47 protein-coding genes and 4 tRNA genes (2 of these 51 cut by a window edge) are annotated in these 57,671 nt (G+C 55.2%); 14 read left to right on the top strand and 37 right to left on the bottom strand.

What is annotated here, in order from left to right:
• The 12 genes from F556_RS37275 to ppc form a co-directional block, all read right to left on the bottom strand.
• Positions 1-443: the beginning of a glycosyl hydrolase gene (locus F556_RS37275; protein ID WP_020619225.1), read on the bottom strand. 973 nt of this gene lie to the left of the window's left edge; the window shows 443 of its 1,416 coding nt (coding positions 1-443); its start codon is at positions 441-443; the stop codon falls past the left edge of the window.
• Between the two features lie 144 nt (positions 444-587).
• Positions 588-5,939, bottom strand: a complete 5,352-nt coding sequence (locus tag F556_RS36525) for an S-layer homology domain-containing protein (RefSeq protein ID WP_020619224.1) — start codon at positions 5,937-5,939, stop codon at positions 588-590.
• A gap of 365 nt (positions 5,940-6,304) precedes the next feature.
• Positions 6,305-6,583, bottom strand: a complete 279-nt coding sequence (locus tag F556_RS0122345) for a hypothetical protein (RefSeq protein WP_020619223.1) — start codon at positions 6,581-6,583, stop codon at positions 6,305-6,307.
• Between the two features lie 42 nt (positions 6,584-6,625).
• Entirely contained in the window at positions 6,626-7,300 is a 675-nt protein-coding gene (gene lepB, locus F556_RS0122340) for a signal peptidase I (protein WP_020619222.1), read from the bottom strand.
• Between the two features lie 207 nt (positions 7,301-7,507).
• Entirely contained in the window at positions 7,508-9,340 is a 1,833-nt protein-coding gene (gene glmS / locus F556_RS0122335) for a glutamine--fructose-6-phosphate transaminase (isomerizing) (RefSeq protein WP_020619221.1), read from the bottom strand.
• A 511-nt stretch (positions 9,341-9,851) separates the two neighbouring features.
• Positions 9,852-10,118 (bottom strand): hypothetical protein, encoded by a 267-nt coding sequence (locus tag F556_RS0122330; RefSeq protein WP_169447628.1) that lies wholly within the window; start codon positions 10,116-10,118, stop codon positions 9,852-9,854.
• Between the two features lie 408 nt (positions 10,119-10,526).
• On the bottom strand, positions 10,527-11,867 hold the full coding sequence (gene glmM, locus F556_RS0122325; RefSeq protein ID WP_020619219.1) for a phosphoglucosamine mutase: 1,341 nt from the start codon (positions 11,865-11,867) through the stop codon (positions 10,527-10,529).
• An 89-nt stretch (positions 11,868-11,956) separates the two neighbouring features.
• Positions 11,957-13,858, bottom strand: coding sequence for a CdaR family protein (locus F556_RS36520; RefSeq protein ID WP_020619218.1), 1,902 nt, complete (start codon positions 13,856-13,858; stop codon positions 11,957-11,959).
• The gene (gene cdaA / locus F556_RS0122315) at positions 13,851-14,687 is read right to left on the bottom strand and encodes a diadenylate cyclase CdaA (RefSeq protein ID WP_020619217.1); all 837 of its coding nucleotides are present in this window, start codon (positions 14,685-14,687) and stop codon (positions 13,851-13,853) included. The genes F556_RS36520 and cdaA overlap by 8 nt, the downstream gene beginning before the upstream one ends.
• A gap of 123 nt (positions 14,688-14,810) precedes the next feature.
• Complete coding sequence (locus F556_RS0122310) at positions 14,811-15,452, bottom strand: zf-HC2 domain-containing protein (protein WP_020619216.1); 642 nt, start codon at positions 15,450-15,452, stop codon at positions 14,811-14,813.
• Between the two features lie 155 nt (positions 15,453-15,607).
• A complete protein-coding gene (sigW, locus tag F556_RS0122305; RefSeq protein WP_020619215.1) occupies positions 15,608-16,174 on the bottom strand; it encodes an RNA polymerase sigma factor SigW in 567 nt (188 codons plus the stop codon).
• A 184-nt stretch (positions 16,175-16,358) separates the two neighbouring features.
• Positions 16,359-19,163 carry a phosphoenolpyruvate carboxylase gene (ppc, locus tag F556_RS0122300; RefSeq protein WP_020619214.1) on the bottom strand — a complete coding sequence of 935 codons (2,805 nt, stop codon included), beginning with the start codon at positions 19,161-19,163 and terminating at the stop codon, positions 16,359-16,361.
• Positions 19,164-19,406: 243 nt separating this feature from the next.
• Between ppc and F556_RS0122295 the strand changes: the two genes are divergently transcribed.
• Both F556_RS0122295 and F556_RS0122290 read left to right on the top strand, forming a co-directional pair.
• Positions 19,407-19,907 carry a MerR family transcriptional regulator gene (locus F556_RS0122295; protein ID WP_020619213.1) on the top strand — a complete coding sequence of 167 codons (501 nt, stop codon included), beginning with the start codon at positions 19,407-19,409 and terminating at the stop codon, positions 19,905-19,907.
• Positions 19,900-20,358, top strand: coding sequence for an SRPBCC family protein (locus F556_RS0122290; RefSeq protein ID WP_020619212.1), 459 nt, complete (start codon positions 19,900-19,902; stop codon positions 20,356-20,358). Before F556_RS0122295 ends, F556_RS0122290 begins: the two co-directional genes overlap by 8 nt.
• Before the next feature lie 87 nt (positions 20,359-20,445).
• Here F556_RS0122290 and F556_RS0122285 read toward each other — a convergent pair.
• The 7 genes from F556_RS0122285 to F556_RS0122255 all read right to left on the bottom strand — a co-directional run bounded on the left by F556_RS0122285 (position 20,446) and on the right by F556_RS0122255 (position 24,202).
• Positions 20,446-20,519 (bottom strand) — tRNA-Gly (locus F556_RS0122285).
• 45 nt (positions 20,520-20,564) lie between these two features.
• A tRNA-Pro gene (locus F556_RS0122280) sits at positions 20,565-20,641 on the bottom strand.
• Positions 20,642-20,652: 11 nt separating this feature from the next.
• Positions 20,653-20,729: transfer RNA gene (locus F556_RS0122275), tRNA-Arg, on the bottom strand.
• 5 nt (positions 20,730-20,734) lie between these two features.
• Positions 20,735-20,809 (bottom strand) — tRNA-Gly (locus F556_RS0122270).
• Positions 20,810-20,978: 169 nt separating this feature from the next.
• Positions 20,979-21,842 carry an ABC transporter ATP-binding protein gene (locus F556_RS0122265; protein ID WP_020619211.1) on the bottom strand — a complete coding sequence of 288 codons (864 nt, stop codon included), beginning with the start codon at positions 21,840-21,842 and terminating at the stop codon, positions 20,979-20,981.
• A 261-nt stretch (positions 21,843-22,103) separates the two neighbouring features.
• Entirely contained in the window at positions 22,104-23,132 is a 1,029-nt protein-coding gene (locus tag F556_RS0122260) for a FecCD family ABC transporter permease (protein WP_020619210.1), read from the bottom strand.
• A complete protein-coding gene (locus tag F556_RS0122255) occupies positions 23,132-24,202 on the bottom strand; it encodes a FecCD family ABC transporter permease (RefSeq protein ID WP_020619209.1) in 1,071 nt (356 codons plus the stop codon). The genes F556_RS0122260 and F556_RS0122255 overlap by 1 nt, the downstream gene beginning before the upstream one ends.
• 252 nt (positions 24,203-24,454) lie before the next feature.
• On the opposite strand from F556_RS0122255, the gene F556_RS34875 reads away from it, so the two are divergent.
• Positions 24,455-25,540, top strand: coding sequence for an AI-2E family transporter (locus tag F556_RS34875; protein ID WP_020619208.1), 1,086 nt, complete (start codon positions 24,455-24,457; stop codon positions 25,538-25,540).
• 90 nt (positions 25,541-25,630) lie between these two features.
• On the opposite strand, the gene F556_RS0122245 is transcribed toward F556_RS34875, so the two are convergent.
• The 5 genes from F556_RS0122245 to F556_RS0122225 all read right to left on the bottom strand — a co-directional run bounded on the left by F556_RS0122245 (position 25,631) and on the right by F556_RS0122225 (position 30,898).
• Entirely contained in the window at positions 25,631-26,722 is a 1,092-nt protein-coding gene (locus tag F556_RS0122245) for an ABC transporter permease (RefSeq protein WP_020619207.1), read from the bottom strand.
• A complete protein-coding gene (locus F556_RS0122240; RefSeq protein ID WP_020619206.1) occupies positions 26,719-28,011 on the bottom strand; it encodes an ABC transporter permease in 1,293 nt (430 codons plus the stop codon). The genes F556_RS0122245 and F556_RS0122240 overlap by 4 nt, the downstream gene beginning before the upstream one ends.
• Positions 28,012-28,022: 11 nt before the next feature.
• Positions 28,023-28,955, bottom strand: a complete 933-nt coding sequence (locus tag F556_RS0122235; protein WP_020619205.1) for an ABC transporter ATP-binding protein — start codon at positions 28,953-28,955, stop codon at positions 28,023-28,025.
• Positions 28,956-29,099: 144 nt separating this feature from the next.
• Positions 29,100-29,756, bottom strand: a complete 657-nt coding sequence (locus F556_RS0122230; RefSeq protein ID WP_020619204.1) for a response regulator — start codon at positions 29,754-29,756, stop codon at positions 29,100-29,102.
• Entirely contained in the window at positions 29,753-30,898 is a 1,146-nt protein-coding gene (locus tag F556_RS0122225; RefSeq protein ID WP_020619203.1) for a sensor histidine kinase, read from the bottom strand. Before F556_RS0122225 ends, F556_RS0122230 begins: the two co-directional genes overlap by 4 nt.
• Positions 30,899-31,140: 242 nt before the next feature.
• Between F556_RS0122225 and F556_RS36515 the strand changes: the two genes are divergently transcribed.
• A complete protein-coding gene (locus tag F556_RS36515) occupies positions 31,141-35,337 on the top strand; it encodes an endo-1,4-beta-xylanase (protein WP_020619202.1) in 4,197 nt (1,398 codons plus the stop codon).
• A 115-nt stretch (positions 35,338-35,452) separates the two neighbouring features.
• On the opposite strand, the gene F556_RS0122215 is transcribed toward F556_RS36515, so the two are convergent.
• The 4 genes from F556_RS0122215 to F556_RS0122200 all read right to left on the bottom strand — a co-directional run bounded on the left by F556_RS0122215 (position 35,453) and on the right by F556_RS0122200 (position 37,573).
• A complete protein-coding gene (locus F556_RS0122215; RefSeq protein ID WP_020619201.1) occupies positions 35,453-35,938 on the bottom strand; it encodes a hypothetical protein in 486 nt (161 codons plus the stop codon).
• A 192-nt stretch (positions 35,939-36,130) separates the two neighbouring features.
• Entirely contained in the window at positions 36,131-36,559 is a 429-nt protein-coding gene (locus F556_RS0122210) for an SRPBCC family protein (RefSeq protein WP_020619200.1), read from the bottom strand.
• 123 nt (positions 36,560-36,682) lie between these two features.
• The gene (locus tag F556_RS0122205; RefSeq protein ID WP_020619199.1) at positions 36,683-37,114 is read right to left on the bottom strand and encodes a hypothetical protein; all 432 of its coding nucleotides are present in this window, start codon (positions 37,112-37,114) and stop codon (positions 36,683-36,685) included.
• Between the two features lie 27 nt (positions 37,115-37,141).
• The gene (locus F556_RS0122200) at positions 37,142-37,573 is read right to left on the bottom strand and encodes a hypothetical protein (protein ID WP_020619198.1); all 432 of its coding nucleotides are present in this window, start codon (positions 37,571-37,573) and stop codon (positions 37,142-37,144) included.
• A 276-nt stretch (positions 37,574-37,849) separates the two neighbouring features.
• On the opposite strand from F556_RS0122200, the gene F556_RS0122195 reads away from it, so the two are divergent.
• The 4 genes from F556_RS0122195 to F556_RS0122180 all read left to right on the top strand — a co-directional run bounded on the left by F556_RS0122195 (position 37,850) and on the right by F556_RS0122180 (position 42,698).
• The gene (locus tag F556_RS0122195; protein WP_020619197.1) at positions 37,850-39,463 is read left to right on the top strand and encodes an extracellular solute-binding protein; all 1,614 of its coding nucleotides are present in this window, start codon (positions 37,850-37,852) and stop codon (positions 39,461-39,463) included.
• Positions 39,464-39,537: 74 nt separating this feature from the next.
• The gene (locus F556_RS0122190) at positions 39,538-40,446 is read left to right on the top strand and encodes an ABC transporter permease (RefSeq protein WP_020619196.1); all 909 of its coding nucleotides are present in this window, start codon (positions 39,538-39,540) and stop codon (positions 40,444-40,446) included.
• An 11-nt stretch (positions 40,447-40,457) separates the two neighbouring features.
• Complete coding sequence (locus F556_RS0122185; protein WP_020619195.1) at positions 40,458-41,342, top strand: carbohydrate ABC transporter permease; 885 nt, start codon at positions 40,458-40,460, stop codon at positions 41,340-41,342.
• Between the two features lie 24 nt (positions 41,343-41,366).
• Positions 41,367-42,698 carry a glycoside hydrolase family 140 protein gene (locus F556_RS0122180; protein ID WP_020619194.1) on the top strand — a complete coding sequence of 444 codons (1,332 nt, stop codon included), beginning with the start codon at positions 41,367-41,369 and terminating at the stop codon, positions 42,696-42,698.
• Between the two features lie 3 nt (positions 42,699-42,701).
• Here the strand turns inward: F556_RS0122180 and F556_RS0122175 are convergent, their stop codons facing one another.
• Positions 42,702-43,487 (bottom strand): phytanoyl-CoA dioxygenase family protein, encoded by a 786-nt coding sequence (locus F556_RS0122175; RefSeq protein ID WP_020619193.1) that lies wholly within the window; start codon positions 43,485-43,487, stop codon positions 42,702-42,704.
• A gap of 134 nt (positions 43,488-43,621) precedes the next feature.
• Between F556_RS0122175 and F556_RS0122170 the strand changes: the two genes are divergently transcribed.
• Complete coding sequence (locus tag F556_RS0122170) at positions 43,622-44,479, top strand: AraC family transcriptional regulator (RefSeq protein WP_020619192.1); 858 nt, start codon at positions 43,622-43,624, stop codon at positions 44,477-44,479.
• A 16-nt stretch (positions 44,480-44,495) separates the two neighbouring features.
• Here the strand turns inward: F556_RS0122170 and F556_RS0122165 are convergent, their stop codons facing one another.
• A complete protein-coding gene (locus F556_RS0122165) occupies positions 44,496-45,131 on the bottom strand; it encodes a GntR family transcriptional regulator (protein WP_020619191.1) in 636 nt (211 codons plus the stop codon).
• Positions 45,132-45,334: 203 nt separating this feature from the next.
• Between F556_RS0122165 and F556_RS0122160 the strand changes: the two genes are divergently transcribed.
• From F556_RS0122160 to F556_RS0122140, 5 genes are all read left to right on the top strand, one after another.
• Entirely contained in the window at positions 45,335-46,600 is a 1,266-nt protein-coding gene (locus F556_RS0122160) for a ribulose-bisphosphate carboxylase large subunit family protein (protein ID WP_020619190.1), read from the top strand.
• On the top strand, positions 46,597-47,958 hold the full coding sequence (locus F556_RS0122155) for a four-carbon acid sugar kinase family protein (RefSeq protein WP_020619189.1): 1,362 nt from the start codon (positions 46,597-46,599) through the stop codon (positions 47,956-47,958). The genes F556_RS0122160 and F556_RS0122155 overlap by 4 nt, the downstream gene beginning before the upstream one ends.
• 244 nt (positions 47,959-48,202) lie before the next feature.
• Positions 48,203-49,063, top strand: a complete 861-nt coding sequence (locus F556_RS0122150) for a phosphogluconate dehydrogenase C-terminal domain-containing protein (RefSeq protein WP_020619188.1) — start codon at positions 48,203-48,205, stop codon at positions 49,061-49,063.
• A 22-nt stretch (positions 49,064-49,085) separates the two neighbouring features.
• Positions 49,086-49,841: an amidohydrolase family protein gene (locus F556_RS0122145; RefSeq protein ID WP_020619187.1), complete on the top strand. Its 756-nt coding sequence runs from the start codon at positions 49,086-49,088 to the stop codon at positions 49,839-49,841.
• A complete protein-coding gene (locus F556_RS0122140) occupies positions 49,838-50,887 on the top strand; it encodes a Gfo/Idh/MocA family protein (RefSeq protein ID WP_020619186.1) in 1,050 nt (349 codons plus the stop codon). Before F556_RS0122145 ends, F556_RS0122140 begins: the two co-directional genes overlap by 4 nt.
• A gap of 437 nt (positions 50,888-51,324) precedes the next feature.
• On the opposite strand, the gene F556_RS39260 is transcribed toward F556_RS0122140, so the two are convergent.
• The 7 genes from F556_RS39260 to F556_RS34855 form a co-directional block, all read right to left on the bottom strand.
• The gene (locus F556_RS39260; RefSeq protein WP_425414014.1) at positions 51,325-51,411 is read right to left on the bottom strand and encodes a putative holin-like toxin; all 87 of its coding nucleotides are present in this window, start codon (positions 51,409-51,411) and stop codon (positions 51,325-51,327) included.
• Positions 51,412-51,513: 102 nt separating this feature from the next.
• Positions 51,514-53,211 (bottom strand): glycoside hydrolase family 66 protein, encoded by a 1,698-nt coding sequence (locus tag F556_RS34865; RefSeq protein WP_020619185.1) that lies wholly within the window; start codon positions 53,209-53,211, stop codon positions 51,514-51,516.
• Complete coding sequence (locus tag F556_RS0122130; RefSeq protein WP_020619184.1) at positions 53,211-54,038, bottom strand: carbohydrate ABC transporter permease; 828 nt, start codon at positions 54,036-54,038, stop codon at positions 53,211-53,213. Before F556_RS0122130 ends, F556_RS34865 begins: the two co-directional genes overlap by 1 nt.
• Before the next feature lie 22 nt (positions 54,039-54,060).
• Positions 54,061-54,957, bottom strand: a complete 897-nt coding sequence (locus F556_RS0122125) for a carbohydrate ABC transporter permease (protein ID WP_020619183.1) — start codon at positions 54,955-54,957, stop codon at positions 54,061-54,063.
• A gap of 237 nt (positions 54,958-55,194) precedes the next feature.
• Complete coding sequence (locus F556_RS0122120; RefSeq protein WP_020619182.1) at positions 55,195-56,544, bottom strand: extracellular solute-binding protein; 1,350 nt, start codon at positions 56,542-56,544, stop codon at positions 55,195-55,197.
• A gap of 202 nt (positions 56,545-56,746) precedes the next feature.
• Positions 56,747-57,523 (bottom strand): class I SAM-dependent methyltransferase, encoded by a 777-nt coding sequence (locus F556_RS34860; RefSeq protein ID WP_020619181.1) that lies wholly within the window; start codon positions 57,521-57,523, stop codon positions 56,747-56,749.
• A gap of 72 nt (positions 57,524-57,595) precedes the next feature.
• Positions 57,596-57,671 carry the end of an extracellular solute-binding protein gene (locus tag F556_RS34855; RefSeq protein ID WP_211222629.1) on the bottom strand. The gene runs 1,199 nt beyond the window's last position, so the window shows 76 of its 1,275 coding nt (coding positions 1,200-1,275); the start codon falls outside the window, past its right edge; the stop codon is at positions 57,596-57,598.

Genomic DNA, 57,671 nt, shown 5'->3' with positions numbered 1-57,671 from the left:
GCGTACATCTTCACATAACGTGCTTGAGTTGCATTAAAGTTAATCATGTTGCTCCCGCCTGTGCCGTTATAATTGGAGTAAACAGTCGTCCAGGTAGAGTTGTTGGTAGAAGTCTGAATTTGAAATCCGCGGGCATACGCTGCCTCCCAAGCTAAGCGCACGCTCGCCACGGTTTGAACACTTCCTAGATCCACAATAATGTACTGCTGATCGGACCAGGCCGACGCCCACCTCGTATTGCCGTTTGCATCCACCGCATATTGTCCGCCATACGCAGCTGATTCAACTGAGGACACCGTAACCGGACGGTTGTAAGCTAGATTAACCGCGGCCTCCACTTGCTTCGGAGCTAAAGATATCCCTCCCAGCATAAACGTTGCTGCCAACACCAGCAGCATGACCTTTTTGTACCAAGATGCTGGTGTACGAAAATGATAGCCCATATTTACCTGCCTCCTTTTCGGATCAGCAGGCCCTCTCTCCTCCACCTCCGGCCTTGCTCTCTTTACTCCACCACCTCCCTTCAAGACAAAAGTCCCCCTCCCGAATTGAATCAGAAGGGGGACTTCACTCGTGTACGTGGCGCTTTACTGTGTGAGCAAATTCCAGATGACTTGAGCGCTTTCGGACCTGAGCTGACTGCCCTTCGGATCAAAACGGTTGTCGCCTTTGCCTTGAACCAATCCGAGGTGACGGGCACGCTCTACTGCCTGGGCTGCCCATTCACTAATGTCTCCTGCATCCGCAAAAGACACGGTCGTTTGCATAAGCGTTCCTTCACCCAACATGTAAGCATAGGCACGAACGACCATGACAGCCATTTCCTCTCTAGTGATTGTCGCTTCCGGAGCGAAGGTTTGCGTTGTTCTGCCGGTGATAATCCCCGCTTCACTAGCGGCTGCTATAGCCTCTGCATACCATTTTCCAGTATCGACGTCGGTGAAGCTGGCCGCATTGGAAGCACTCAGACCCAGCGCCCGCACCAGCATAGCTGCAAACTCTGCCCTTGTAACACTTCGGGATGGCGCATATTCAGTCGCGCTTACGCCCTGGATGATATGCTGTGCAGCCACTTTGGTAATGACGTCAGCGGCCCAGTGAGTTGAAGGAACATCCATAAAGATTTTACGGTATTCAAGCGGCGCATAGGTGCCGACCTGATGAATCGGAATCGTGATCCGCTGATCGGAGAGTGTACCTCTCTCGTACCGTAGCACCCCGGCTGCGTCCACCAAGTAAATACCCGCCACATCCCGGTCGACCTTTTCGCCCAATTCATAGGCAAGTGTGTTGTCGCCAACCAGATGGTCCACTGGCCGTTCTTGTCCATCCGATCCGATATACCCGATCCGAAGGGAATATGCCTTTCCAGCCAAGTCGAGATCAACGCTGTTGACTTGACTTGCTTTTGCCAACCAGATGTCGGCTTCAGGCGGTGCTTCCATAGCAAGGTAAATTTGACTGTCCGATAGGGCGGTTGACCCAAGAGATTGCTGAATACGGCGCAGGGCTTCACCCGCTATAGTCAGACTATAGCCATCTCCGTTAACGATCAGCGCCTTGGCCTGCCCCAGGGCTTCAGCTCCGGCCGGCAACGTGAGCTTACTGCGTCCCGACAAGTCGACTACCAGGTATCCTTCGGAAATGATTGTAGGATCGTCTATCGATAGTGTATCTTCATCTGCACCCGGTCCTGTTCCCGGGTTCTCCGGCTCGGTTCCAGGATTTTGCGGATTTGGATTTGGATTTGGATTCGGATTTGGCTCCGTATCCTTCCGGCCCGTAAGCTGAATATCGTCGAGATAGAAATATCCTGCGGGTTCATCGATTAATCCCGTATAGATATTGAATTCCAGGATTTCCTTTGGATTGAGAGTACCCGAGCCTCCGTACCAAGATGGGTAATCAAAATCTGAGAAAGGAATCTCGATGATTTTCGCTTCCGCTCCACCCACGACCTCAAAGGTGGTTTCCATATATTCGCCATCACCTGTTCGCAGCTGAATGGAGAGATTGTGCGACGCTGGACCAGGGTGCAGCCACATTTGCAAGCCTTTATATTGCGACCAGTCGGCATGCGGCAGCTGCGTGATCAAACCAGCGTAGCCTGGTCCGGTCATGTCGTAGTCGATTCTCATCGCATACTCGCCACCGCCTTTCACTTCGCTCGTCAGCGCAGCGGATATCGCTCCGCCACCTGTGTTGCGGTTTCCGTAACGTGCAGCAAATGCTGACTCATTTCCCGTATAGCCCTCAAAATCGTCGATGACGCGCGTTTGTGTGAAACGAATATCATCCAAATGAATGAAGCCTTGTGACGGTCCACCCTGCACATAGAGAGAAAATTCTTCGAGCTCGGACAAATTCACTTGTTCTGAGTTCAAAGGCAAACTAAGGTAGTCGCCTTGCATAGACGTTATCGTCGACTGTTGTGTCCATTCCCTACCGGAGCTGTCCTTCAATACGACACGCAACACACGCTCCTGATTATCTGAGCGAACCCATAGTTGAAGCGTGTCATACCTGCTACGGTCCGTAGAATCAAGTGCTTTGGTAATGCCCGCCCGTCCAGCAGAACCGAGTGTAAAGTCGACCCGAAGCGAATAGTCCCCCGAGCTCTTGATTTCGGAGTCAAGTCCCAATTGCACCTGACCTTCTGGCGCTGTACGATATGCCTGTCTAAGCAGCAGTTCCTCGCCGCCATAATGGTCTCCGGCGTCAATGATATGCGAGGGCAGCTCGCTGGGTAATGAAATTGTTCCGGTGCCTACAGCAATTTGCACGTTGCTGATCTGCGGGCTGCCCGTCTCAGGGAATACGATTTTCAGGAACTTGATCCCCTCAGGGAACGTCGCGATCTTACTATTCGCTTTGTAGCGGTCTCCGCCAAGGTGCAGGGTTTCGGCATCAAGCTCCGTATAATCAGAACCATCAGCTGACCCGTAGAAGCGGAATGATCCAGCCGCTCCCGGTTCGGATGCATAATACCCTTCCAGCTTGAGTGCCTTCATCTCTCCCTGCGTCCGGTAGACGACAAACGCCTCTCCAGCATCCTCGCGCACCAAGCGGGATGCATCTCCCCCATACAGCTCAGGGTTTTCCGTCTCGAAGGTCAGATTCCCTTCGCGGTAAAAAATGGCGTTGAAATGATCCATTCGGTCATTCAGCACACCGGATGTCAGTAGCGGCTGGACCGGCGTCAGCGTAGATCCGTCGCCGACGTATTCAATGACCACGCGGGACAGTGTCCCATCAGTTGTGCTTTGATTCGGATAGATAATTTTAAGGTGGTTAAACGATGAACCAGCAGGCGCTTGCCACGAATAATGGTTCCCGCTTCGCTCGGGTTCAACTTCCTCATAGGTGATGCCATCATCTGATACTTGGAACCCGAAGGCACCAGTGCCCGATACCGAGGCGGTCACTTCCACATCCTTGATCGCACTCGGCGTCCGGTACACGACCGCTCCCGGCTCTGAATAATATACTCGGGATTCGTCTGAGCGGTCGTCTTCGAGCACGTACTGTGCCGTTATTGGGCCAAGCGGCTGCGAATACGGGCTCTCGCCGCTGACATTCAACCCTTTGACGCGGTAATAGTATGGCTTGCCCGTCACCGCTGTCATATCCGCGAACATATTCTCTCCCGGCTCCACATCATCCAGTACACCTGTACCGATAACGGTCCAAGGTCCGCTTACCTGCTCCGCTCTTTCCACCGTGTAGGAACTGGCTCCCGTCGAACCGAGCCATCCTAGTCTGGTGACGGAATCCGTATCCAACAGAACAGGAGCCGGCGTCGGGATCGGCATCGGCGGCACAGCAGAGCCTTGAATCTGATAGGCTTTGTTGTACACGACCTGCAACAGGTTGGTCGCGTCCTGATAGTCGCCCGACGGCATACCTGGCCAATGATAGGCTCGGTATAATATTCCTCCGACCTCGTATTCGCTGTGCCTGATAAATCCACCCTTGGCGCTGTGCGGTCGCAAGCTCCAGATTAACGCCCCGGAAGTACCGCCGGAGATGACCTCATCTAGCATAGAGACAACTTCCGTAGTCGGTTTGAAGCCGAACTCCCCGACGAAGAACGGTTTTCCAGAGGCCGTTGCGAGTGCCTTGTCGGAGCGGACATGGTTTGTATAATTGCCTTCATAATAATGGCTCTTTACGATATCAATATTGGGATCGGCGAGCGCTTCCAGCGTAATATTTCGGTAGAAGTGCGGCAGCTCCATTTGGTTGCCTGACACGAGCAACTGCTTGGTATTGACGCTCTTGTAGAACGCCGCGATTTCCGACATCCACGCCGGAGCTACCATGAGCTCGTTACCCGTCTCCCAGGCCAGAATCGCCGGATCGTCCTTATAGCGCACACCAGTGTACGTATTGACCCGATTCATCACTTGTTCGATGACCAGCTTGAAGTCTTCGATTAATTGGGGATCGGTATAGAAGTCCATACGCTCCTTCCCGCGGAAGTGAGCAAAGTCTGTAATACCGCCCGGCGGCCAATCCCAGTTATCAATAAACGGAATGATTAGTCGCACGCCGTGCTCGTTGGCCAGCTCCAACAACTTATCCATTGAACGAAACGCTTCGTCGTTCAGCATGCCCGGTCCGTCGATATGCCGCAGCTTGTCGGGCGAATCCGCTTTGTCACGGACGGTCAGCGTATAGGTTCTGAGCACCTTGCCGCCTGTCTGGACAGCCGTGCGGATCGCATCCTCCTGCTCGAACGTGGTCGGCATGATGCCGCCTTCCTCATCCTCGTTGTATAGAGCACCTGGATAGTTAAACGACACAAATCTTAATTCTTCGCTTCCGTCCATTAACTTCGTGCCTTCTGCCGTGATGAAGCGCTCAAACGCGGATGCCTTCTTGACTCTGGCTTCTTCGAAGGTGTTCATAGCCGCTTCGAGTTGCTCCACATCCTCGTTGGTACCCGAGCCGTTGTTATACCCGCGTTCGTTCGCCGATACTACCGACGTAAAGCTGTCGATAGCTTCTTGCGGATATTGACCGTACTCGTCTCCCGCTATTGCGCTTGCCAACTCGGTCTGCGCCTCACGGAGCCGTAGTCCGAGCCGATCGTTTGCTTCGGCTTTGGTGATCGGTCCAATCGTCGTTGCCGACACTAGCTCTTTCCCAGCCACGCCTGATACGTCCACTGGCGTCACCTTGAGCTGGACGTACTTGCCCTCCTGCGAATCTGTTAGCGTAAATGTCTTTCCCCAACCTCTTGGGATAGGGGTGAATTCTCCGTCCATCGTATCCGCTTGCAGCCACTGATACATGGAGTGACCTTCCGCTTTTCCACCTGCATGGATGTAATCAAAGGATCCTGTCAGTATGCCGGTTACTCTGGCGTCTCCCGCGATGAGAGCGCCGCTCGCTTCCGGCACATCCGTTTCAATTAGGCCTCCGCCAATGAAAAAATCATCGTAATAGGCTACTCCGCCTGCATCCGAAATATAGACGATAATGGCCGTATTGGATCCGCTGTTGAAAGGCAGTGTGTACAGATTCCAATCCGTGTGCGCCCCCGTGTAATTCTCGGCAAGGGTCGCTTCATCTGATGCTTGCAGTACCTTGTAAGCCGCACCGCCCGCCCCTCTTCCGTAAAAGGTTAACGTATAGTCGGTGTCAGGCTTGACGGATACGGTGGATTTAATCCCGTTCCAATGTTGAGGTCCGCCGATTTCCAACGCGTAGCTGCCACCATGCACTACCTGATCATTCACTTTAAACTTATCATTGCCGCCTGCGTTCCATCCCCCCAAATCACCGGTTTCAAAATCGCCGTTCATCATCAAATTGTCCCCTGCAGCCATGGCTGTCCCGTTCCACGCTCCCCAAGCCGGCGCTACCGCACCAAGAAGGAGCGCAATAACGAGTACAAAAGCCAATGGCTGTCTCGATGCCCTTCCCATCCTCATACTTCGTTCCCCTCTCTCACCCAATATAAACGCTTACATTTGTGAATGTTAACATTACCTTAAACAAAAATCAACATAATTCAATTATAAATCAAAGTTTAATTTTGTTGAAATTTAAATGAATAAGACGTAACAGTGAAAAATCGGGGAACGTGTCAAAAAGATAACTGAGGAAAAGAGGGAAAAAGCCGATCTAACTTCAGGTGAATACCTGAAATCTGTCGGCTTTTGAGTATATTGAAAATGCCTATTCAACTGGTGTTGTTCATTTGACTCGGTTCTGGGGTTGGATAAATCGTCAGCTTTCGAACTAGGTTGGAGTATCCAACCCGTTAGCTCATTTTTAATCGGATTTCTTATAGAGCTCAGTTTTCCTGAAATTGCATTTCAGAACCTGTAATCTTGAAGCCTTCTTCATCTCTAGTGATCACCTTAATATAGTGGCTATTTGCATTAATAACCCAGACCGTATTCTCATCCATTCGCACTGTGGAAATGGTCTCATCTACCGGATAATGGGGTATTCCAGAAACATGGACTGAATTCAGGTTGCTCATTATTGAAGTCACGCTGCTAACTGCCCATATGGTTAAAGCTGTAATCCAAATCATAATTAGAATAATAAAAACCTTTTTATTAGCCATTAGCCGCTACTCCCTTCCGATCCGCCTCCAAAACATTCCAATCTAATTCGAGGAAGTATGCCCAGCATATCCAAGCACCTTCCCCTTGATATTATCAACAGGTAAAGGTCCATAAATTTGACTATCTATACTTCTCCACCAGGTATCGCCCATAACAAAGAGATGTCCTTCAGGCACGTTAACCTTATCCATTTCCATGTTAAAGTAGTCTTTCATTGCCTTCATGCATGATTCATCGCACTGTCCTGAACCTGGCTTATTAAGGGTCTTAAAATACTCTTCTTCTTCGAGTCCCCAACTAAGAGCCTTACCATAGAACGTATCTAACCTTTTATCATTAATATAGACTTGACCTTTTTTGATTTCAATTTCTTCATTTGGGAGGGCGATCACCCTTGTAATATTGTACTCAGGCAGATTTAAATGGGAATATTCGCTCTTTTCTATGGTTGGGGTTTTATAATAGATTACATCGCCACGCTTAATGTCATTCTGTTGGAAATAATTTGGGTCGACAGCGATCTCCCCTCGGTCTTTGGAGATGTATTCTAAGTTGCTACGTGCCATTCCATCATTATGATGTTCGACCGCGATTAGATTTTCATTCATTTCAACGGTTTCGGGCACCTCTTGAGTGAGTAGGTCCGTAATGGTTGGTTCTTCACAACCTATAACGATTAGAATAAAGAACATCATAATGGCAATTGACTTCTTCATTGGAATCCCCTCCTAATTTTATAATACTAAACCCAAGGAAGGTTTCCTCAATTAAATTCAAACAGTTTTCTGAACTTCCAACATTATGAAAATGCGAACAATTTCTCAACAATAAAGAATGATATCAGCGCGAAGAAAAGAAAAAGTCGAGTGAATGCAGGAATACGTCTCTGCGTTCAACTCGACTTGTTGACTTTATTTAGTACCCTACTCCACAGTCACACTCTTCGCCAAATTCCTTGGCTTATCGACATCATGCCCCAGAGCCAGCGAAGCGTAGTAGCTTACGAGCTGTAGCGGGATTACCGACAGCGCAGGAGTCAGCAGCGTCAGCGTGTTCGGGATAGCGAAGACTTCATCGACGGACTTCGCGACCTCGTGCTGGTTGCTCTCGTTGGTAACGCCGAGGACGTGAGCGCCGCGCGCTTTGACTTCCTTGACGTTGCTGATCGTCTTCTCGGCCAGCTCCTCTTGGGTCACCAACGCGATGACCGGCGTACCTTCCTCGATCAGCGCCAGGGTGCCATGCTTCAGTTCGCCTGCCGCATAAGCTTCGGAGTGGATGTACGAAATCTCCTTCAGCTTCAGCGAGCCTTCCTGGGCGACAGCAAAATCGAGGCCGCGGCCGATGAAGAACAGGCTGTTGTGGCGCGCCAAGGTCTCTGCGATCTGTTTCAGCACAGTTGCCTGATCCAGAATCGCCTCCACTTGCTCTGGCAATTGCTGCAGCTTAGCGGTCACACTGCTAATCCAATCCGCATTGCGAGTACCAATCGTTTGAGCCATGTACAGACCTACCAGATAGAAAGCGATCAACTGCGACGTGTAAGCCTTTGTCGAAGCGACTGCGATCTCCGGACCCGCCCATGTGGTAATAACGTCATCTGCCTCACGGGAGACGGAGCTGCCCACAACGTTGGTGATGGCCAGGACACGTGCACCGCAACGTTTCGCCTCACGTAGTGCAGCCAGTGTATCGGCCGTCTCACCGGATTGGCTGACCACGATAACAAGCGTTTCCGGTGTGATGATTGGATTGCGGTACCGATACTCTGATGCGACATCGGTTTCTACCGGAATCCGAGCAAGTGACTCAATGACCGACTTGCCGACCAAACCCGCATGATATGCCGTACCGCAAGCAACGATGTGAATCTTGTTGATTCCTTTGATCTGCTCTGGCGTCATGCCGATCTCCTTGAGCACAATCTCTTGACCATCATCGGAGATGCGTCCGCGCATGGTGTCGCGGTAAGCCTTAGGCTGCTCATAGATCTCTTTCAACATGAAGTGATCGTATCCGGCCTTTTCTGCCGTCATCAGGTCCCAATCGACATGGAATATTTCCTTGGAAATACTTTCGCCCTCGGTCGTCAGCAGTTCGACACCATCCCGTGTCAGAATCGCCATTTCGCCGTCATCGAGGATGTAGACATTGCGTGTATGCTCGAGGATTGCCGGGATATCCGAACCGATAAAGTTCTCCCCGTCGCCCAATCCGATAACAAGCGGACTTGCATAACGTACAGCCACCAAACGATCCGGTTCATGCTCTGTCAATACGCCCAGTGCGAAAGCACCGCGCATGCGCTTGACTGCACGTTGTACAGCTTGCACGATGTCGCCTTCATAGACGGAAGCGATCAGGTGCGAAATAACCTCGGTGTCCGTCTCGGAGACGAAGTTCACACCAGACAAGCTCAGCTCTTCCTTCAGCTCCAAATAGTTCTCAATGATGCCGTTGTGCACAACCGAGAATTTGGTCGTCATATCCGTATGAGGATGTGAGTTGGTGTCGGACGGCTTACCGTGTGTCGCCCAACGAGTATGACCGATGCCTGCCGAACCTTCCAGTGGCGCGCCTTCAAGCTTCTCCTCGAGAATAGCCAGACGTCCCTTCGACTTGCTCACCGACAAACCATTCGATGTAAATACCGCAATGCCCGCCGAGTCATAACCGCGATACTCCAACTTCTTCAAACCTTCAAGCAGGATCTCCTGCGTATTGCGAGCTCCGATATAGCCTACGATTCCACACATAATGATACAGACCTCCGTAAGGGATATTTTCCCTACCGCCTACGGCTGCCTATAGAACATGCGGTTCAAGGTGTATGTGGTTTTTTCCCGAACGTATACGTCAAGGTGAAAAGCCTTTGACCTCTCCGATGACCTATCGGCATCGTGGACATTCAGGAATATTTAATAGCAGGACGTCACGTCCTGAAAAATGAATAGAAAAATATAACCGTTCGACCGATAATGGTCCGTTTACGCTCAACACAGAGCTGATTCGGCCCAAAACAGCCAATCATAAATGTAATGCTTGCCAGCAAGCTTATTGTTTCAACAATAGCCCATTGGGCTGAAAACCCCCAGCTAAGGTCTTCTCCCAAGCATTAGTTCCACACTTACTTTCACAACACAAAATAAGCTCTCTCACGAGCGTTACAGCCAGCACACCATACCATACGAAAGTAAGGTTGCCGGACTCATGCCTACTTAAAGCGCACGTCCATCTAATCGAGCCTCACTGGTGTCTGGTTACTGATTAGTTGTGTACTAACGCACACTGAAACAAACATTCTGCTGCGCCTTTGTACGACCGGTCACCCGTGTCGTTTTGAAGCTGCAGCTTACGGTAGAATGCGTCTACCGGGAGGTCCCCGCCGAACAATCCGAACACCTCCACCTCGTCAGCTTGCTTGGGATGCAATCCTTCTCCGTGCCAATCCCGTATGCAAGCTCTGGCGCTTGTGATGCAATAACAACCCCGATCCTCGCTCTCCTCTAGAATGATACTTCCTATCATATTCATTTTCATGCCAACTTGCAACCACTCGACATCCATTCCCAGCAAAATGCGTTCGCACCCATCTCACGCACACCATTTTACTTAAACCATTGGGCTAGACATCAAACGCACCCCCATCACTCTCTGCATCAGACGAACACGAAAAATCGCGTTTACGAGAGCAATTGCAACTCCGGTAACAAAATAAACACGAAATTTCATATACATTTGAGCAATTTCAGCCAAAAGCACGAATTAAACTCGAAAATTCATGCTTATTGAGCCAAAATCGGCGCAAGGCCTTAAATAAGCACGAAATTTCGTGTTCATTGCCCCAGCACCACATATACACCCACCTGCCCCAAAAACCCAAGGAACATGCCCGCCACCGCAGCCAAACTGCAGCAGCAGGCCCTTATGGGGAATGGTTCCTTAACCCAGTTGAGCTTTGACGACGTCAACGATCTGTTGTACGTACTTCTCAATGACGTCCTTGTCCGGCCCCTCCGCCATAACGCGGATCAGCGACTCCGTACCGGAAGCGCGCACCAGCACGCGGCCGTCGTTGCCCAGCTCTGCCTCCACTGCAGCTACTGCCTCGTCGATGGCGACATTGCCCTTGAACAGGCTCTTGTCGGCGACGCGGACGTTCACCAGCACCTGCGGGTACTTGCTCATCAGCGTCTTGGCTTCGCTCAGCTTCTTGCCGCTGTCGACCAGGGTGTCAACGAGCTGCAACGCCGTCAGGATGCCATCACCTGTGGTGTTGTAGTCGAGGAAAATCATATGGCCGGACTGCTCGCCTCCCAGGTTGAAGCCGCCGCGACGCATTTCTTCCATGACGTAGCGGTCGCCAACAGCCGTCTTGGCCGTGTGCAACCCCAGCCCTTCGGCTGCCTTGAAGAAGCCAATGTTACTCATAACCGTGGTAACAACGGTATCCTCGTTCAGCTTGCCAGCGCGCTTCATGGCGTCGCCGCAGATGCAGAGAATAAAGTCGCCATCGATTTCGGCACCCGTGTCGTCGATCGCGATCAGCCGGTCGGCATCGCCATCGAAGGACAAGCCCAGGTCTGCGCCATGCGTCAGCACTTGCTCCCGCAGGTACTCCGGATGTGTCGAGCCCACGCCATCGTTAATATTGAGACCATCTGGCTCGGCACCTACTGTAATAATCTCAGCGCCCAGCTCCGCGAACACAGCCGGTGCCAGCTCATAGGCCGCGCCGTGCGCACAATCGAGGACAATCTTGAGTCCATCAAACCGATGATTAATCGTCGTCTTCAGGAAGCTCAGGTAACGCTCCTTCGCATCCTCCAGCACGGTCACTGTGCCGAGCTCGCCGCCCTCTGGGCGCGGCAGGGCATCCGCTACGGTGTCCATGAGCCGCTCGATCTCCAGCTCGGTGTCATCGGAGAGCTTGAAGCCGTCACCACCGAAAAATTTAATGCCGTTATCCTCCACCGGATTGTGCGAGGCCGAGATCATCACACCCGCCGCTGCACCCAGCTCGCGAGTCAGATAAGCCACTGCCGGTGTCGAGACGACACCCAGCTTGATCACGCTGGCGCCGATTGAGAGAAGACCCGCGACCAGCGCGGCCTCCAGCATCGGACCCGAGATCCGCGTATCCAGACCGATGACGACCTTCGGCTTGTCAGCCTCTCCTGCCAACACATAACCGCCGCAGCGTCCGATTTTATAAGCCAGCTCTGGTGTCAGCTCACGATTTGCTACGCCGCGGACGCCATCGGTTCCAAAATATTTCCCCATAAGTTGCATTCTCCTTTGTGCCTCATTCAATTCTTCATCCCAGCATACGCCTATAACCCTCTATACGTGTCATGCCGCGTCCGCATACGTCACCGATGACTAATCAATCGGCCTCTGGTGCGTCTCATCGGGTCTCTCTGGGCATGAGAAGACATGGCACGGCCCCACAGAACCGCCGCGGCCGCAGCTGCAACCGCGAGTCCTGCTGTGATCATGCCATATCGTACAACGGCAGGCGCCTGCCGTTCTCCCAGCGGTACCCGTTCCTGCGCCTCAACTGTAGCCCAGCCGGTCTCTCCCAAGCCCGGTCGTTCGACTGCAGTCCAGCTTCCAAGCGGAGGCGTAGCGGTTCCCACTGCACCGGGGAAGACGATAGGCGTCTGAACGCCATCATTCTGCCCGGCAACGCCACCTGGCTCCGGCGAGGGATCGGGCGGAACAAGATTGCCTTCGCCGCCTGTCTCACCCGGAGCCGTCGCGTTCATGTTCCCACCCGGGCTTGTCTCGCCTGTGCCTGTCCCAGTGGAAGGCGGATCACCATCATTCCGCACGCCGCCACCACCGGTTTGGTTCCCCTGCTCTGCTCCTGGTTCATCTGGATTAGCAGGCTCTTCACTATTGTTGTCATTCGTCCCGCCTTCGGGCGGGGGAGTGGTCTCCTCTGGATCCGTTATCGGTTCCTCTTCAGGCGGGAGGGGTTCTTCATTCTCGGATCCTGGGGTCCCCTCGTCACCAGGCTCCTCCGACTCCGGGGCGAAGACCTCCTCGGCGGTCGTAATCTCGACTGTCACCGAGAGCGATCCACCGCTCGCTTCCCGGACAAACCGGGGCAATTGGATCTCCAGAGGGATCTCGTGCGTACCGGGGACTTGTCCGTTCAGGTCAGCTATCAATTGAATATCTCCCGCACCCAACTGCGCCAGAACACCCGGCGCGCCGGTCACCTGGATGTCTACCCGTTGACTGGCCGGAGTGACGATCCTCGCTTCCAGCCCGTCGGACAGTCCGCTCATCCGAATCGGCACCTCCGGCACGGTTATCGTATCCGAAGCAGCCACTTCCACAGCGATATCCAACTGCTGGGGACTGATCCCCGCTGTTCCCGGCGGCGGATCAAGCTCGACCGTCACGGTGCCTGACTGCTGGATACCACTAAGGTTAATGACAACATCGTCATAATACTCCAGTTGCTCCAACTCGGCCAGTGGTCCGTAGACAGTAACCTCATCGACCTCCGGCGTCACGGATAAGAGACTCACGCCATCCGGGAGACTGCCTGCCTGTCCAATCTGGAGCGGCAGCGTCTTATACGGCTTGACGATCGGCACTTCGACTTCGACAGTGGCTGGATTGACGACCGCATCTTCCATCTCTTCACCAGCGGTATCGAACACTTTCAGCTCGACGCGTTTCTCCGTGACTGTATTCTCCTCGCCATCGACATTGATGACGGCACCGACGTAACCGACCAGATCGAGTTGATCCTCCGGTAGTGTCACAAAGGCTCGATTACCCGGCTTGACGATCGGGGTATCCACCTTGTAGTCATGGGCCGGCTCTCCGGTCGTTTGAATCTGGATTTCATATTCAGTCGTCTGCATCGGCACCAGGTCCACCGTCACCCGCGAAGGCGACAGTTCTATGAATTGGACGCGTCCCGGCAGATCATAGTTCAATTGCAGGATATGTTCGCCGTCCTGTACATCGGTCAAATCGACATATACCCTGTAGTCCTCGGGAGAGGCTGCCATCAATACTGCCCGATTGCCTCTCACCGTCAACCGCACATTATCCGGGTCTACCAGGCGCAAATCATGCAGCGAACCGTCTAGTCCTTCTGCCGTCACCTTGACCGGGATATCTCGCGTTTCCAGCAAGGAAGCCACGTTGTTGGGCGAATCGGTGTCAAAATGGACGACCGCCCACAGCAGGATCCCGATAATAACCGAGATTACCTTCAGAGAGGTGGGGTGGCTGAGCCATTTATCCATTGTGATCCCCCTTTCTCTTCCAGAAAGAGACCTTCGCTTTTGTCTTCTCCCGTGTCGAAGCTTCGGGTCTGAGCTCGTCGAACAGCTTGGAGATCAGGGACTCCTCCTTGATATCGCGGACGATCATTCCTCCGATAGCAAGCGAGACCTGTCCCGTCTCCTCGGAGACAATGACCGAGATGGCATCGCTGACCTCCGTGACGCCAATACCTGCCCGATGCCGTGTCCCCAGCTCTTTGCTAATAAAAGGATTCTCCGACAACGGCAAATAACAGGCGGCCGCCATAATCTGTCCGCCCCGAATGATAACCGCCCCGTCATGGAGCGGCGAATTCGGCACAAACAAATTGCTCAGCAGCTGCGAGCTGACGCGGGATTCCATCGCAATACCGGACTCGATATAATCATTCAACCCGGTTTCCCGTTCGAAGACGATAAGCGCACCGATGCTGCGGCTGGAACAATAATTGACGGTCTTAATGACCTCGCCAATCCGCAGGTTCAGATCCTCCTCCAGCACATTGCTGCGCGCAAAGATCTTGCCACGCCCCAATTGCTCAAGGGCCCGGCGCAACTCCGGCTGGAAGATGATGAGGACAGTCACCACACCAAAGGTGAACATCTGGTTCATCAGCCACTTCAACGTGTACAGATCGAACCAGGTGCTGATGGCCCAGGTGGCCACAAGCACGAAAATCCCCTTCAGCAGCTGAACGGCACGCGTCCCCCGCACCAGCAGGAACAAACTATAGATAATGTAGCTGACGATGGCCACATCGATAATATCCTTGATGAGCAGATTCCATGTCAGATCCGAAAAGTAGTTCATGGGCTTACCCCCAGCTAGCGTTCCATTCGATCTCTCTATAGAATAGCAAAGTCAACCGCCAATGTCTAAAAAGCTGCTTCAAATTTTACAAAAAAACCTCCCTGTAAGGCAGGGAGGCTATCGTTAGAAATTTAAGCCGCTGACCGTGGTTGTTACCTTATACCATAACCAATCAATGGCTTGGTTAATCTGGCGGTTCTCACCGACAATCTTCGCCGTGGACGCTAGGTTTGTTGTACCATCGATAACCGTCAAGTTCCCCAGCACCTCGCCATGCACTTCGGCGATGCCGTTCTCGATGGTCAGATCCCCGTGGATCTGTACCCCTTCGGGCACGATAACCCGATCGCCTTCGAATACCAGCTGCTGCAGGTCTGTGCCGCGAACGATCAGCTCCGAGTTCTGTCCCCACATCGCGAGGAAACTCGAGAACATCACCAGGCAGAACACAACGGCTACCGTCAGCGCGGGGTGTCTGCGGATAAACGCCGTCCAGCCCTGCTTGCGTCGTTGTGCCGGCAGCTGGCGCATGATTTTCTCGGTCAACGCTCTCGAAGCAGCTGAATCCGTACCGGCATCCGCCGAATCATGCAGGCCTTCGACCATGGTCGCATGCAGAAAAGCATCCGTCCGCTTCAGCTGTTCAAACCGTTGCCGACAGTCCGGGCAGGCCATCAGGTGCTCTTTGAGCTCCTTGACTTGTTCCCGTGGCAGATCGTCGTCCAGATAATCGTGCATCCATACGATGGCGACGTTGCATTTCATGGCAGCCAATCCTTTCTACGAATTGCTTAAGCACCGTGTTCAAAAATCACCTTGTATCCAAGCCGTTTTTTGAACGACATCTTAAGGCAAGCTTATTGCTGCTATACGATACGTGCCAACGCACAAGATGTTTCAAAATTTTATAGAATCTTTATTTATAAAGTTCTCTCCAATTTCTTCCTCAGAAATTCCCTGCCCCGGTGAACCCGGGTTTTGACGGTTGTCACGGGCATGCCGAGGGCGTCGCCAATTTCCTGTAGCGATAATTCATGCAAATAACGCAGCACCATCACCGTCTTGTACTTGGGCGGCAGCGTTGCCATCGCCTGGTGAATGATGGACTGCGTTTCCGACAACAGCGTCTCGCTCTCCGGCGTACGGTTGTCGCTGGGGATCATCGAATAGCCATCCAAGCCTTCAAATTCACTCGACTCGGCATCCAGCGAATAGCTGGGCTTGCGCTTGCGGAGCCGGTCAATGCACAGATTGGTCGCAATCCGGTAAATCCAGGTAGAAAATTTCATATTCTCGTCATACCGCTCCAGATTGTTGTAGACGCGCAAGAACGCCTCCTGCACCACATCTTCGGCTTCCTGACGATTATTAAGCATACGATAGGCCATATGATACAATTTATCCTGATAGAGTCCCACAAGCTCTGCAAATGCCTGCTGGTCCCCCTTGATGGCCATGCGCGCTAATCGCGCTTCCAATGATTTCACGAACCATTCCTCCAAACCTAACGCCCACCGGCCGGTCGTCCGTCCCGGTCTTGCAGCCGCGTCCGATCACCTGATTCTTTCTCTCGATCACCTATTCTTCCAGTCTGTATTGAAAAAGAGCCGGGCGGCAGACATTCTCGTACCGCCTTTGCCCGACTCTCTGGTGCATGTTGTGTATTCAGTCCTACCCGGTATTCCGCAGTCCTGCCGCAATGCCGTTGATGGTGAGCAGCACCTCGCGAAGCAGCTCCGCATCGTCGCCATCCTGCTCACGCAGCGCGCGCAGCTCGGCGATGAGCTGAACCTGGAGATAGCTGAGCGGATCGACATATGGATTACGCAGACGAATCGATTCCTGGATGACCGGTACATTGTCCAGAATTTCCTGTTGTCCGGTAATCTTCAGAATCAGATCGCAAGTCAGTTTATGCTCCGATTCGATCAGACCAAAGATCCGCTCGCGGACCTGCTCGTCCTTGATCATCGAGGCATATTCTCTGGCGATGACCAGATCCGCCTTGGCGAGCGCCATCTGCAGATTGTCGATTAGCGTCCGGAAGAATGGGAATTCGGCATACATCTGTCTTAGCGTATCCAAATGTGCCTCTTTGCCATCCACGTACTTCTGAATCGCCGTACCGGCAGCATACCATGCTGGCAACAAGTATCGGCTCTGCGTCCAGGCGAACACCCACGGAATCGCCCGCAGATCCTCGAAGCGGTCGCTGTTCTTGCGCTTGGACGGACGGGAACCGATGTTGAGCTCGCCAACCTCCGACAGCGGCGTCGATTCCTTGAAGAAGGTCAGGAAGTCCGGATCGCGGAAGATCAGATCCTGATATGTCGTCAGCGCCGTATCCGAGATTTCCCGGGCGATTGCTTCCCACTGCTTCTCTGCTTCCGCTTCCTGATTCGGGAAGCGTGCCAGGCGCGCCGCAGTAACGAGCGCCCATGTGGCCTGCTCCAAACTGCGGTAAGCGATCCCTTGCATCGAATAGCGGGACGAGAGGACCTCTCCCTGCTCTGTAATCTTAATGCCACCGCCCACTGTATGTGGCGGCTGAGCGAGAATACTGCGGTTCAGCGGCATACCACCGCGACCAAGCGCACCGCCGCGACCATGGAAGAATTTCAGACGCACATTATGCTCATTGCCGATCTGGGTAATATCCTGCATCGCAACGCGCAGCTCCCAGTTGGCCGTGACGGCTCCGCCGTCCTTGTTACTGTCAGAGTAACCCAGCATGATCTCATGCAGATTGCCGCGGGCGGACACTGCATCGCGATACACCTGAAGACGGAACAGGCGGGCCATAATGTCAGGCGCAGCATGCAGGTCATCGATGGTTTCAAAGAGCGGAACCGATTGGAGCGTACAGCGGATCGTTCCGTCCGTTTCCTTACGGTATAATCCGACCTCTTTGGCGAAGACCATAACTTCCAGCATGTCGCTGGCACCCTGGGTCATACTGATGAGGTAGCTGGAGATACAGACTTCTCCGAACTCCTGTTGTGCACGGTAGATCGTTTCGTATACATCCAGACACTCGCGGGTGCTCTCGGAATAGTCCAGATAGCCAGCCGTTAACGGACGAGGATCGTTAAGCAGTTGATGCAGCAGCTCAATCTTCTCTTCCTCGGTGAGCGATGCGTAATCCTCAACAACGTTCATCTTAGCTAGAATCTCAGCCATCGCATTCTCATGCTCTTTACTGTGCTGACGGACATCCAGCGTCAAGAGATGGAAACCGAACAACTCCACCTGGCGAATCAGTTTCTTAATATACGTATCTGCCACATAATCGGCATAATGATGGCGCAAGCTTTGATCGATCACGAGCAGGTCAGCCTTTAGCTCATCCGGGCTGTTATAACGCTTCGCTGTACCTTTAAGTGCCGCATCACGCGTGTTGGTCAGCTTCTCCAGCATGAAGGAGAGCTTGATCCGGTAAGGCTCCTTCTCATTGCGCCACATCTCGATGCATTTAACCGTCTCGATATGACTGCGGTCGGTCGCGATCGACTCCTGCAGCTCAGGCGTCACGTCAACAATATTGGTGCTGAAGCTCAGCAGGTCCATCAGTTCCTTAAGCTTCTCTTCATATTTCTCCAATGTGAGCTGGCGATGCAGCGTCAGCGTCTCCCAGGTGACCTTGGCGGTTACAGACGGATTGCCGTCGCGGTCGCCGCCGATCCAGGAGCCGAACCGCAGATAGGTCGGCACATGCCAGTCTTCGCCCGGGTAATATTTCTCGAGGCAGCGCTCCAGCTCTTCATACACCTCAGGCAGCACTTCAAACAGCGTCTCATCAAAATAGTACAGGCCGTTGCGGACCTCATCGATAACGGTTGGCTTGCGATCCCGCAGCTCATCCGTCTGCCAGAGGGTCAGCACTTCGCTAAGCAGACGCTCACGCAGCTTCTCCCGCTCCCGGTACGTCAGGGTAGGATTGTCCAGCTCCATCATCTCGCTGGCCATCCGTTGATGCACATCCATCACGGCGCGACGTGTCGCCTCCGTCGGGTGAGCTGTCATCACGAGCTCCAGCGAAATATCGCCGAGCATCTCTTTGACAACAGCGACTTCGATCTCCCGTTCCTTGAGCGTCTGCACTGCGCTCTCGATCGATCCGGGTTGGACCGATTCGCCCGCCGAACGCTCATAATCGCGCTTGCGGCGTACCCGATGGTTCTGCTCGGCGATATTAACCAGCTGGAAGTAGATCGCGAAGGCACGGATGACTTGGTGACGGATCTCCGGACTCAGCGACTCGGTTACCCGCTTGAACTCCTCATACAGCTCAGGCAGGAACTCCGCACGCAGCGTCTTGCTCATTTCACGAATCTTCTCTACGATCTCCAGCAGCTCTTCGCCGCCTTGATGGACAAGCACCTCGCCCAATATATTTCCCAGAAAACGGACGTCTCTGCGCAATAGATTGCTCGATTGCGGACGAACGGCCGTTGGTGAAGCAGTCTGCTCAGACATAAACGAATCCTCCTGTAAGTTCCCAAACATCGGTTTTTTCACTTGTTACATCATACTACAAAAACCCCCGCTATTGAAGACCTGGCACTCTTTAACTTTAAAAAGTAGGCCGGGCCCACCGCACTGAAGTCTCACTCCGGATAAAGAATTTTTTAAATCAATGCACTTGATTATGACGTTACGTCGTGTGATATGGTGTCTTTACCGGTAATCAACTAGCGCATGGCGTATAAGGAGATGGTTATGCAAAAATCTTGGAAAATAGGCGAATTGTCCAAACTGACGGGTTTAACGATTCGAACGCTGCAATATTATGATCAAATCGGTTTATTTCAGCCCAGCGGTGACTCCAACTCAAAACAAAGGCTTTATACGGAAGAGGATATTTCAAGGCTCCAGCATGTCCTTTCACTAAAGGAACTCGGATTGTCTCTTGATCAGATTAAATTAGCACTTGTGGAGGATCAGGTTAGCCTTTTTGAAATAATCTCCCTGCACATTAAAAGTTTGAAGGATAATATAGCCGTTCAGATGAAACTGGTACACGAGTTAGAATCAATCGTGCATCTTATGGACAAACAAGAACCACTGACCCTTGAACATTACACCAACTTACTGGGCGCAATGCGGATGAAACATGCTGAAGAACGTCGTACAAGCTGGAACGTGCACCTGGACCGGCTCGGCGACTATCTCGGCGAAGATCAGCCAAAGCACCCGACTGGAGGCCATTCGAATGAATAATAACCATTTTGTCGAACACCATACCTTTGCTATTGAACGCCATTATCACGTCTCACCTGCCACGGTTTTCGCTGCCTGGGCAGATCCCGTTGCCAAATCCAAATGGTTCCCGCAGGCCGAGCAGTTTGAATTTCGCGTCGGCGGCAGGGAGTTCAATCGCGGTGGAGGGACTACTGGTCCCATATACACTTTTGACGCCCGCTATGAGGAGATCGTGAAGGATCTTCGCATCGTCTATTCATATATTATGGATAGGGAGAAAACTCCAGTGAACAAGGTGAGAATATCAGCTTCTTTAACCACCGTTGAATTCAAGACGGTGGAAGACGGCACAAGACTTATTTATACAGAGCAAGCTGCATTTCTGGATGGTCATGATACACCGGATTTACGCATGCAAGGAACACATTCGTTTCTGAATCAGCTCGGCGAATACTTGGAATCGGTGTGATGAACCCCAAATAAGGGTGCTCTCGCTATGCTGTAGGAGATACAAAAAAAACCCTTGCATAGCAAGGGTTTTAAGTATTAAATAATATGGAGCGGGTGATGGGAATCGAACCCACGCTATCAGCTTGGAAGGCTGAAGTTCTACCATTGAACTACACCCGCATAGTAACTTGTAACAAGCAAGGCGGTTCTCAAGAAAATGTGTAATGGTCGGGACGACACGATTTGAACATGCGACCCCCTGGTCCCAAACCAGGTGCTCTACCAAGCTGAGCTACGTCCCGATCATAAAAAATGGCGTCCCCTGAGAGATTCGAACTCCCGGCCTTTTGATTCGTAGTCAAACGCTCTATCCAGCTGAGCTAAGGGGACAAATATGGAGCGGAAGACGGGAATCGAACCCGCGACCCTCGCCTTGGCAAGGCGATGCTCTACCGCTGAGCCACTTCCGCATAGTACCTGTTTCGTTCAGGCGACAAGAAATAATATAACAGGTATTTGGAGAAAAAGCAACTGTTTTTTCAAAAAAAATGTAGAAGGCCATCCCGCCCCGGACAGACCTCTCCCCCGCTCGTGACCGAGCAGGGGAGTCTAAGTGAATGCGATAGTCTCAACGGACCTCTATGCGCCTACTGTTACCAGCTTTTTTGCGCCAGATGGGGATGGCTGCACAGGAGCTGGCGATGCAGGCTTAGGCGCCTCGTGCGCCAAAGCAAAAGGCAAGCACAACGGTACACCGGTACGCGGGTCTGGAACGACGTCCGCTTCGATTCCGAACACTTCACGCAGGATATGCGAGGTCATGACCTTTGTAGGCGAGCCTTCGCCCACGACAGTCCCCTTCTTGATGGCAATCATATGATCCGCATAACGGGAAGCATGGTTCAGGTCATGGACAACCATTACAATCGTGCGTCCTTCCTTCTCGTTGAGCGTCTGCAGCAGCTGCAGCACCTCAAGCTGATGCGCCATATCGAGGAACGTCGTCGGCTCATCCAGGAAAATAATATCCGTGCCTTGCGTCAATGTCATGGCAATCCAGGCGCGCTGACGCTGACCGCCAGAGAGCTGATCAACCGGACGATCGGCGAATTCGGACATGCCTGTCGCTTCCAATGCCCAGGCAACAACACGGCGGTCCTCCGCGCTCATCGAGCCGAAGCCCTTCTGATACGGGAAGCGTCCGTAGGAGACGAGTTCAGAGACCGTCAAGCCGTCGGGAGCTGTCGGATTCTGTGGCAAAATCGCCAGCTGCTTCGCGACTTCCTTGGTAGACTGCTTGTGAATCGACTTCCCGTCGAGCAGCACGCTGCCGCTTGAAGGAGACATGATGCGGGCCAACGTTTTCAGAATGGTGGACTTGCCCGACCCGTTTGCGCCAACCAGCGCTGTGACCTTGCCTTGCGGAATCGCAATATTGAGGTTCTCTACGATCATGCGTTTCTCATAAGCAATATTCAAAGCCGTTGTTGTCAAACGAATCATGAATCAACACACTCCTCTAATCGTCAGCATCCATCGATTATGTATGAAAGCTGCTCATTGTATCCCTTGCAGGATGAAGCAGACCAAGTTAACTTCTCATGTCACACGTGATAATGATTATCACTAACATAGATTATGATAATCGTTCTCAGCAGGAATTGTCAAGTATGAATCCATTTTTGTCACAATATCTACAACGATAACCGGGCGGGTGAAGCAGCCTTAGCTATCCCACCCGCCCGCAAAAGCAGCGTATTGGTCTTATTTGCTTCTTGAAAGCAAGTAAAGAAAATAGGGCGCGCCAATGACCGCTACCACGACGCCAACCGGGATTTCCTGCGGCTGCAGAATCATCCGGCTCGTTACTTCGGCTACCAGCATGAGAAGCGCACCCGTCAGCGCAGCTCCCGGCAGCAGGAATTGGTGCTTGGGCCCGACCAGCCGTCTCGCCAGATGGGGGCCGATCAGGCCCACAAAACCGATCGCTCCGCTCACGGCAACACAAGATGCCGCCAGACCGACTGCCGCAGCCAGCAGCTTCAAACGCTCACGCTCCACCGGGGCTCCCAGACCGCTGGCCGTCTGCTCGCCAAGATTAAGCACGTTAAGCACTCGAGCCTTGGTGAATACATAAGGCAACAAAACGACAATCCACGGCAGAAGCGCGAGGACAAACTTCCAGTTGGAGCCCCAGATGGAGCCAGCGAGCCATGTCGCAACGAATTGGTACTTCTCCGGACTGATCCGCAGCGTCAAGATGATCATCACCGCGCTGATACCAGCAGCCACCCCGATCCCCGTCAGCAACAGCCGGGTGGGCGATAGCCCCTCCGTCCGGCTGTAAGCCAGTCCGTAGATGAGCATGGCGGTCAGTGATGCGCCAATCAGTGCCAGCACGGGCAGCATGAAGACCGGTGCAGCCGATGTCGACGGGTAGAAAGCCACGACAAGCATGACCACCAGACCCGCACCCGCATTAATACCGAGGATACCGGGGTCAGCCAGCGCGTTGCGCGAGACCCCTTGCATAATACAGCCCGATACCGCCAGACCAGCGCCGACCAGCATAGCGATCACGATGCGGGGCAGACGAAAATCAAACAGAATCAGCTCCTGCTTAGGCGTACCCAGGCCAACCAATGTCTTAAGGACATCGAACGGCGTCAGCTTACTGTAGCCGGTATTCATACAGATAATAAAGACAACAATGATTAATAGACCGAGAATCGTCAGCACGCGGATCCCGCGGGCGGTACGCTCCTGCTCACCCAGTGAACCATGCAGCTTCATTACAGCTCCCTCCTTTCCCTGCGAGCAAGGTAGAGGAAGAACGGTACACCGAGCACAGCGATTATGGCGCCGATCGGCATCTCGTATGGCGGATTGATAATACGAGCCGCCAAGTCCGACAGGACGACCAGCAAGCCGCCAAGCACCGCTGAGCATGGAATAATCCAGCGGTAATCTACCCCGACCAGATAACGGGCGAGATGGGGAATAATCAGCCCGACGAATCCGACAGCGCCCACGACGGCGACCGAGGATCCGGCCAGGATCAATACAATGATGCTGCATACGATCTTGGTTACCCCTGTCCGCTGACCCAGTCCGGAGGCCACTTCATCGCCCAGGCTGAGCAGCGTCAAAGACCGGGACATGATTAGAGCCGCTACGATAGCTGCCAGCGCCCAGGGAATCATGATTTTGAGATGCAGCCATTTGGTTCCCGAGAGTCCCCCTGCATAGAAATACGCCAGATCCTGACCGATCTGGAAGTACAGCGAGATGCCATCCGTAAGCGCTGCGAGCAGCGCCGAGACTGCCGCACCGGCCAGCACCAGGCGCACCGGCGTCAATCCGCCGCGGGCAAGCGAGCCAATGCCGAAGACGATGCCCGCACCCAACGCAGCTCCAAGGAACGCATACATAATGAGAAACAAGAAAGGCATGCCTGGCATAAAGGCAAAACACAGCGCCATCATAAAGGCGGCTCCCGCATTCAAACCTAGCAAGCCGGAATCGGCCAGCGGGTTGCGAGTCATCCCCTGCATGATCGCTCCGGCAACTGCAAAGCTCGCGCCGACCATGACACCGCCCAGCACCCGTGGCAGCCGGAGCTCCATAATGACCAGGTGCTCGGTCAGACTACTATCGAAGCTGAAGATCGATTGCCATACAGTGGCCAAATCGATTTCTTTTGCACCGAAAGCGATCGATACGCCCATGCCCAGCAGCAGCGCAAAGAGGCCGCCAACCAGGACGATCATCCCCGTAACCGGCCGGGTGTGCAATTTGGGAGGATGAGCCGTTTCCTTTGACGGTCCCGAGCCGTCATTCGTCGATTGATTAAATCCCGCCATAAGTTGTCCTTGCCTCCGTGAGAGTGAATATCATTATCATTATAGCGGAAACCACGTGGACACGCCATGGATAATGAAAAGAATTTTTTGTGGACATTTGCAAAAAGCGGGTAATAACAAACACCAATGTATACACAACCACAGAATCTGTGGCTGAAAAGCTTATGCTTCCGAAGTGAGTTTTCCTTCGGAAAACTTAAGCGAATGCTTCCGAAGTGAGTTTTCCTTCGGAAAACTTTAAGGAGGAGACCTATGCTCAGCAATCGTTTTTTTCGAATCAGCCTGGCGATTCTCATTTGGCTATCTATTATTTTTATGGCGTCGCTCGTTGATTTCATCTTTGCGCCGATCGCCGTAGCTGTTCATTTGCTGATCGTACCGGTCATGCTCTGCGGCTTCCTATACTACCTGCTGCGACCGATCGTTGAGCTGTTCGTCAATTGGAAGGTCCCCCGTACCTTGGCAGTGCTGCTCGTGCTGGTTCTGCTCGTTGCTGTGGTTGGCGGCTTCTGGGTGCTCATCTGGCCGACGCTGGTGAAGCAGACCACGACCTTCATGGAGAGTCTCCCTGAGATTGTGGATACGATGGAGGAGCAATATGAATCACTGCGCGGCAACGGCTTCGTCAGTTCGATGCTGCCGGAGAATACCTCCTTGCTCAATCGAATCTCGGAAACCATTAGCAACAGCTTCACCGCCGTCACTGATTATGCGGGCACCATTATTGATTGGGCGATGGATGTCGTTATTGCGATCTCCATCATTCCGATTCTGCTGTTCTTCATGCTCAAGCAGACCGACCGGTTCCCCAAGCGCATCACACGCGTGGTGCCACAACGGTACCGTGCCGACTCGCTGACCATGATGAGCGAAATCGATGCGGCGCTGAGCGGGTTTATCAAGGGACGTGTCATTGCCACACTGCTGATGGGCCTGCTCATCTTCGTCGGCTTTATCGGCATTCAGCTGCCCTATGGTCTGCTGCTCGCGCTCATTGCTACGCTGCTGAATTTCATCCCGTACATCGGGCCGATTGTCGGCACCATTCCTGTCATCATCGTGGGCCTGACAGTCTCGCCGTGGATGGCACTCTGGGCCGTGCTTATCATAATCGTTGCCCAGCAGATCGAGGAGGTGCTGCTCGCCCCCTACGTCTACGGCAAAAGCATGGATATCCATCCGCTCATGACGGTCATCCTGATTCTGGCTGGAGCGGAGCTCGCCGGATTCATCGGCCTCATCCTGGCGATCCCGGTCTACATGATTATCAAGATCACCGTGCAGCATGTCTATAGTCTCTACATTACCGATCACCGACAACCGGACGGAATGCCTTAATCCTGGCGAACAGAGAGGGGCGGAGTGTATGCACCAAGCATACGCTCCGCCCCTCTATTACTCTCAGAGTATAGCCCTATGGTCCGCCCATCAAGCCAGCCGTCGTCGCTCGATTAGGTTGATGCCAATCCCCATGAAGAGAACAATCATGATGACCAGTTTGGCAGACGGGGCAGCCAGATCCGTCCAGCCATAGTCGAACAGAACGATGCCCTTGAGCGCATGGAGTGCATGTGTCAATGGCATGAGCTCGGCAACGGCTGTCATAAACGGCCCGCTAATGGGAAAATACGCCCCGCTCAGCAGCGGCATTGCAGGAGCCAGCATGGAGATGACCGAGCCGTTGGTCTCCGCGCTGCGGATTGTCCCAACAAGCAGCATCGCCAGCGACACGATCGACAGCACAAACATCGCAACAATCAGCAGGATCAAGTGATAGCGGTAGCCAATATCCATGCCAAAACCGAACTGCATGACCAGCAGCATCAGCATAATCTGCACCACCCCGATCACAAAGCTGTAGATCAGATAACCGAGGTACATCTGGGATTTGCTCACCCGCGAGAGTATCATCCGGTTCCAGACGCCGGCGTTGCGATCCTCCAGCATCACATTGACCTTCAGGGCAATCGTCAGAATCGAGAAGAATAAGGTAAATGCGAAGAGCAATTGAATCTGCATCGTGTTCTTGACCCGGGGCTCACCGGCTAGGGTCAGCCGCTCCATTGTCAGTACTGGTGCCTCCAGCGCCTGCCGCACACCGGCCTGCAGCGCGTCCACATCATTCACCAGCTCGCCCGCAGCCTCAAGCTGTCGGTGCTCATTCAACTGCTGCTGCACGTACCGGTCGACGAGCATGACGCTCGCATGCTCTGCAGCCGCTGAGAGACGATACTCGCCCGCTTCCGACAGCCGGACCGCTACCTCTGCGCGTCCTTCGCGGATGTCAGCCCTCGCCTGAGCCTCTGACACGAGCAAAAAACGAAACTCCTCGCCCTGGTTCAAGACCGCCATCCACTGCTCACGTTCAGCCTCGTTGACCGAGCCGTCCACATAAGCTGGAATAGAAGTCGTCCCTCCCAGATTGGAGGCGAAAACCAGTGTCAGCATAATCCCCAGACCGATGAAAATCAGAAAGAGGTAATTCTCCCGCCGCCATAAGTTATGCAGGATAGCCCTCATGACACCCTCCTCCTTCCCGGGAACGTCCAGCAGCCCGCGGCCACCAGAATCATACCTCCCATGACCAAGTAGCCGATGGGTTGCAGCAGCGCGCCTGGCGCTTGCTCCTGAATCCATTGTACATAGGTGGATAAGGACAAGCCGTTGGGTGTCCAGATGCCCAGCCGGTTGATCCAGTCCGGCATGGTGGCGAGCGGCCCCATACTGCCGCCGAGCACTGCCATGATGGTCACACCGACACCCGCGAATAACAGTCCCGCGGCCGGTCCGTCGAAGCGGAAGTTCAGCGCAGTGAACAGCGCGCACAGCCCGCCCACAAACCAAGCCAATCCCGCCGAAATCAGGCCGAGTCCAAGCCACAACTGCATGCTGGCTCCTGGAAACACATCCAGTATGAGCTGCGAAACCACAAATACCAGCATCAGCTGCAGCCAGGCAATCAGCGCCGTGCTGGTCGTTTTGGCTGTCAGATAGCGGAGCGGGGACCGATCAGCCAGTATGATGCGGTTGTACACGTATTGCCGCTTCTCCTGGTAGGCCTTGCCCGCTGAATTGCTGGCGATGAACAACACGAACAGCACCGTCATCGAGAAGGTGTAATACTGGAAGCTTGTGACCGGCGCCATGCCAGTATCGGGATCCAGCCCGCCCTCCGGCAGCTCAACGGCTTGCCAGCTAGAGGCAGCAATCGCCTCCTCGGAAGCGCCCCGTTCGGAGAGCTGCTGGTGTACCGCCGTCTGAAAGCTAAGTGACCGAGTGAAGGACTCGATAATGCCCTCAAAGAGTTGAACCTGCAGTGTTGAGCTGCCGCCAGCGGTCACCTGCAGGGTCACCGGATCTCCCTCGCTCAGCAGCATACGGGACAACCCCTTTGTATCGAAGCCAGCTGGCACCGTCAGGATCGCATCGATTTCCAACGCCTCCAGAGCCTCCATGGCCTGAGCAGCATCCATGTGGTGCATCTGGACCCAGGATTGCACATCCTCATAGTCCAGCATATTTAGTAGCAGCCGGCTGGGCGCCAACGTTTCCGCAGAGGCCGCAAGCTCAGCCTGTGCTTCGTCGTCCAATCCGCGCGAGGGCAGCGTATCCTTAAATGCCGTAATTTCCCCGGCGGTATCCCCTTCCATGACCAGCGCCGCCTCTACCCGGAGCGCGTCCGGATTTTCCGCAGTAACCCCACGGATCGAGAAGCCCAGAATCAGGATAAGAACCATCGGCGAGATCAACACCACGGCGATCCCTTTCCAATCCTTGAGGAAGAGCAGCAGATCCTTTTTGAAAAACATCCCGCTCCCCCCTAATCCCTCAATGTCCGGCCTGTCAGATGCAGAAACACATCCTCCAGGCTTGGCGTCTGTACATGTACGCTCACGACTTGAATCTGCAAGCGCTCAGCCGCTTGCACAACCTCCGTCAGCAGCCGGCTTTGCTTGGAGAAGATGACCGTCAATCCACTCTCTGTCTCCTTGACCTGCCGCACGTGGCTCAGCTGTCTTAACTCCTCCGCCAATCGCCCGCCCGGCTTGTCGAGCTGGATCTGCATCACATCATCGCTCGTGAGAATCCGCTGCAGTTCTTGCTTGGTGCCTGCGGCGATGATGCGCCCGTGATCCATAATGTACATGCGGTTGCACAGCTGCTCGACTTCCTCCATGTAGTGACTCGTATAGAGTACGGTCATCCCCTTTTCCCGATTCAAGAGCCGCACTGTCTCCAGAATATGATTGCGGGACTGCGGATCAATGCCCACCGTTGGCTCATCCATAATGACCAGTTGCGGATCATGCAGGAGTGCTGCCGCAATATTGACCCGCCGCTTCATGCCGCCGGAGTAGGTCTTCAGCGCCTCCTTCTGCCGCTCCCGCAAACCGATCATCTCCAGCGTCTCCTGAATTTTGCGCTCCAGTCCACTGCCCGACAGATTGTAGATCCGGCCAAAAAACTTCAAATTCTCATAGGCGCTCAGCTCCTCATATAGAGCGATTTCTTGGGGCACCACACCGAGCACCTTGCGAATCGCCGCCGGGTGCTTGACGACACTCTTGCCGTGCAGCAAGACATCGCCGGACGTGGGGGCCAGTAATGAGGCGATGATTGAAATCGTGGTCGACTTGCCTGCGCCGTTAGGTCCCAGCAGCCCAACCGATTCGCCTTTGTCCAGATACAGATTCACGTCTTTGACGACGGTTTTGTCCTTGTAACGCTTCTCCAGCATGGATGTCTCCAGCATACCGTTCCCTGCCTCTCTGCCGTTAGCTCCTGTGGCTACTCCAGCCTCGTTCGATGATTCTCATTATATAGAAAAAAGACAGTGCTCCCACTGTCTTCGGTCATTACTTTGCACACCATCCATGACCTCCGTCATGGTACCGCCTCAGACAAGATCGTGGCGGAGCGCATAGATCGCCAGCTGTGTCCGGTCACGCAGCTCCAGCTTATCCAGCGCCTGGCTGATATGATTTTTCACCGTTCCCTGGGACAAGGAGAGCTCGGCAGCAATCTCGCGGTTGCTCCGGCCCATGCCGACGAAGCGGATCACGTCCAGCTCGCGGGGGGTCAGCGTCACGTCCGCAAGCCCTTCCTCGGGCACACGCGGCGTGGTGGCGGATTCCTGCCCCAGCAGCCTTGGCATCACCTTCGCTGCCACCTGGTCGCCCAATGACAGTCCGCCTGCGAGCACGCTGCGGATCGCCTGTAAGAGTTGGGCAGGATCGGCGTCCTTGAGCATATACCCACTGGCACCAAGCTTGAGTGCCTGGAGTGCATACTCATCGTCATTGAATGTCGTCAGAATGAGGAGCTTCAGGTCTGGCCAGCGCTCCCGCATGACTGCGGCGGCGCTCAGGCCGTCCATCTCCGGCATCCGGATATCCAGCACCGCCAGATCAAAGTAATGGGATTCGCATAACCGCACGGCTTCCCTGCCGTTCCGGGCTTCGCCTGTCACCCGGATCTCCGGATCGGATTCCATCATCATCTTAAGTCCTTGCCGAACCATCGCCTGATCCTCGGCCAGCAGAATCCGTATCATCGTTCGTGCTCCTCCCCCAGTGGAATGATGCCCCGCAGTTCAAATTGGCCGGTGCCCTGCAAAATTTGGAGCTGACCTCCCAATCCCTCGATCCGCTCGCGCATCGCGCGCAACCCAAATCCTTCACGATATCCGTCTTGCTCTGAGGCATACTGATTGGCTACCTCGAAGCGCAGCACCGTATCGCCCGGCACCTCGAAGCTCACCTCGATCTGGCGACTGCTGCCGTGACGCATCGCATTGGTGAGCGCCTCCTGTACGGACCGAAAAACAGCGACGGCCGCCTCGTTGCCCAGACGTGCCGACAGTACCCCTTCGCCCAGTGTGAAGCTGATGCGGACGAAGCTCTCCGCCTCCAATCTGCGAATCAGCTCCAGGATTGCGCGCAGCCCGCCGCGCTCCTCCTGATGCAACGCGCTGACGGCGGCACGTGTCTCAGCCAGGCTCTCCTGGGACAGCGTCTTGAGCTGCGCCAGCTGCCCGGCCAGCTCCGAATCGGGGTTGCGCATCCGCAGCACTTCCAGCTGCATCGACAATGCAGTTAGCTTATGCCCCATGGAGTCATGCAGATCCCGAGCGATGCGCGTACGCTCCTGCTCACGCACGGCCTCCTCGCCCTCGACGCCGTGCCGCTTGAGCCGCCTGTACTCGCTGAGCAAGGCCTCTTGCAGCTCCTGGCTATGGGACAGATCCTCGCGCATGACGCGGTAGGACCAGGAGATCAGACCGGCCATTGCAGCCAGCAAGACCACATAGGCGACAGGCACTGCCAGTGTACCTGTCCAGTTCGGGAGCAGCGTCAATATCAACAGCAGCCCCCCTACCGCGACCATGTGCGGGGCGGGTAGCCGCAGCGCCGCTTTGCCATATAGAAAACCATAACACAGCAGTGCATAGATGCCGCCGTCCGCCATCTCGCCCGTCCAGGGCCAGAACACCATCGCAGCTGCACCACCAGCTGCCGACAGCAATAACGTGAGCAGTACCGGTCGTGTTCTCGCTAATGGTGCGACGAAGAACAGCCCCAGAAACAGTGCGCATCCGAGCCACTGATACGGCTGAATGCGCTGCAGACCGATGTCCAGCAGAGCCGCCATCCAAATCCCTAACAGCACGATCAGCCAAGTCCAGTAGGATCTCATTCGAATGTCTTTCCTCCCGCCCCTTGTCATTTCTATTTATTCTAACGAAGGCTCGGCAAAAAGGGAATGCCATCGCCTGCTCCGCTTCCGTTACCCCTCAAACGATAGGTGTACATTCCACGCAAAAACCTATAGTTTGTCTAGTTTCTTCCAGCTGCCAATCCAGCTAACATAAATAACGGGAGTTCCTTACTCCCTGTTGCAAGCGCTTTATAAATTCTGGGATGGAGGGGATTTACTACATGCGCAACACTTTCTCATCATGGCTGGCCCTTGTGCTGACCGTGGCTTTACTGCTGCCGCCCGGCTTCTTGGCAGCAGGAACTGGCAGCCTGTCTGCTGCCGAGGCAGGCGATATTCTGATCGAGCATGATTTTGAAGATGGTACCACCATGGGCTGGGGACCGCGCGGGGACGAATCCATTGATTACACCGAGGAAGCGGCCCGCTCCGGCGTTGGCAGCATCAAGGCCTGGAACCGTACTCAGAACTGGAACGGGCCTAGCCTCAATGTGAAACCTCTGTTGGAGCCAGGAACGACGTACCGGATCTCGGCCCATGTGAAGCTGGCTGAAGCGCCAGCGGCAGATAGCACGATTCGTCTCTCAATGGAAAACAGAGCAGCGGGATCAGAGGATACGTTCTATACGCAGTTGACCTCTACAAGCACGCGGAGCACGGACTGGATTGAGCTGAGCGGTTCCTTCAGCTATGACGCGCCGATGGATGTTCTCTCCCTCTACATTGAATCCTCCAATGTCGGTGATGTGCTCTACGTGGATGACGTAACCGTCCGATCGCGGGGCAGTATTCAGACGGATATCCCGAGCTTGGCGGAGGTCTATGAAGACTACTTCGAGATCGGTGCCGCGGTAGAGAACATCCATCTCTCCGGCATCCATCATCAAATGCTCGATTACCATTACAATTCTGTTGTTGCTGAGAATGTAATGAAGCCAGGCTCTATTAATCCTCGTGAGAACGTCTATAACTGGGCGGCCGGGGATACACTGCGGGACTATGCGAAGGCTAACAATCTGAACCTGCGTTTCCACACGCTGGTCTGGCACAGTCAGGGCAATGACTGGATTCTCGAGGACAGCGAGGGCAATGAGCTGGCGCCGACGCCGGAGAATAAACAGCTCGTCCTGGATCGGCTGGAAGCCTATCTGCGCGAGGTCGTTGGTCGTTACAAGGATGATATCCGCGACTGGGATGTCGTTAACGAAGTCATTGACGAGGGCCGTCCGGACGGCATGCGCAACAGCGGCTGGTACCGCTTGACGGGACTGGATTTCATTCGTACCGCCTTCAAGGTCACCCGCGAGGTTGCAGGCGACGATGCGATGCTGTATATCAATGATTACGGCACGCACAATCCGCGCAAGCGGGATTTCCTCTTTGACCTGGTGACAGACCTCAGGGCCGAAGGCATCCCGATTGACGGCGTCGGCCACCAGACGCACATTAACATCACGGGTCCATCCATTGCACAGATTTCGGACTCGATCCGGATGTTCGGTGAAGCCGGCTTCGATAACCAGATTACCGAGCTGGACGTCTCTGTCTATACGAATAGTACAGACGCTTACCAAGATGTGCCGGATGAGCTGATCGTCATGCAGGGCTACCGGTACAAGGAACTATTCGACGAATTGAAACGGCTCGATGACCTTGGCAAAGAGAATGGCGCAGCTGGCGGCTGGATCAGCAATGTCACGCTGTGGGGCATCGCCGATGACCATACGTGGCTGCACAATCGTCCAATTACACGCCAGGATGCACCGTTCCCCTTCGACAAGTCCTACCAGGCAAAACCGGCTTATTGGGGCATGGTAGATGCCAGCAAGCTGCCGCTCTCCCCGCTGACAGCTCGTGTTGTGCAGGGGACGCCGGCTGGTGCACAATCGCTGGTGTGGCAAACGACGCCACCGCTTCATACCGAAGCAGTCGGTACGCTGGATGCCGACTTCAAGCTGCTCTGGGACCGCGGTCATCTGTATGCCCAGGTCAATGTCACGGACAATTCCAATCAGCCAGGAGACAAGGTGGAGTTGTTCCTTGCTAACGGCGACCAGACGATTCGCGTCCAGGCTGACCGGCATGGTACAAGCAGTACGGAGACAGACCAAGGTTATCTCGTGACTGCCGCAATCCCACTCCCTGCGAGTGCGGCGCTTGGACAACAGCTCCGGTTTGATGTACGTGTGACCGATTCCGGTGCTGATGACGGCACGGAGCACGGCAAGAACGGCAATGTGGTCTCCTGGAGTGATCCAAGAAATAATCAGCATGCTGACCAACAGGGCTTCGGCACACTGACGCTGGCCGAAGCGGTCAAGGTTGCTCAGTCCGTCAAAGGTACGCCAATCATTGATGGCGAGCGGGATGAACAATGGGATGAGGCAGGTCCCGTCCTGACAACCAATGTATGGGTGCAGGGCAACTCCGGCGCAACTGCGGAGTTCCAGACGATGTGGGATGATGAGCATCTCTATGTATATGCCGTCGTTCACGACGACCTGCTCAGTGATGCCAGCACCAACCCATGGGAGCAGGACTCTATCGAAATCTTCGTCGATCAGAACAACGCCAAGACGTCGGTTTTTGATGGCGATGACGGACAATATCGCATTAATTACAAAAATGTCCGAACGGTAGGCGGCCATGCCACCCAGGATAATTACACCTCCGCCGTCTCGATTCTTGAAGATGAGGAAGGCGACGTCATCGGCTATGTCGTAGAAGCGGCTATTGCGCTAGATCGGATTGACGCACGTGCCGGGCATATGCTCGGATTCGACCTGCAGGTCAACGACGATCAGAATGGAGACGGTATACGCGACAGTGTCGCGATCTGGTCTGACCCTACAGGTCAATCCTATATGGATACCTCTCGTTACGGCGTGCTGCACTTGGTGGATGAGTTGACCGTTGCTCCAGCAGCACCTGAGCAAGTCACTGCCGCAGCGGACAGCCAGCAAGCCATTACCGTGCGATGGAACGCGGTCAGTGAAGCCAATGGCTATCTCATCGAACGTGCTTCCAGCGCCAGTGGACCTTGGTCGCTCGTCTCCCTGCTAGTAGAGGGGACATCCTGGCAGGATACAGGACTGCAAGCTGGGACCACGTATTATTATCGTGTAACCACATGGAAGGAGCTGACTCAATCTCAGCCTTCTGCAGTCATCTCTGCAACCACGCAGAGCAGCTCGAGCGGTTCTTGGACTCCACCTCCACCAAGCGGAGGCGGCACGGAAGAACCGGAAACGCCAGCTCCATCCAACACAATCCGTCCGACCCTGCAAACTGAGAACGGCCGCACAACAGCTGTCGTCACAGCAGCTGAGCTTAACGCGGCCCTGAACCAGTCGACTGTCGGTACCGACGGGAAGAAACGCATCGTCATCGACCTGTCTGCTGCCCAGAGCTCCGGTAGTTATGAGTTGGAGCTGCCGCTGGACAGCCTGCAAGGTGATGGCTCGCATACCCTGGTGCTGACAACTCCACTGGGAACGGCAGAGCTGCCAAGCCACATGCTGAACCGAATCGGTGAACTGAATGTCGGTACGATCTCGATCCGACTTGCTGCAGGTTCTACGGATGGGCTCAGTGAGGCGTTGGCGCAATCCATCGGCACGCGTCCAATTCTGGAGCTCGATATTCTCGCAGGTGGCGAGGCGATCACCTGGAGCGATCCGGATGCACCGGTGAAGGTAACCCTTCCGTACACCGCCAGCGCTTCCGAGCGCCAGCAGCCGCATCGCCTGGTCATCTGGCATGTGGATGGACCTTCGTCCGCAACACCAATTATGAATAGCCGTATGGATACAGCGGCGAATGCCATGTCGTTCTGGACGACGCATTTCAGCACCTTCGCGGTCTCGTATCCATCCCATAGCTTCAATGATCTGCAGCGTGTGCCATGGGCACATGGCGCAATCCATGCGATGGCGGCGCGCGGCGTGATTCGCGGCGTATCGGAGACCAGCTTCCAGCCCCACGCCGAGGTGACCCGCGCGGATTTCATCGCGCTTCTGGTACGGGCATTGGAGCTGCAAGGCTCCGGGGATACCGTTACCATGTTTGACGACGTTGATGCATCGGCTTACTATTACGAGGAACTGGCCATTGCCCGCGAGCTGGGCATTGCGCAGGGTACGAGCGACGATCGCTTCGAGCCCACCCGTGCCATCAGTCGCCAGGATGTAATGACACTCGTCCACCGGGCACTGGCTGCTGCTGACCGAGAGCTGCCTGCGGGCGGATCGCTCGACCGCTTCGTCGACCAGAGCGCTGTCGCCAGCTATGCTCGCGAAAGCACAGCCGCGCTCGTCGCTGCGGGCATCGTCCAAGGTGTCGGCGACAACAAGCTCGAGCCACGCCAGCCCCTCACGCGCGCCCAAGCAGCGGTCATCATCTATAATGCTTGGCAGTAATTAACGTGGCGCAGGCGACTGGCGGGCCTCGCCCACCGTCGCCTCGCGCAAAATAGGCTGTCTTTCCTCCTAGTTTGTACTAGGGGAAAGACAGCCTTTTTGTGTGCTATGTATTCTACCAAGTAATTATGCGCTTGTGACGCACCTTGATGCCTCGCTGACGGGCCCATGCGACCAGCCGATTCATATCATCGTAACCTGCCTTGTCCAGGCGAGCGGCGTAAGCCATCGGGGCCAATGATCTGCCAACCGGTACGATGCCGATGGCGGGTGCCTTTCCCGTGCGGACCAGCAGCATCGCCAAATCATGGGGATAGTACACGCGTCCATTCACTTCAAGATGCTCCTCGCTCAGGATGATGCGCGGTGCTCCCTTGATTAGGTGGTAGGCGTGATAGATGAAAGCAGCCACCAGGACCATGAGCATCACAGTGGACGCAATGGACCAGCCAACTGGCAGGTAAGGATTGAAGTAGATGACGGATGCGGATAGCATTCCCCCAAAAGTGCTGACCAGGTTGGCACCCCGCACCATCGGAAGAGCCTTTAGCGGGCGCTCTTTTACCTCTCCCTGCACAACGCTACTTAACGGCTCAGACATCACAATCCCCCTTTCTCTCGCTAGCTCCATTTTACCATTATTTAAGCTTTTTCTTTGTTAGCACGGCCTTACTCATATGGCGCATATTTTCCGCTATCTCCAACAGCGGATAATATGCGGCGTATCCGTAATGTAGCGAATCTAGAGCTGATGCCTCATATGATGAGGGGAGCGTGATGAGGGAAGAGCCCCTCATACCCGGCTCTGATAATTCATCCCCGTTCCTTGCTCCACGTACAGCTGCAAACTGTGTAGGAATATAGCCCAGTTGTAGTTGCACAACCGGAAGAACGGCGTGACCTCGCGCCAGTTCTGCTGAGCCAGGGTAACCCATGTCTTGCCACTCTTCTTCTCCTCCAGCTCGATGAGGATCGTCGTCCCTACCCACTCCGGGTCGGATGCCGTACACTCCCACACAATCCGACGATGAGGTACAAGCTCGATAAGTCGCATCTGGGTCAAATCGTCAGCACCGAATTGAAACGTCAAGGTATCACCGATCACCTGGCTGACAGTCAGTTCATTCGTCCATATCGCAGACAATCCCTCTCCGGTCGTCAATGCCTCATACACGACCTCAGCCGATGCTTTAACCACGTGCAAATGCTCAATATTCGCCATTATGGATCTCCTCCCTGTTCTAGGGCTATTGTATCACCCCAATCAGGCAGAGACTTCTTCGGAATTGCTAATCGTTACCACCACGTGCCTGGCCTACAAGCACCTCAGGGGCCAACTGAGAGTCTACCCCACCTTGACCCCATGGCGCTTCGCCCATGCCCGGAGCTCACGGAGGCCTTGATCCTCATCCTTCGTTATCCGGAACCACTCTCTGCGCCGCAGCCTCTCGCGGCCAGGAGACTTAATCCGCAATTGCGGCCGAAAATACCCCCGGATGACGATATGTCCGATCTCATTCGGGTAATACATGATATCTCCCGCTATGATATACTTCTCATGGATGATCAAAGGGTGATTGCGCGGCTGAGGAAGATACCGGATGGCCTCAGCTAAAACAACTGCGATGAATCCCATTAAAGTAGCCGCTACCACCATTGACCACCCACTCGTTCCACCCCAGACAAGCCGCCCCAGCATAAATAACAGCAAGCTGAGATAGAGCACTTCCGGCCAGGCGGATAGCTTTTTTGCTTCAAAACCTAGGGCTTTCTCCATAGGTCCCCCCTTCGTCCCATACAATCCTTAGATCAAGGTCTTAATCCGTTTCTTGGTTTCCACCCTCACTGCATTCCGCTCCGCCCACACCCTAAGCGCCTTCATATCTCGCAGATCCTGAGTCCCCAGGCGGAAGCAATGGCCTATGGGTGCTAATCGGCGACCTTCAGGAACGATGGCAATATAAGTGGTGAAATACCCACGTATATAGATGGACCCCACCTCTTCTGCACTCCAACGCTTACCGTTCAACTCCAGATAATCATCATGGAGTACAACCGCTGGAGGCTTCCGAAATAATGCGATCAGATAATATACAAAGATTCCCACAAAAAACGCTAATGAAAACCAGGCCCAGAGTCTCGGATGCATATAGAGATCGGCGGCACATGCGATACTTAATAGGCCAAAACAAAACACTTCTAGGAGCCTTACCCTATTTCTGACTTCCAGGGTCATAACACTTCCTCCCTTCTTAAACCCTTTACTATTAAAGACATCGTACCATAAAACGGAAACTGTGGAAGCCATCTGTGACATTTTATAGAAATACGCGTCCACCAGATCCTTATCCAAATTATATATTTGTGGTATACCAGTTATAGTCCAATAAAATTCTTATTGTATATTTTCAGTTTATTTGCTACAATTCCTCGTGAAAGCGTTTTATCCAACTCGGTTCTTCGAAGGTCCGGTTTCGGTTAACGCTCTAACCATGACAAAGGGGGCGCTACTATGCGCAACAAATGGGTCCAACTCGGCATCACCGCAATGGCCGTCAGTATGCTGGCAGGCTGTATCTCCAACGAATCGCCGCCAGCAACCAGCGGCGGCACCCAAGAAGGCGGTGGCGGCGAAGAGGCCATCACCTATACGTTTGGCCGTAACATCGACTCCAATGCCGATCATTTCGTCAAGCTGCAAACCCAGTTTAACGAGACGCTGGAGGATAACCGCTGGACGCGGATGTTCCAAGAGGAATTGAACGTCAATATCAACTACAGCATGATCTCCGACAGCACCGCCTACAATCAGAAGCTCAAGCTGGCGATGGCCTCGGGCGGCCTGCCCGACGTCTTCCAGGTCCAGAACAAATCGGATATGCGGCAGCTGATGGAGGCCGGCGCCCTGGAAGATCTGCGTCCCGTCTACGATGAATACGCCTCTCCACTGCTGAAGCAGATGATCGAGATGGAGAGCGAGCGGGTATTCGAGCCTGTCAGCTACAAGGGCGGTCTCTATGCGATTCCAATGAAGATGCCTTCAACTAACTTCTTTAATCATCTCTGGGTACGCGAGGACTGGCTGGACAATTTAGGACTTGAGCGTCCGCAATCCATCGAGGATGTCTACGCCATCGCCAAGGCATTTACGTTTGACGACCCGGATCAGAATGGCCAAGACGACACGTTCGGCATGCAGCTGGACAACGGATTCCTCAACAATGCCAAAGGGTTCTTCTGGGCCTTCGGGGCTTATCCGGATGGCTGGGTGGCGAAGGATGGCCGTGCTGTGAGCGGGGTCGTTCAACCGGAGATGAAAAAGCCGCTTCAGCTGCTGCAGCAAATGTTCCAAGAGGGCTTATTGGACAAGGAATTCGGCTCCAAGGACAACGGCAAGGCGATGGAAGCGGTAGCTGCTGGCAAGACCGGCTTGTTCTACGGCCCTCACTGGTCCGCCTTCACAGCCGAGAAAGCCATCCAGAACAATTCCGACGCCCGCTGGATCGTCGTGCCGTTGCCCGGCGAGGGCGGAAAAACCGTCGTTCCGAATCTGCAGATTGCCAATGATGGCTTTATTGCGGTCAAGAAAGGAACGCCGCATCCGGAAAATATCATTCGGATGTTCAATCTGTACGTAGAGAAGCTGTTCGGCGAGAACGCCGAGTTCGACAAGTACTATTCGGATGACGGCGTCGATTACATCTGGCAGATCGGCCCTGTCTACACGCTCGACTCGATGCTGGACCTGCGGGCGCATCAAGAGATCAAGCAAGCGATGGCGGATGGAACGACCGATCAGTTGACCGGCGTCTCTGCCGGTTTCTACGCCAATATGGAGGCTGGCAGCTGGCCCATGTCCATGATGTTCGGACCGGAAGACACACCTTTTGCCTATGTCGATCAGGCCTACCCGGACGGCGTCGTATGGGATGCCTATATGGGCGCACCGACCCCTACAGCCGTGGCGCGCGGCAGCTCGATGGACGAATTGATCCTCACGACGCTGACCGACATCGTCCTCGGACGCGCTGACGCGGACAGCGGCTTCGACAAGATGGTGCAGGAGTGGAATACGCTGGGCGGCGAGCAAATGACCAAAGAGGTCAACGACGTCTTAGCTGAATAACCTCTTCCCCGCAAGCGTCGCCCCTGCGCCGCTTGCGGGGACAATTCATTGCCGATACGAAAGAAGGTGAACCTGTGCGAAGAAAAATCAGCTATGCCAAAAAACGGGAGCTGCCGCTCCATCTTATGCTCTTGCCGGGCGTCGCTTTTGTTCTGCTCTTTGCCTATGTGCCAATGGGCGGCGTGTCGATCGCCTTCCAGAACTTCTTGCCTTTGCGCGGACTGTTCAACCAGGATTGGAATGGACTAGAAAATTTCCGTTACATCTTCTCTATGCCGAATATCTGGCAGGTTGTATGGAACACACTTTTCATTGCCGTCATGAAAATTATTGCGGGCCTTGTGGTGCCGATTACGTTTGCCTTGCTGCTCAACGAAGTAAAGAATGTTGTTTTCAAGCGGACCACACAGACGATCATTTACTTCCCATATTTCCTGTCGTGGATCATTCTGAGCGGGATTCTGATTGATATTCTGTCGCCCTCCGCGGGCATCGTCAATCAGTTCCTGGGTCTGTTCGGCGTCTCGCCCATCTACTTCCTTGGGGAGAACAGCTGGTTTCCGTTCACGATGGTGGCGTCCGATGTATGGAAAACGTTTGGCTTCAGCACGATCATCTACCTGGCGGCGATCACCAGCATCGATCCTTCCCTCTATGAGGCTGCAGCCGTAGATGGCGCAGGCCGCTGGAAGCAGACCTGGCATATTACGCTGCCGGGCATGCAGATGATCATCGTCCTGTTGATGGTACTCAGTCTGGGCAACGTTCTCGATGCCGGCTTTGACCAGATCTTCAATCTGTACAGTCCGCAGGTGTATGCCTCCGGGGATATCATCGATACGATGGTCTACCGGATGGGGCTGCAGCAGGCGCAGTTCGGGCCGTCCACGGCGGTTGGTCTGCTGAAGTCGCTCGTTTCCTTTATTCTGATTTCCACATCGTATCTGATTGCCTACCGGGTCTTTAATTACCGGCTATTCTAGGAGGGGATTTCATGTATACCACAGAGACCCGAGGTTCCCGGTTGTTCAAAGTCTTTAATTTTATTTTCCTCACTTGCGTCAGCGCCGCCTGCCTCATTCCGTTCATACACATCCTCGCCCTGTCGCTGAGCGACAACGCGGCGGTGATGGCGGGCCAGGTCAAGCTGTGGCCTGTCCGCTGGACGGTCGAGCCTTATCTGTATGTGCTGGAGAAGCAGCCGTTCTGGCGCGCCTTCGGGATTACGATCCAGCGGGTCGTGCTAGGCACGCTGCTGAATATGTTCTTGGTGATCCTGCTGGCTTACCCGCTCTCCAAGGGCAAGCACAAGTTCAGCAAGCGGATGCTGTACGTCTGGTTCTTCTTCCTGACGATGCTGTTCAATGGCGGCCTGATCCCGAGCTATATCTTAATGAAGGAACTTGGGCTGATGGACACGATCTGGGTGCTGGTCTTGCCCGGAGCGGTCAATATCTTCAACCTGCTGCTCATGCTCAACTTCTTCCGTCAGATCCCTGACGAGATGGAGGATGCCGCCAACATCGATGGTGCCGGCCACTGGCGGACGCTGTGGCAGATCTATGTGCCGATGTCGACGCCGGCCATCGCCACCATCACCCTGTTCTTTATTGTCGGACACTGGAATGCCTGGTTTGATGGCTTGATCTACATGAACCGCGCGAGCAACTATCCGCTGCAGAGCTATCTGCAGACCGTCGTCCTGCAGTTTAATTTCCAGACGATGTCGCCCACTGAGGCGGAGCGGCTGGCCCGGCTCAACGACCGTTCGATCAAGGGCGCGCAGATGATTGTCGCAGCCATACCGATCCTCATTGTCTATCCATTTTTGCAAAAGTACTTTGTCAGCGGAATCCGGTTGGGTTCTGTGAAGGGGTAACGCCCCAGCGAAAGGAGAAGTTTAATGACCACGACTACCATGCAGCGGCTTACCGTCAGCGAGAACCAGCGCTATCTGACCTATGCTGACGGCTCGCCTTTTTTCTGGCTGGCCGATACAGCCTGGGAGCTGTTCCATCGCTTGGACCGTGAGGAAGCGGCCCTCTACCTGCGCAACAGAGCCGAGAACGGCTTTAATCTCATCCAGGCCGTCGCTCTGGCCGAGCTGGAGGGACTGAGCGAGGGCAATGCCTACGGCCATGTGCCGCTGCGCAAAAACGAACAGCAGCTTTATGATCCCGAGCAACCCGACCTGGCGCCGGATGGCGGATACGGGTACTGGGAGCATGTCGATTATATGGTGGATTTGGCTGCAGAGCTGGGAATGTACATCGGTCTGCTGCCTACCTGGGGTGACAAATTTAATGTGGCTTGGGGGACGGGGCCGGACATCTTCAATCCGGACAGTGCGAGGGCGTATGGCAAGTGGATCGGCGAACGCTACGGTGAGCGCCCGAACATCGTATGGATTATGGGTGGCGACCGGCCGCTCACGGAGCATCGTCATTTCGAGATCGTGCGCGCGATGGCTGAGGGGGTACGCGAAGGATCTGGAGGCCGTCAGCTCATGACCTTCCATCCGCATGGCGGCGCCTCCTCGTCTCTGCATGTTCATCATGAAGCGTGGCTAGACTTCAATATGATGCAGTCCAGTCACGGCTCGCGCTACAAAGCCAACTATGAGATGATAGCGGCCGATTATGCCCGGACGCCAATCAAGCCAACACTCGACGGCGAGCCTTGCTATGAGGATATTGCGGTCGGCTTCAAGCCGAAGGACGGATTTTTCGATGCGGCGGATGTCCGCAAGGCCGCCTATTGGGCCGTCTTTGCCGGCGCTTGCGGCCATACGTACGGGCATCATTCGATCTGGTCGATGGTCGTCGAGCCGGAGGGCTGGTTCACGATGCCGTGGACGAGAGCGCTCAATCGTCCGGGGATGAGCCAGATGAAGCATCTGCGCCGGCTCATGGAGTCCCGGCCAATGCTGGCCCGCATACCGGATCAGGAGCTGGTGCCGGAGGCAGGCAGCGGCGCCGCCCATCTGCAGGCTACACGTGGTGACGATTATGCCTTCATCTACTCCCCGTGCGGGCTCGCCTTCGAGGCTAACCTTGGACGGATCAGCGGCGATACGCTGCAGGCCGCCTGGTACGATCCGCGTACCGGAGAGACGCAGACGATCGGCAGGATGGCCAATACAGGCCGGGTCCGCTTCACGCCTCCGTCTACCGGTCAGAACGAGGATTGGGTGCTGATTCTGGATGACGCAGCAGCAGGCTACGGGCTTCCCTGACCGCTAGCCCTCCTGCGGCTCCAGCTTGAACCGGGGCTGAGCTTTTGTGAAATCCGGCTGCTGCCCGGCCACCATCAATCCTGCACCCCAATTGACATGACCGTCGCTAACGGCTTCGTCGGTAACAGCTTTGTATTGATACAGAACATTCCGGCGGGTCCGCTCGCTGCGGTTGCAGTCCGACCCATGGATGGTCAAATAATTGAAGAACAGCACATCGCCCGCTTGTGCCGGACAAGGGGTGCCCATAGCGATCGGATACTCCTTCTGGTGCAGGTAATACGTTCCGATATGAGGCAGCGGCCCCTGCTTGTGCGAGCCCGGAATGACGCGCAGACAACCGTTTTCCTCGTCGGCATCGTCGAGATGGACACTGGCAGCCAGCATGGTGTGATGCTTGTATGGGAAGTAGGGATAGTCCTGATGCATCGGGAAGGCTGCCCCGTTCTCCGGTGGCTTCACCAGCATCTTGGAGTGGTGAATCTGGACGTTGGGTCCAATCAGGCCCGTCAGGACCTCTACCATCCGAGGATGAATCATGGCACGCAAAAACGCAGCATCGTGATATTGCACATCGTGGAAGCCCCGCAGTACCAGCTTCTTCAACTGCTCCGGTGTGGCGAAGTCCCCCTGCCAGGCATGATTGCTATGCTGCTTGGCCTGAAGGGCTCGCTCGACAATGCCGTCTACGCCCTCTCGCATCTGCTCCACTTCGTTTTGATCGAACACGCCTTTGACCAGCAAGTAGCCGTTATCTTCATAGAACGTTTTGTCCACTTCGTTAAGCATTGTCTATCTACCTCCGCTGTAGTAAAGTCGGTACTAACTTACAGCATCAGTGTAAAGCTTTTCGGTCTCGCTGTATTTGGCCCGGACAGACAGGTTTTTGATCGAAACGGACATCGTGAAGAGGAGTGGATGAGATGTACAAGTGGAGGGAGAGTGCGTTGATGCTCAACGCGCATGCAACTGTACTGCCTGGAGGCGCGAAGGCCTATCGTGTGCATGGCTGGGGGGTGGATGCCGCACATTACGACAATCCGGTGCACAAGCACTCCTGTGTTGAAATCTGCTATGTCATGGAGGGTGTGGGGACGTACATGGACAATGACGTGGATTACCCGCTGCGCGCAGGCACGTTCTTCTGCTCGAAGCCTGGAGTGCCTCACCAGATTCGCAGCCGTACCGGCCTCCAACTGCTGCATGTCGCTTTTGAGCTGGACGAGCAGCAGGCTTCACAGGAGGAGACAGATGCGTACCTTCAATTGACGGAAGAGGCCGAGGTCTGCATCCATGATGCCGATACCGCAGCCACTGCTGCGCTGTGGCGGGCCTTGCTTATCCCGCAGCAGGTGGAACAGGCGCTACCGGCCAGCCAATTGCCCGTTGCGGCTGGATTGTTGCTGTCTTCCTTTTATTCCTTGTTCGTCAGAGCCGCCTTGCCGCAGCCGCAGCCTGTCCGCAGCTCCACTCACCTGCTGCAGCAGGCCAAGCGGTATATTCGGGACAACCTGGACACGGATGTCTCACAGGCACAGGTAGCCGGTTATCTGCACCTGTCGCCGCGTCACCTCTCCCGCCTCTTCGCCGAGGGGATTGGGGAGTCGTACAGCGGATTCGTGCGCCGGGAGCGGATCAGCCGGGCCGCCTATCTGCTGAAGCACAGTGATCTGTCGATTCAGCAGATTGCGATCCAGAGCGGCTTCGGTTCGGTCCATGCCTTCACGCGGGCGTTCACGCGCGAGAAGCAGCAGCCGCCCGGCAGATTCCGCGGCGAGTGAGACGCTGGGAGCCCCGCTACTCCAGCAGAATCCGCTTGCCGAACTCCAGATGCTGGATGAGCGCAGCCGCCGCCTCCTCGCCTTGCCCCTGCTCAATCAGCTCGACCAGGGAGGCGTGATCCTCATAAGAGATCTTGATGCGATTGGCATCCTTGCGCAGAACATTGAGCGCGATCCGGTACAGCTTGTCCTGCAGCCGGTCCATCGTGACGATGATCTCTTTGTTGTCATAGGCGTAGACCAACTGCCGGTGAAACTCCGAATCCTCCTGGGCGAACTGCATCGTATCATCTGCCTCGACACAGGCCCATTGGCGAGCCAGGCTCTCCTTGAACCATTGCCGCAGCTCGTCGGTGAGCTTGCGGGAAGCCAGCTTGCGGACGATGCTGGATTCAATAATCATGCGGAAATCGTAGACGTCGATCGCTTTATCGATCGTTACCTCCGATACAAAGATGCCGCGATTGGGCGTGTAGGTCACATGCCCTTCGGCTTCCAGCCGCTCAAGCGCCGCCCGGATCGGTGTCCGGCTCATCTCCATCCGCTCCACCAGGGAACGCTCGGAGAGAAACTCCCCGCTGCGCAGCTCCCCCTGCATAATTAGTGCGCGGAGCATGGTATAGGCTTTTTCTTTTAACGTTTTCTCGGACACGACGCCAACCCCTTCATAACGAACATGACATAGCTGCCGATGCTGTAGTTTTATCTAATGTAGCAATAGAAGTTAACGCTGTCAATTATCTTTGTTCTAAACTGGTTTCAAATTAATATTCCGATTGTATACCAGTCGTATCTATGGTATTCTGGGACTGAAGCTTCACCCGATTTTCCGCTGAAAGGAGCGATCTTCACGCGATGGCAACGGACCGCATTCATGTAACCTACCAAATTGAAAGCCCTTACGAGCTTCACCATGCGGCCGAAGTGCTGGCAGGCGAGCAATCCACCGGCACTTTTCTCGCGATCCCCGGGGAGACAGATGAGATCAAGCGCAGGCACCGCGCCACCATTGACGCGATCCGCGAGACGGGCACAGCCACTGAGCCCGCCCTTCCCGGTTCTGCTCCGCCCGCCGGCTTCGATGGTGTCTACCGTCGTGGCGAAATTGACCTTTCCTTTCCCTACGACAATATCGGACCTTCCCTCCCCAACCTGATGGCCGTCATTGCCGGTAATCTCTTCGAGCTGCAAGAACTGTCCGCGATCCGGCTCACCCGCCTGCAGCTGCCTGCGGGATTTCATGACAAATACCAGGGCCCCCGCTTCGGCATTCTCGGTACCCGCGACTTGCTCGGCGTCCACGACCGGCCGGTAATTGGTACGATCGTCAAGCCCAATATCGGCCTGACTGCCGACGGGCTGCGGCCAATCGTCCGTGATCTGGCGCTCGGTGGCATTGATTTTATCAAGGATGACGAAGTCAATGGCAATCCTCCCTATTTCCCGCTCGCACAGCGGATTGAGACAGTCATGGAGGAGATTAACCGGGCGGCGGAGCACACCGGCAAGAAAACCATGTACGCCTTCAACATTACCGGCGATATCGATGAGATGAAGCGTGGGCACGATCAGGTTCTGGAGGCAGGCGGCACCTGCGTGATGGTCAGCATCAACAGCATTGGCTGGAGCGGTCTGGCTCATCTCCGCAGCTACTGCGAGCTGCCGATCCACGGTCACCGCAACCAGTGGGGCATGTGGACGCGCCACCCCGGACTCGGCATGTCGTTCTCAGTGTACCAGCAGCTGTGCCGGCTGGCTGGTGTGGATCATCTGCATACGAATGGCCTCAACAACAAGTTCTCCGAGACCAATGAATCAGTCATTCAATCGGTTAAGGACTGCCTGACGCCGATCTTCGGCGGGGATACGGTCTTTCCTGTCCTCTCCTCGAAGCAATGGGCGGGGCAGGCGGTCCACTCCTACCGCACCTTCGGCACCATCGATCTGATGAATATCGCTGGCGGCGGTATCCACGCGCATCCCGGCGGTTACGCTGCTGGCTTCCGCAGCATGGTGCAGGGCTGGGAGGCGGCATTGGCAGGTATCGACCTTCACACGTATGCTGCCGACCACCCCGAACTTCGGGACGCCATCGCTGCATTTGCCGGGAGGCCATCATGAGTAGCGATTCTCCTTGGCTGCTGTCGTATTACGGCGATGACTTCACCGGGTCCACGGACGTTATGGAGGCGCTGGAGACGCGCGGCGTTCCGACGGCCCTCTTCCTGCGGGTACCGTCCGAGACGCTGCTGTCCGAGCGGTTCCCACATATCCGGGCCTTCGGCGTGGCCGGCGTCAGCCGTTCGATGAGCGAGGCGGAGCTGGAGACGGAGCTCGCTCCGCTCCTGGAGCAGCTTGCCCTGCTAGGCGCACCGATCGTCCACTACAAGCTCTGTTCGACCTTTGACTCGTCGCCGGACTCCGGCAGCATCGGCAAGGTAATGGAGATTGCCCGGCGGCTCTTTCCCGGAGCGCCTGCGTTCCCTCTGCTGGCCGCCTGTCCCCCGCTCAAGCGGTATACCGTGTTCGGCCATCATTTTGCGGGTGCGGACGGGACCACATATCGACTGGACCGACACCCTACGATGGCCCGGCATCCGGTCACCCCGATGGATGAAGCGGATCTGCGGGAGCATCTGAAGCGTCAGACCTCGCTCACCGTCGGCCTTATGGATGTTCTGGCACTGGATCGTGAGCCCGAGCTGCGTGATGCCCGGTACCGCGAGTTGGCAGCTAAGCACGATGCCGTCCTCCTGGATGCATTGACCGATCAGCATCTGGACTCTGCAGGGGCGCTCATCGACCAGGCGACAGCCGCGGGGCAGAGCTTTGTCCTCGGCTCCTCCGGCGTCGAGTATGGCCTGGCTGCCCAGTGGCAGCGCCAAGGCCGGGTGTCAGGATCGGGAGCTGCGAAGACCGCCTTGCCTGTCGACCAACTCCTGGTCCTCTCAGGCAGCTGCTCACCAGCGACAGAAGCCCAGCTGCGTTACGCCTTCGACCACGGCTATGCTGGCCTTCAACTGGCAACAGACCAACTGCTACAGGACCCAGAGGCAACGATGGAGGACCTGTTCGAACAGGCACTCGCCATTCTCCAGCAGGGCCGCAGCCTGGTCATTTACTCGGCGATTGGGCCCGAGGATCCAGCCATCACCGCGACACGGGAGCTGCTGATGCAGAGCAAGGCCCCTTCGCTCGATACCGGCAGGCTGCTCGGTAGTCGACTCGGCCAGCTAGGCCGCCGACTGCTGGAAGCTACGGGCTTGCGACGGCTCGCCGTAGCGGGCGGGGATACCTCCGGCTATGTGACTGGAGAGCTCGGTATCTATGCGCTGGAGATGCTCGCCCCCCTGGTCCCTGGCTGCCCGCTATGCCGCTGCTCCTCTGACCAGCCCGACTTCGACGGACTGGAGATCGTCCTCAAGGGCGGCCAGATCGGAGAGGCCGACTTCCTGGAGCGCATCCGTATAGGGTCTTAACTACTACTCACAAGCTATCCTCAAAAAGCCGAAGAGGCACGGAATCGAATCTGGTCAACGCTTTCTGAAAGAAAGCGACTTCGGAAGCATACGCTGCGGAGCGCTCGCCTTTGTCCACCGATTTCAACCGCCAAAGCAGTTAGACAATCAAGAAATCGGGGGACAACAGCGATCGGAAGAACGATCCGTGACCGCAGGCTTCCTTTTGAGGATAGCCAACCTACAAAACAAGGAGCGTAATGTGATGAGACATGTAATCGCACTAATCGGAGCCGGAGGCAAGATGGGCTGCCGCTTGACCGACCGGTTCATGGACGCACCGGCGTACGAGATGCGCTACGTCGAGATTAGCGAATCCGGATTGACGCGCCTTGGCGAGCGGGGACTGACAGCCACGCTGCAGCATGAAGCGGTAAGCGAGGCCGATGTCGTCATTCTCGCCGTGCCCGATGTCCTGATCGGCAAGATCGCATCGGGCATCGTCCCCGATATGAAGCCGGGCTCGCTGTTGATGCTGCTCGACCCGGCCGCCGCCTACCTGGGCATGGTGCCGGAGCGAGCGGATATTGCCGTCTTTCTGGCCCATCCCTGCCACCCGCCGATTTTTAACGATGAAACCGACCCCTTGGCCAGGCGGGACTATTTTGGCGGCATTCATGCCAAGCAGTCGATTGTCTGCGCGCTGATGCGCGGCTCCGAGCAGCACTACGCGCTGGGCGAAGCGATCGCCCAGACGATGTACGCCCCCATCCTGCGCACGCACCGCATTACGATGGAGCAGATGGCGATGCTGGAGCCCAGCATGGCTGAAACCGTAGGCGCTACATGTGCTACTATATTGAGAGAAGCTATGGACGAGGCCGTGCGTCGCGGCGTGCCTTATGAGGCGGCCCGGGATTTTATGCTCGGTCACATCAATATCGAGCTCGCCATCGTCTTCGGCGAAGCTGGCAATCCGTTTTCCGATGCCGCACTGGTCGCCATTGAATACGGCAAGCAGCAGATGCTGCGGCCGGATTGGAAGCAAGTATTCGAGCCGGAGTCTCTGCGTCACAACATTGACCTGATGCTGAATCCCGGCAAGCTGGAACAAGCGGTCGAATAATAAGCTAAAAGGAGTGTTTGCGATGATCATTGATGTGCATGCCCACCTGGGCGAGGACCGCGTATTCGATGAGCACTTCACGGAGCAGGAGCAATGGGACAAAATGCGCGATTTCGGCGTAGATCTGACTATCCTTCAGCCTGCCAGCGTGCATACGCTGGAGGAGGTGCAGCAGCAGCATGACACGATTGCGGAGCTGTGCCATCAGCATCCGCGCCATTTTGCAGGGATGGCCAATCCCAACCCCCATCTGCCCGACGCGCTCTATGAAGGCGAAATCCGGCGATGCATTGAGGAACTGGGCTTTGTCGGCATCAAGATCCACACCTCTGCCCATGGCGTCAATCCCGCTGGCCGGGACGGCCGGCGGGTCTTCCGCCTGGCCGAAACGCTGGGCGTGCCGGTCATGGTGCATACCGGGGCGGGTATTCCTTTTGCCAATCCCAGCAATCTCATGCCTATCGCAGCGGAGCATCCCCAGCTGCCGATCATCATCGCCCATTGCGGCATGATGGTCCTGGCAGGCGAGACTTACATGGCCATGAAGCAGTATGACAACCTGTACGCCGATATTACCTGGACCGGCGGTTTTCTGATCCGTAACTGGGTGCAAGAGCTAGGGGCACATCGGTTCATGTTCGGCACCGATCATGCGGACAATTGCGGCACTGAGCTGGCCAAGGTGCGCACCTGCGGATTGACAGAGGACGAGCAAGCGTGGGTGCTGGGCCGGGCCGCCCAGCAAATCTATAAGCTGCCGACTGGTACAGAGGCATGAAGACGTGGAAGGTTGGACTCGTCGGAACAGGGTACTGGTCTGAAAAGCATCTCGCGGCCTGGCAGCGAATGCCGGAGGTCGAAATCGCGGCATTGTGCGATGTCACCCCCACCGCCTTGCAGCGGCGGGCCAGCCAGTTCGGCGTACCCGAGTCCCGCTGCTATGGGACGCTGGCGGAGATGCTGGCGGACGCGGACATCGATATCATTGATATCGTCACAGGGCCCGATACGCATTCGGAGCTCGTCTCACAGGCGGCGGCTGCGGGCAAGCATATCATGTGCCAGAAGCCGTTTGCCCGTTCCAGCGAGGAGGCACGCAGGATGGTGGAGCAGGCGCAGGCGGCGGGGGTTCGGCTGATGGTCACCGAGAACTGGCGGTGGCTGAAGCCTTTTCAGATTATCAAAGGCGTGCTGGAGGAAGATCGAATCGGAACACCAAGAGTGGCCCGTTATCTTCACACGGACTTCTATACGCCGAGGATGACAGAGGGCACTGAGCTGCCGCAGCCGGTCTTCCGCACGATGCCACAGCTGTTGTTCTACGAAATGGGCGTGCACTGGTTCGATACCTGGCGCTACCTCTTCGGGACCCCGCAGCGCGTGTATGCGGAAATGCTGCGGATCAGTCCGCATATTCAAGGAGAGGATACTGGCACGGTTATGATGGGCCACGACCACGGCTTCTATGGACTGCTGGATGCCAGTTGGGCGACACGCCAGAATCTGAACGAGCCTCCCAGTGAGGAGGTTCGGGCGAATCACGTAGAGCGTCTGACGATCGACGGCGAGGACGGCACCTTGAAGCTCTATGACAACGGACGAATCACGGTCGTCTCCCGCGATGGGCGCTCCGAAGCCACCGTAGCGGAGACCACCGAGCTGGACCATGAGGAAAGCCACTTCCGGCTGCAGCGTCATTTTGTGGACTGCCTGATGACCGGCGCTCCCTTTCAGACCAGCGGGGAGGACAATCTCGTCACCCTGCAGATGGTGGAAGCCGCCTACGTGAGCGCACAGGAGCACCGGCCGGTGTGGATCAAGTAGCGGGGCGCTGGGTGTGCGGGTAGCGAGTTTTTGCAACGTCGGCACCTTCAGGCTCCTTCAGGAACAATAAATGCGAAAAATCATACTTATTTGCGCTATTTTCCCGAAAAAGACGAAATGAACTCGAAATTTCGCATACAATGAGCAAAATACTTCGAATTGGCCGAAATAGACTCGAAATTTCATATTCATTCATCAACCATTGCGAGGCAGACACCTGCCTGAACGAAGTAAAATACAGCAGCCCGTGCAGTCAAAAGCTGCGATTATTTTTGGCAAATGCTAGTTTGCGTGTTATAATAAGTGCAGAAACAGCGTACAATGCAAAGAGAGCCGTGCGCGAACACGACTCTCGATGCAATAGCCGCTTTTAAGGGCGGTAGGCTCCGTTTAAAGTATACGCACAAATAGACCGCGTGCCTCTTCCGAAGGGCGGTCTATTTGCGTTTAGTAGACAGTAGCGCCACGATGAGCAAACCAAAGGTTAGCATTAGCATCATTGCTTCAAACACTGTCACAGGCATCCCTCCCTTCTGAGGAGGTAGCCGACCGACCCTTGTAAGCCTATTCTATTACTATGCAATTATAACATCATCGTCCATATATGGATACGTTTAATAGATCTATTATCCCACCCGCACAGCCACGCCATGCTTGCTCTTTACATACACCATCGTCCAATACTCTAGCTGTGGCACCACGAATCGCAGGTAGCTGCCTTGATGCTCATCCTTGGGCACCCAGTCATAGGCTAGGGCCTGTGCCTCCATCGACCCGCCGTCCGGCGAGGAACAATAGACACCTTCTACCTCCTCCAGCATCTCGACCCTCACCTCGATCTGCTCGGTCCGCGTCGGTGGCTGCGACTTGCCAGCATGCCAAGTCAGATTGTCGAGGCCCCGAACATTAATGAGGTGAATAACCGTATAGCCCGGCCGCTCCTTCACAATATTCCAGACCGAATCCTGCATCAGATCCGGCGCGAAACGGACCCCTTCGCTAGCGAACACGATCTCCGTGTTGATGCCCCCCGCGAAGGTCATGGAGATGTCCTCCAGCCTGAGATCGAACAGCAGATTGCGGTACATGACAATGAAATCATAGTAACGGGTGAGCGTCGCTGCGAAGGCGTCGGACACCTGGCCGTAGTTCGGATAGTAGGAGTCGGCCAGCACATTGCCCTGCTCGCCCAGCAGCAGATGATAACCACCGCTTGCAAAAATCGAAGCCATCGCCACCGTCGCTCCGATCTCGGCCTCCTGCTGCGGCACGCCGCTGTCCTTCTGGAAGCATGGCAGATAGGCGGCGAGAATGACCTGCTTGCCCGAGAGCTCGCGGGCCCGGTCAATATTCTCCTTGAGCTGCTCCAGCGTCGCCACCGGATCCCAGACCTCAATGTACATCGCATCCTGTGGCGAATCCGCTGTCGTATGGACGGGGTAACTACTAACATTGTTAAAGATTAACCCCGCAGAAGGCAGTGCCTCCCGCGTCTGAGCGATGAAGGAGGGGTAGCTCTCCTTGAGCCGCACAACCTCCTCGCGCCCACCGACCCGGCGAATAGCCTGCTTGGGAAAGCCGTACTGATCGAGATGCAAACCATGGAAGCCATAGTCGATGACCTTGGCGAACTCCGCCAGAATGTGCGGCGTCCACGCCGAGTCCGGCGAGATGTCCATGATGTGGTAGTAGTCGCCAAGCTTGTACGGTTGACCGCCATTATTGTAGAGCAGCTGCTCAGGATGAGCCTCGGCGTAATCGGACAAGCTCGCATATACCGCTGCGTACGCCATCGCCGCCATCCCGCCGGCCTCCAATCCCCGGATCTTACGGCTCACTACGGATAGCGAAATCCGACGGCCCAGCGGCTCCGTGAACTCGTCCTCGGCATCGGGTACGAGCTGATCATGACGGTACATCCAATCGTAGAACTGGACAATGTTGATATGATGCCGCCGCAGGAACGCCAGGTCGCTGTCGTCCACATCCCCCGGGGCGAAGTCACTCAGGAAGCCATAGCGCGGCGCTTCCCGCCAATGCTCTGCCACGTCGAAGGCAATCTCGGCGCGCAGCTCCTCGCTACTTTCATTCCGCACGATCAGAAAGAATCCATAGGCGCCCTCTCCATCGGGGATCGGCTCCAGCACAATCGTTCCGGCGCCCTCGCTGGACCACACTCCCCGGCGCACCGGGCGCTCCAGCTCCATCACCACCCACTCCCCGCTCCAGGTGCCACTTACCTGTGACGGGAGGATCACTTCAATCGTTACTTTTTCGCCAGGACGATACATTGCCTTGTCTGTCTGCAGTTGCATGTTGCTCATTAGCCTTTTACACCGCCTTCTGTTACGTTCGGATTAACGAAGTGCTTTTGGAATACGGTAAAGATGATCAAGATCGGCAGCAGCGCGATGATCGAAGCTGCGAAGAACAAGCCGTAATAGGTAGCATACTGGCCTCGGAACAACTGCAGAGCAATGGGCAACGTCCGGTTGACCTCGGTCTTAATAATGGTCAGCGCGACGATGAATTCATCCCACGTCCCCGAGAATGCGAAGATGCCCAGCGTGCCGATCGCCGGCAGCGACAGCGGAATGTAAATGGTATAAAACATCGTCCAGCGGCTGCCACCGTCCATGACGATCGACTCCTCCAGCTCCACCGGGATCCGCTCGAAGAAGCCGCGCAGGAAGAACGTGCTCCCTACGACACCCGACCCGATATAGAGCAGGATCAGTCCCGGATACGTATCGACGAGATTGACCGCTTGAATGACAGTGAACTGCGGGATGATGTTCAGAATCGCCGGCACGAACATCGTGAACAGGAACAGCTTGAACAGAAACTCCTTGGCCGGAAATTGAAACCGCGCAAACGCATAAGCCGTCGAGGCCGCCAGCGACAACGACAACACCATCGTCACGGACGAGACGAACATACTGTTCAGGAAATAGCGTGAAAAGTTGTTTTTGGACCACGCATCCGAGTAGTTGACCAGCGTCTTCTCGGCATGCATCAGCTTGGTCGGGCTAGGCAGGCTGAAGTTGTCAGTCGTCAGCGACGTCAAAACCATGTAGACGAATGGGCCAATGACGACAAAAATTCCCAGTACCAGCAGCGTATGAACGACCCACGTGGACCATTTGGCCATAGTTGCTCCCTCCAAACGAGGTTTAATATTCGATGCGATCCTTGCCGAACGTGCGCTGCTGGCTATAAGTCAGGACGAAGATCATCAATCCCATCATGACGCTGATTGCCGACGCATAGCCGAAGTCGAAGAACTGGAACGCATGCCGGAACATGTACGTGCTCAGCAGATGCGTCGAATCCATCGGGCCGCCCTCGGTAATCAGGAATACCTGGATAAACGCCTGGAACGAACCGATGATCAGGTTGATCAGTACATAAGTGGTCATCGGCTTCATCAGCGGCAGCGTGATATGCAGGAAGGTGCGGACGCCCTTGGCACCATCGATCGAGGCGGCTTCGTATAGCGACTTGGGTACGGACTGAAGTGCAGCCAGGTACATGATCATCACCCAGCCAATCCCCTTCCAGATGCTGACCAGCCAGACGACAATATTGGCCGTCCACGTATTCTGCAGCCAGTTGACCGGTGCGGGCAACACGGGAATCAGATCGACCAGCAGGTAATTGACCATCCCGCTCGCGCTGTCCGAGAACAGGAACTTGAACAGATACGAGACGACGATCCATGAACTAATGACGGGCAGGTAGTAGACGAATCGGAAAAATAGCTTGAAGCGAATCGTGCGCATATTCACCATCATCGCTACGATGACGCCCAGCAGCCACTGCCCCGGCACCGTAACCAGCGCGAACAGCACCGTATTGCGAAGCGCGATCAGCACCTTGGGGTCCTGAATCGCCCGCACATAGTTGTCGAAGCCAACGAATAGACTCAGCTCGGGCGCCAGCACTTTGTATTCATAAAAACTAATGTAGATCCCCTTCACCAACGGGTAGAGGACAAATACGGCAGTCAGCAGCACGCCCAGGGTAAGGTAAGGCGCAACTTGCACGTATTGCCGGATGGCTCTTCTCATGAGGCTTCACTCCTGCGGCGCCGGCCTTGACGGACGGCTTGGTAGACTCTGCGCTTGCAGGGAGAGAGGCAACCGGCAGCTAGCGTCGGTTGCCTCTCGGCATGGGTGGCAGTAGAGCTGTAGAATCCGAGAGCTCTGTCGCCTGGGAGACTGCCAGGCATACCAGACTCCGGTATTCGAGACCCGTTACCCGAGTTCGGTCGCGAGGGTCACGAGGCTCGACGTCCCCTCTATCCTTTAACTCCGGGCCAGATAGCCGTCGATTTCGGCAGCTGCAGCATCCAATGCATCCTGCGCGGTTGCCTGCCCTCGCAGCGCCGCCTCGAAGGCCGCTTGGAACGCCTGGCTGATCTTATCCCACTCCGCGCTTGGTGTACGGGCGAGTGCGGTCTCCAACTCATCAACGTAGGCCTGTAGATACGGAATTTCCTTGAGCTCATCCGCCTGCGCCGCAGCACGGTTCGTTGGAATGGCGCCCGTCTTCACGGCCATCAGCACCTGGATCTCTTCGGTCGACATGAATTGGGCGAACTGCCAGGCCGCATCCGGCTCCTTGGCCCCCTTGAAGAGCACCAGATTCTGACCGCCGATGACCGAGTGGCTGCTGCCGTCGGGCCCATTGGGCATTTTGGCCGGAATCATCGTCTCGGCGACCGCGTCACCCAGGATGCTGAAGAACCAAGGACCTTCGTTAATCATCATATAAGTTGCCGCTGTGCCTTCCTCGCCTCGCAGCCCTTCCCATGTGCCCGGCTGTCCTGCAAGAATCGGCGGTGCCAGCAGTCCCTCGTCATGCCATCCCATAATGGTCTCCAGCGCCTGGACACTCTCGGGACTGTTCAGGTAGCCAGTCGCCTTCGTATACTCGTCATCCGTGATGCGTCCGCCCAGCGACCAGAACCACGGCGGCATGTTCCAGGCGTCGACGCCGCCGATCGTAATCCCGAACATATTGGGATCTTTCGCCTTGAGTGCGCGGGCCAGATCGGCGAGCTCCTCCATCGTCTGTGGCGGCTCTGTTGCGCCAGCCGCTTCAAGAAGCTCCTTGTTATAGATGGCGATCTTCGTATTCGTATCGAGCGGTATCCCGTAATATTGACCATCGTAGTAGTTGGTCGACATCGGTGCTTCGAAGGAAGCATCCTTCAGGGCTGCGAAGTCCGGGAAGCCATCAACCGGCTGCAATGCCTGCTCGCGGGCAAATTTCGGAATCCACGTATTGTCCATCCGCATGATGTCTGGCGCGACGTTGCCTGCAACGGCCGTGATGACCTGCTGCTCCAGATTCTCCGTCGGCATCCGGGTCGGATTAACCGTAAGATGAGGATACTGCTCCTTGAACTTGGGCAGCACTTCCTCCAGCAGCACCTGCTCCTCGCCCTCGCCGTAGGCATGCCAGAATTCAATCGTTGCTTCCTTAGCCTCGGGAGGCGGGGTATTCGTCTCTGTATTGGTCTTGTTTTCTGTCCCCGTATTGGCTGGCGGCGGAGTCGTGTTGGATGGGCTGTTGGAGCAGGCCGTTCCCAGCATGACAGCGACCAGCAGGGCCGCCGAGCTTTTGATCATCCATGGTGAGCGCGCTTTCATATGTTCATGTCCCCCTATACATCGGTGTGTGACGCAATTCCAGTATAGACGCAAAAGGACCATCCAATGGATGGCCCTACGTTCGGGTTTGGTGCGCTTTATTCATGAGTTGTGCTATTGAAGCGGGTGCAAGCCGGCCCCTTGGTGCATTAATTACCGATCACCGGAAAAAAGAATACGCATTTCTGATTTTTGCAATAGTCTACGGCTTGACCGCCATCATTTTCGTCCAATGCTGCTTGAACATCAAGACATCGTCTTGCTGAAAAGGCTCCATCCCTGTCACGGGTCCGCCGTGAGCCAGTTCATTCCGGATCGCCTGCTCAATCTGCGAACGGACGTTAGATGGTGTCTGTGTCAGAGTGAGCCACGCTGCAACATTCACATCCACTCTCACATGCTCCGCTACCGACACCTGCATCCCGTGCTCGGCAAACCAGCCCGCAAGCTCCGTTGGACGCGGACAGAACGTATGCGACGGATCCCGCAGGCGTTCGTAATGGTTGTAGCGCTCATACAGCTGTGGCTCCTCGGAAGAAATCATGTCCACCACCGCGACCTGACCAGAAGGCTTGCACACCCGAGCCATCTCCCCGAGCACAAGAACGGGATCGGTAAAATGGTGAAAGGCAAACCGGCATACCACTACATCAAACGTGCCCTCATCAAAGGGCAAGCTCGCGACATCTGCCTGGCGATACGAAATGTTCGTAGTGCCGCTCTGCTCGTTTTGGCGCATGCCCTCCTGTATCATTTCCTCCGTAATATCAACGGCGATGACCTCATGAACATACGGTGCCATGGCTCGGCTCAGAATACCGGTTCCCGCTGCTACATCCAGCACTCTGGCATCTGGTCGCAGTTGCAGACTGGTAAGAATCCAGTTGATGTATTCTCCTCTATTCAGCGTCAGATCCGATTGGGCGAAGCCTGCCGCTTGTTTCTTGAACTCGTGCTGGATTCGTTGCTGATGTTGCATCGTACTCCCCCTTACTTTTCTCTAACTCTACCATTTAGTTACAAAAATGCGAAGAGAGTATGTCGCTCGTCACTATCCTTGGGACAGCAACTCGTCGATACGCGCAGCGGAGTCTCGTACCGCCTCTTCCAGCGGCTGCTCGCCGGTC

The sequence above is a fragment of the Paenibacillus daejeonensis DSM 15491 genome (assembly GCF_000378385.1).
Classification (GTDB): Bacteria; Bacillota; Bacilli; order Paenibacillales; family Paenibacillaceae; genus Paenibacillus_D; species Paenibacillus_D daejeonensis.
This window is presented reverse-complemented; position numbering and strand designations above follow the sequence as displayed.

Bases quoted from the DNA above. Each gene is read 5' to 3' on its own strand.
- F556_RS36525 (WP_020619224.1), bottom strand. From the start codon at position 5,939: ATGAGGATGGGAAGGGCATCGAGACAGCCATTGGCTTTTGTACTCGTT.
- F556_RS0122345 (WP_020619223.1), bottom strand. From the start codon at position 6,583: ATGGCTAATAAAAAGGTTTTTATTATTCTAATTATGATTTGGATTACA.
- lepB (WP_020619222.1), bottom strand. From the start codon at position 7,300: ATGAAGAAGTCAATTGCCATTATGATGTTCTTTATTCTAATCGTTATA.
- glmS (WP_020619221.1), bottom strand. From the start codon at position 9,340: ATGTGTGGAATCGTAGGCTATATCGGAGCTCGCAATACGCAGGAGATC.
- F556_RS0122330 (WP_169447628.1), bottom strand. From the start codon at position 10,118: ATGAATATGATAGGAAGTATCATTCTAGAGGAGAGCGAGGATCGGGGT.
- glmM (WP_020619219.1), bottom strand. From the start codon at position 11,867: ATGGGGAAATATTTTGGAACCGATGGCGTCCGCGGCGTAGCAAATCGT.
- F556_RS36520 (WP_020619218.1), bottom strand. From the start codon at position 13,858: ATGGATAAATGGCTCAGCCACCCCACCTCTCTGAAGGTAATCTCGGTT.
- cdaA (WP_020619217.1), bottom strand. From the start codon at position 14,687: ATGAACTACTTTTCGGATCTGACATGGAATCTGCTCATCAAGGATATT.
- F556_RS0122310 (WP_020619216.1), bottom strand. From the start codon at position 15,452: ATGAAATGCAACGTCGCCATCGTATGGATGCACGATTATCTGGACGAC.
- ppc (WP_020619214.1), bottom strand. From the start codon at position 19,163: ATGTCTGAGCAGACTGCTTCACCAACGGCCGTTCGTCCGCAATCGAGC.
- F556_RS0122295 (WP_020619213.1), top strand. From the start codon at position 19,407: ATGCAAAAATCTTGGAAAATAGGCGAATTGTCCAAACTGACGGGTTTA.
- F556_RS0122290 (WP_020619212.1), top strand. From the start codon at position 19,900: ATGAATAATAACCATTTTGTCGAACACCATACCTTTGCTATTGAACGC.
- F556_RS0122265 (WP_020619211.1), bottom strand. From the start codon at position 21,842: ATGATTCGTTTGACAACAACGGCTTTGAATATTGCTTATGAGAAACGC.
- F556_RS0122260 (WP_020619210.1), bottom strand. From the start codon at position 23,132: ATGAAGCTGCATGGTTCACTGGGTGAGCAGGAGCGTACCGCCCGCGGG.
- F556_RS0122255 (WP_020619209.1), bottom strand. From the start codon at position 24,202: ATGGCGGGATTTAATCAATCGACGAATGACGGCTCGGGACCGTCAAAG.
- F556_RS34875 (WP_020619208.1), top strand. From the start codon at position 24,455: ATGCTCAGCAATCGTTTTTTTCGAATCAGCCTGGCGATTCTCATTTGG.
- F556_RS0122245 (WP_020619207.1), bottom strand. From the start codon at position 26,722: ATGAGGGCTATCCTGCATAACTTATGGCGGCGGGAGAATTACCTCTTT.
- F556_RS0122240 (WP_020619206.1), bottom strand. From the start codon at position 28,011: ATGTTTTTCAAAAAGGATCTGCTGCTCTTCCTCAAGGATTGGAAAGGG.
- F556_RS0122235 (WP_020619205.1), bottom strand. From the start codon at position 28,955: ATGCTGGAGACATCCATGCTGGAGAAGCGTTACAAGGACAAAACCGTC.
- F556_RS0122230 (WP_020619204.1), bottom strand. From the start codon at position 29,756: ATGATACGGATTCTGCTGGCCGAGGATCAGGCGATGGTTCGGCAAGGA.
- F556_RS0122225 (WP_020619203.1), bottom strand. From the start codon at position 30,898: ATGAGATCCTACTGGACTTGGCTGATCGTGCTGTTAGGGATTTGGATG.
- F556_RS36515 (WP_020619202.1), top strand. From the start codon at position 31,141: ATGCGCAACACTTTCTCATCATGGCTGGCCCTTGTGCTGACCGTGGCT.
- F556_RS0122215 (WP_020619201.1), bottom strand. From the start codon at position 35,938: ATGTCTGAGCCGTTAAGTAGCGTTGTGCAGGGAGAGGTAAAAGAGCGC.
- F556_RS0122210 (WP_020619200.1), bottom strand. From the start codon at position 36,559: ATGGCGAATATTGAGCATTTGCACGTGGTTAAAGCATCGGCTGAGGTC.
- F556_RS0122205 (WP_020619199.1), bottom strand. From the start codon at position 37,114: ATGGAGAAAGCCCTAGGTTTTGAAGCAAAAAAGCTATCCGCCTGGCCG.
- F556_RS0122200 (WP_020619198.1), bottom strand. From the start codon at position 37,573: ATGACCCTGGAAGTCAGAAATAGGGTAAGGCTCCTAGAAGTGTTTTGT.
- F556_RS0122195 (WP_020619197.1), top strand. From the start codon at position 37,850: ATGCGCAACAAATGGGTCCAACTCGGCATCACCGCAATGGCCGTCAGT.
- F556_RS0122185 (WP_020619195.1), top strand. From the start codon at position 40,458: ATGTATACCACAGAGACCCGAGGTTCCCGGTTGTTCAAAGTCTTTAAT.
- F556_RS0122180 (WP_020619194.1), top strand. From the start codon at position 41,367: ATGACCACGACTACCATGCAGCGGCTTACCGTCAGCGAGAACCAGCGC.
- F556_RS0122175 (WP_020619193.1), bottom strand. From the start codon at position 43,487: ATGCTTAACGAAGTGGACAAAACGTTCTATGAAGATAACGGCTACTTG.
- F556_RS0122170 (WP_020619192.1), top strand. From the start codon at position 43,622: ATGTACAAGTGGAGGGAGAGTGCGTTGATGCTCAACGCGCATGCAACT.
- F556_RS0122160 (WP_020619190.1), top strand. From the start codon at position 45,335: ATGGCAACGGACCGCATTCATGTAACCTACCAAATTGAAAGCCCTTAC.
- F556_RS0122155 (WP_020619189.1), top strand. From the start codon at position 46,597: ATGAGTAGCGATTCTCCTTGGCTGCTGTCGTATTACGGCGATGACTTC.
- F556_RS0122150 (WP_020619188.1), top strand. From the start codon at position 48,203: ATGAGACATGTAATCGCACTAATCGGAGCCGGAGGCAAGATGGGCTGC.
- F556_RS0122145 (WP_020619187.1), top strand. From the start codon at position 49,086: ATGATCATTGATGTGCATGCCCACCTGGGCGAGGACCGCGTATTCGAT.
- F556_RS0122140 (WP_020619186.1), top strand. From the start codon at position 49,838: ATGAAGACGTGGAAGGTTGGACTCGTCGGAACAGGGTACTGGTCTGAA.
- F556_RS39260 (WP_425414014.1), bottom strand. From the start codon at position 51,411: ATGCCTGTGACAGTGTTTGAAGCAATGATGCTAATGCTAACCTTTGGT.
- F556_RS34865 (WP_020619185.1), bottom strand. From the start codon at position 53,211: ATGAGCAACATGCAACTGCAGACAGACAAGGCAATGTATCGTCCTGGC.
- F556_RS0122130 (WP_020619184.1), bottom strand. From the start codon at position 54,038: ATGGCCAAATGGTCCACGTGGGTCGTTCATACGCTGCTGGTACTGGGA.
- F556_RS0122125 (WP_020619183.1), bottom strand. From the start codon at position 54,957: ATGAGAAGAGCCATCCGGCAATACGTGCAAGTTGCGCCTTACCTTACC.
- F556_RS0122120 (WP_020619182.1), bottom strand. From the start codon at position 56,544: ATGAAAGCGCGCTCACCATGGATGATCAAAAGCTCGGCGGCCCTGCTG.
- F556_RS34860 (WP_020619181.1), bottom strand. From the start codon at position 57,523: ATGCAACATCAGCAACGAATCCAGCACGAGTTCAAGAAACAAGCGGCA.